Genomic DNA, 55960 nt, shown 5'->3' with positions numbered 1-55960 from the left:
GCCTGCAGAACGGCGGGATTGCAGGCCGGGACCGCCACCCCCGGTCCGCGTGGACCTGTCTTTCAGGCGCTCGCGCCGAAAGGCCCCCTGGCGCGCGGCAGCGTCCTACAGTTTGCAGGTGAACGATTTCGAGGCTTGATGTCCAATAGAGACACACATCCTTTTGATGAGGTTCACCATGAAAAAGACAGCCTTTCTTGCCAGTACAGCCGCAGCGGCGCTCATCGCCCTGACAGGTTGTGGCACCAATCCCAGCAGCCAGCAAATCGGTACCGGTGCAGGTGCCGTTCTGGGCGGCGTAGCCGGCAATGCCGTCTTCGGCGGTGCAGTCGGTACCGTCGGCGGCGCAGCAGCCGGTGCGCTGATCGGCAACGAAGTGGGTCGCCGTCAGGACAACCGCTGATCCTGGCGAGGATCTCGCTGCCCTCCTCCGGCGCGATCAGGGCAGACGCGGGGTGACCTTGGAAGCGGCCAGCTTGGCGTTGGCCAAGGCCACTTCGACGTCTTGATCGTGGGCGACGACGACGCCCATGCGTCGCTTGACGAAACTCTCGGGTTTGCCGAACAGGCGGATGTCGGTCCGTGGCACACGCAATGCCTCGTCCACGCCGTCGAACACCAGCCCGCTGCCCTCGAGACCGCCGTAGATCACGGCACTGGCACCGGGCGTGCGCAGGCCGGTGTCGACCGGCAGGCCGAGGATGGCACGGGCGTGCAGTTCGAACTCGCTCTGGTTCTGCGTGGCGAGCGTGACGAGGCCGGTGTCGTGCGGGCGCGGGCTGACCTCGCTGAACCACACCGAGTCGCCCTTGACGAACAATTCCACACCGAAGAGACCCTGTCCGCCGAGATCGCTCGTCACGGACTGGGCAATGTCACGGGCGCGCTGCAGCGCCAGCGGGCTCATGCGCTGGGGCTGCCAGCTTTCGACGTAATCGCCGGCGACCTGCTTGTGGCCGATCGGCTCGCAGAAGTGCGTTTCGGTCTGGCCGTCCGGTCCCTTGGCGCGCACCGTCAGCAGGGTGATCTCGTAGTCGAAATCGATGAAACCTTCGACGATGACCCGGCCCTTGCTGACGCGGCCGCCGGCCATGGCGTAGTCCCAGGCGGCCTGTACGTCGGCCGGTCCGTCGATCTTGCTCTGGCCCTTGCCTGAGCTGCTCATCACGGGCTTGACGACGCAGGGATAACCGATGCCGCCGTCGATGGCGGCCTGCAGTTCGTCCAGCGAATCGCAGAACCGGTAGGGGCTGGTGGCGAGGCCCAGCGTTTCTGCGGCCAGCCGGCGGATGCCTTCACGGTCCATGGTCAGGCGGGCGGCGCGTGCGGTCGGGATGACACGCACGGTACCGGCGGCCTCGAGCGACTCGAGCATGGGCGTGGCAATGGCCTCGATCTCGGGCACCACCAGATGAGGGCGCTCCTGCTCGATGAGGGCCCGGAGCTGCTCCGGATCGCTCATGGTGATGGTGCGCGCATGGTGCGCGACCTGCTGGCCCGGTGCGTTCTCGTAACGGTCGACGGCGATGGTCTCGACGCCCAGGCGCTGCAAGGCGATCAGCACTTCCTTGCCGAGTTCGCCGCTGCCCAGCAGCATGACTTTGGTGGCGTGGGCGGACAGGGGGGTTCCAAGTGTGGTCATGGGAAAGGAATGAGGGTCTGGAAGGCGGCGCCCCTGTGCAGGAAAGGCGCCGGATGCCGTATTTTCGCCGAAGACGGCCTCAACCGGCCCACCATGGGGTCCGGCCGGTTCAGCGGACGGACGGCAAGGGCCGGTCCAGCCAGCGCTCGGCCAGGCGGGACAGGAAACTCGCCCCCAGCGGCAGCAGGGCATCGTTGAAGTCGTAGCTGCCGTTGTGCACGTTGCAGGGACCGTCGCCGTGGCCGACGTCGCGGTGGCTGCCGTCGCCATTGCCGATGAAGCAGTAGCTGCCGGGCACGGCTTCGAGCATGAAGCTGAAATCCTCGGCGGCCATGATGGGGGCCTGGGCCACCACGCGCTCGGCGCCCAGCAACTCGACCAGCACCTCGCGCGCGAAGGCCGTCTCGTAGGCATGGTTGACGGTGGCCGGATAAAGGCGGTTGAACTGGAAGTCGCAGCGTGCGCCGTAGGCGGCGGCGGTGTACTCGGCCACCTCGCCCATGCGGCGTTCGATCATGTCGAGCGTCTCGCGGGTGTAGGCCCGCACGGTCCCGGTGAGCTCGCAGGTCTCGGGGATGATGTTGAAGGAGTCCCCGGCATGGATGGTGGTCACCGAGATGACGGCGGCTTCCAGCGGCTTGCGGTTGCGGCTGATGATGGTCTGGAAGGCCTGCATCATCTGGCTGGCCACGGCGATGGGATCGATGGCCAGATGGGGCATGGCGGCATGCCCGCCCTTGCCGCGGATGACGGCCTTGAATTCGGTGTTCGAGGCCAGGATGGGGCCGGGCGAGGCGGCCACCGTGCCTTCCGGAATCCCGGGCATGTTGTGCATGCCGAACACCGCTTCGACCGGAAACTTCTCGAACAGTCCGTCGCGGATCATGACCTGGCCGCCGCCGCCGAACTCTTCGGCCGGCTGGAAGATGACATGCACGAGGCCGTCGAAATTGCGGGTGGCGGCGAGGTACTGGGCAGCGCCCAGCAGCATGGTGGTGTGGCCGTCGTGGCCGCAGGCATGCATCTTTCCGGGGTGGCGGCTGGCATGCGCAAAGGTGTTGTGCTCGGCCATCGGCAAGGCGTCGATGTCGGCACGCAGGCCGATGGCGCGCGTCGACGATCCGAGCCGGCCGCGGATGGTCCCGACCACACCGGTCTTGCCCAGGCCGCGGTGGATGGGAATGCCCCACTGCGTGAGTTTGTCGGCGATGAGCCCGGAGGTCCGCACCTCTTCGAAACCCAGTTCGGGGTGGGCATGGAGGTCACGGCGGATGGCGGTCAGCACCGGGGCTTGATCGGCGATGGCAGGCAGGATGTTCATGGCAGGACAGGAATCGGTTCGTCAGGCGGCACGGGCCGGATGTGGCATCGGGCCACAGCCCGCATCATAGGCCGTGCACTCTTATCCCAGACAGGCAAGTCGCCCTGTCGGATGTGAGGCCGCGCAAGGGTAAGCACCGAGCACGCAAAGAGGGCGGGTCGGCATACGATTCGTGCAGGTACAACAGGTTACGAATCGACACGCCGTGGGCACTCGCAGCCCACTGGCCCAAGAGGAAACACGGAGGCGGCCAACCGGCCGCTCCGGTATCGGGCGGCCGGCCATCCGCAGGCAGCCTTCAACACGTGGCCGACAGGCCCATCACGGAGACACACTGTGCATCGTCGTTCCTTCCTCCAGAAAAGCTCGGTCGGCGCCGTCGCCGCCGGCGGCGCGGTACTCGCCGCTCCCGCCATCGCCCAAGAGTCCCCCACCATCAATTGGCGCCTGGCATCGAGTTTTCCGCGCAGCGCCGATGCGATCTACTCCGGCGGCGAGAACTTCGGCAAGTACCTGAACGAAGCCACGGGCGGCAAATTCAACATCCGTGTCTTCCCTGCCGGCGAAATCGTGCCGGCGCTGCAAGTGCTCGACGCCGTGCAGAACGGCACCGTGGAATGCGGCCACTCGGCGTCCTACTACTATTACGGCAAGGACCCCGCCCTGAGCTTCGATGCCGCCGTGCCCTTCGGCCTGAACACCCGGCAGATGAATGCCTGGATGCGCCATGGCGACGGTCTCAAGCTCACGCGCGAGCTCTTCAAGAAATACAACATCGTCAACTTCCCCTGCGGCTACACCGGCACGCAGATGGGCGGCTGGTTCCGCAACGAGATCAAGACCGTCGAAGACCTCAAGGGCCTGAAGTTCCGGGTCAGCGCCTTTGCGGGGGCCGTGCTCTCGCGCCTGGGCGTGGTGCCGCAACAGATCGCCGGCGGCGATATCTACCCCGCCCTTGAAAAAGGCACGATCGATGCGGCCGAATGGATCGGTCCGTACGACGACGAGAAACTGGGCTTCAACAAGGTGGCCCGCAATTACTACTTCCCCGGCTGGTGGGAAGGCACGCTGCAAGTCTCGGCCTACATCAACGCAGACGCCTACAACAAGCTGCCCAAGCATTACCAGGCTGCGCTTTCGCAGGCCTCGGCTGCGGCAACCAACGACATGATCGCCAAGTACGATGCCGAAAACCCGGCAGCGTTGCGCCGTCTGATTTCGCAAGGCGCGCAACTCAAGGCATTCCCAAAGCCGGTTCTCGACGCCTGCTACGCCGAAGCCAACAAGCTCTATGCCGAAATGAGCGCGGCCAGCCCCGAGTTCAAGAAGATCTACGACAGCATGGTCGCCTTCCGCGACAACGAACTGCCCTGGTTCCGCGTCGCCGAAGGCAGCTACGACAGCTACATGGGCACCACGATCAAACGCTGACTGCAGCAGCCTTCGCCCACACACCGCCGTCGCCCCACGCCATCCCCCGTCGATGCGTGGGGCGCCTGCACGTGGGCGGCCGTCGCACAGTCTCCTTCCATTCCTGAACGGCGCCCTCGCAAGCGCCCCTGCCTCAATTGATCATGAAAGCCCTCCTTGCCCTATCCCGGCTGATCGATGCCATCAACACGTGCATCGGCAGCCTCGTGACCTGGCTCACGCTGATCGTGGTGCTTATCAGTGCCGGCAACGCGGTGGTTCGCAAAGTGTTCCACAGCAGTTCCAATGCCTGGCTCGAACTGCAGTGGTACCTGTTCGGCGCGATCTTCCTGCTGGCGGCCGGCTATACGCTGCTGCGCAACGAGCACGTCCGCGTGGACATCCTCTCGTCCAGGCTCTCGCGCCGCACTCAGACGCTCATCGAGATCTTCGGTGTCCTGTTTTTCCTGATGCCCGCCTGCCTGCTCATCATGTGGCTGTCCTGGCCCGTCTTCATGGACGCCTGGGTCAACAACGAACAGTCGTCCAATACCGGCGGCCTGGTGCGCTGGCCGGTCAAGCTGCTGATCCCGGTGGGCTTTGCGCTGCTGGTGCTGGCGGGTGTCTCTCACCTCATCAAGTGCGTCGGTTTCCTGCTGGGCCAGTGCCCCGACCCGACCTCGAAGGATGACGGCCCGACCAGCGAGGAACTGCTGGCGCAGGAAATCGCGCGCGAAGCGCAGGCCCGCGAAGCCCAACTGCACACCCACAAGGCCGTGCGCGGTCAGGAGGGTTGAAGACCATGGAATTCCTTGCCTCCAATCTCGCCCCGATCATGTTCGCCACCCTGGTGGCGTTCCTGCTGCTGGGTTTCCCGGTCGCCTTTGCGCTGGCCGCCAACGGCATCCTGTATGCCCTGGTGGGCATCGAACTGGGACTGCTGTCGCCCGCACTCTTCCAGGCCCTGCCGCAGCGGGTCTTCGGCATCATCGCCAACGACACGCTGCTGGCCATTCCCTTCTTCACGCTGATGGGCCTGGTCCTCGAGCGATCGGGCATGGCCGAGGATCTGCTCGAGACCATCGGACAACTCTTCGGTTCGATCAAGGGCGGCCTGGCCATCGCCGTCGTGCTGGTGGGCGCCATGCTGGCGGCCACGACCGGCGTGGTCTCGGCTTCGGTCATCTCGATGGGGCTGATCTCGCTGCCCATCATGCTGCGCTACGGCTACGACCGCCGTCTTGCGTCGGGCATCATCGCGGCGTCCGGCACGCTGTCGCAGATCATCCCGCCCTCGCTGGTGCTCATCATCCTGGCCGATCAGCTCGGCCGATCGATCGGCGACATGTACCGCGGTGCCATCCTGCCGGGCTTCATCCTGGCCGGCGCCTACATCGTCTACGTGATCGTGATGACGCTGATCAAGCCCAACAGCGCACCCGCCCTGCCGCCGGAGGCCCGTGCCTTCCATGAACCCAACGGCACGCGCGGCGGCCGCTCGCTGCTGGTGCTGATGGTGTTGGCGGCCGTCAGCGCCTACCTCGTCGGCGACTGGATCGAGCCCGAGACGGCGCCCGTGGACGAGCGCATCGTTCTGACCATGCTGATCTGGGGCCTGACGGCGTTTGTCATCGCCATCGTCAACCGGATCTTCAAGCTGGGACTGCTCTCGCAACTGGCCGAGCGGGTCACGTTTGTGATGATTCCCCCGCTGGCGTTGATCTTCCTGGTGCTGGGCACGATCTTCATCGGCGTGGCCACGCCCACGGAGGGCGGGGCAATGGGTGCGGTCGGCGCGATCGTGATGGCGCTCATGCGACGTCGCCTGACGCTGTCGCTGCTCAAGCAGGCCATGGACACGACCACCAAGCTCTCGTGTTTTGTGGTGTTCATCCTGGTGGGCTCGACGGTGTTTGCGCTGACGTTCCGCGGCGTCAACGGCGACCTGTGGGTCGAGCATCTGCTGATCGACCTGCCAGGTGGCCAGTTGGGATTCCTGATCGTGGTCAGCATCCTGACCTTCGTGCTGGCCTTTTTCCTGGACTTCTTCGAACTGGCCTTCATCATCGTTCCGCTGCTCGGCCCCGTGGCCGACAAGATGGGCATCGATCTGATCTGGTTCGGCGTTCTGCTGGCGGTCAACATGCAGACCTCGTTCATGCACCCGCCCTTCGGCTTCGCCCTGTTCTACCTGCGTTCGGTGGCCCCCAAGAAGGACTACATCGACAAGGTCACCGGCAAACTCACTGCGGCAGTCAAGACCTCGCAGATCTACTGGGGCTCGGTGCCGTTCATCGTCATCCAACTGGCCATGGTGGCGGCCGTGATGGCCTTCCCCGGCCTGGTCATGCATTACAAGGGCGATACGGCCAATGCGCCAGCGGGTGTCATCGATATCAACGTCGCTCCGGACTACGGTGCGAGCGGCAGCGATGGCGCAGGCGGCTACGGCGCCGACATCTATGGCGGCGAACCGTCCTCCGACCCGACTCAGGGCGGCAGCGCCGCAGACGAAGAAGACCCGGGCAAGCTGTTCCGCTAGGCCGGCGCAAGCCGCAGGCGAGTCTCCCGGCATCGCCGACCGGGGAAAAAGCCGACCCTCGTGCAAGACCGCACCCGCATGGTGCCGGCACTGGACGGGGGTCGGCCGACTTCGCGACGCCAGGATCCGGCAGGCCGGACACACACGGCATCACGCCGCACATCCCATAATGCAGCAGAGCCAGCCGGCGGCCGCCGACTGCACCAGCCCATTCGAAAGGACTCGTTTCATGACCTCGACCGCATCCATCCAGACCGTCGGCATCATCGGCGCCGGCACCATGGGCAACGGCATCGCACAGGCCTGTGCCGCCGCCGGCCTGGATGTCGTGATGGTGGACATCTCCGAACAGGCCACGGCCAAGGGCCTGGCCTCGATCGCCGGCAGCTTCGACCGGCTGATCAAGAAGGACAAGCTCACCGAAGCCGACAAGACCGCGGCCCTGGCCCGCATTCGCACGGGCATCGACTACGCCCTGCTGGACACCGCGCAACTGGTGATCGAGGCCGCCACGGAAAACCTGGCGCTCAAGCTCAAGATCCTGCAGCAGGTCGACGAGCGGGTGGGGCCCGATGTCATCCTGGCTTCGAACACCTCGTCGATCTCGATCACCCGGCTGGCGGCGGCCACCGGCCGAGCCGATCGGTTCATCGGCATGCACTTCTTCAATCCGGTGCCGATGATGGCCCTGGTCGAGGTGATTCGCGGCCTGCAGACCAGCGACGCCACGCACGACGCCGTCCGATCGCTGGCCGAACGGGTGGGCAAGACGCCCATCAGCGTACGCAACGCACCGGGTTTCGTGGTCAACCGCATTCTGGTGCCGATGATCAACGAGGCCTTCTTTGTCCTGGCCGAAGGCGTGGCCACGGCCGAGGACATCGACGAAGGCATGAAGCTGGGCACCAACCAGCCGATCGGGCCGCTGGCCCTGGCCGATCTGATCGGTCTGGACGTCTGCCTGTCGGTGATGGAGGTGTACCTGGAGGAGTTCGGCGACAGCAAGTACCGTCCCTGCCCGCTGCTGCGGGAGTATGTGGCGGCGGGCCGCCTGGGCCGCAAGACCCGGCACGGCGTGTACAGCTACTGAGCACGGACCGGCACACCATGCAAACGACGCTGCAGGCATTGAGGGACGAGGTCGAGCAGGCGCTGGCCGGGCTGGGCGAACCCGAGGCCAGCACGCCGCAGGCGCTGGGCATGATGCAGGGTTTTCCGCCCCGGCCCGACGCGATGGTCCGCTTCGAACAGGACCGCATGCTGGCGGCGCCCTGGAACCGGTGGACGTTCTCGCACGTGCGGGAACTGATGCCCACGGCAGGCGTGTGGCGCGGCGGCGGCACGCCCAGCGCCCTGCCCGCGCAGCCGCAGACGGCGTCGTCCGGCCCTCGCGCAACCGGTGTGCTGCCCCGGTTGGATCTGGCCCAGGTGCGCTACACGGATCTGTTCGGCCGGCCGGCAGACTGTGCGCAGATGGTGCGGCAGGCCTATACCGACGGGCTGCTGGTGCTGCACCGCGGACACGTCGTGCACGAACAGTATGCGGGCGAGCTGCGGCCCGAACGGCAGCACCTGGCCATGTCGATCACCAAGTCCGTGTTCGGCATGGTGGTCGCGCAGCTGGCTCACGAAGGCGTGCTGTCGCTGACGGCCACGGCCGGCCATTACGTTCCCGAACTCGCGGGCAGCGCCTGGGAGGACGCCACGCTGCAGCACCTGCTGGACATGACGGTGGGCGTCGCCTATTCGGAGGACTACAACAATGCCGAAGCCGAGGTCTGGCGCCACGCGCTGGCCGGACGCATGCGCCCGCGTCCGCCCGGCTATGCAGGCCCGATGGGTTTCTATGCCTCGCTGCGCACCTTCCGCAAGCAGGGCGAGCATGGGGCCGCGTTCGAGTACAAGACGGTCAACAGCGAGGTGCTGGCCTGGGTGGCGGCCCGCGCGACCGGCATCCGCATGGCCGATCTCGTCAGCCAGAAACTGTGGCAGCCGCTGGGTGCCGAACACGATGCCTACGTGATGCTCGACGACCACGGCGCCGAAGCCGGCGGCGGCGGCCTGTGCACCAGCCTGCGTGATCTCGCCCGCTTCGGCGAGGCCATGCGCTGCGACGGGCATTTCGGCGGCAGGCAGGTCCTGGCACCGGAGGTGGTGGCCGAGGTCCGGCGCGGCGGCGATCGCCTGCTGTTCGCCAACAGTCCCGCCTACACGCTGATCGAAGGCGGTTCGTATCACAACCAGTGGTGGCTGACGCACAATGCGCACGGTGCCTTCATGGGACGCGGCATCTTCGGGCAGAACCTCTACATCGATCCCGCAGCCGAAATGGTGGTGGCCCGCTACGCCGCCCACCCGTTGGCAGCCAGCCGCTACACCGACCCCCTGACCCTGCCCGGCCTGCACGCCCTGGCGCTCGCACTGCGCGACGGCTGAGGCGGCCCGAGGGTCTGTCGATACAAAAACCCCTTGTTTTCCAGTGTCCGTGCATCGATCGACCGGTAGCCAGGGTTCATTTTTCAATGCTGGCAGGAACTTGCACGGCAATCCAACGAGGTGCGACTCAATTTACGGAGCACATCCTGAACGCGCCTTGCGCTTCACGCGGCGCTGCTCAGCGCCTAGAATGCAGCTTCGTGCAACCGTCGCCAGCCCCTGCATGCAGGCTCGGCTGGCCCGGCACGCTACACACAACGATACATTCAAAGTTTGGAACGATCCATGGCAACTGCTAAAAAGACCGTGACGGCGCCTGCCAAGGCTGCCGCTGCCAAGAAGGCCCCCGCAACCACGGCTGCACCGGCCAAGAAAACCGCCAAGGCTGCAGCACCCGCAGTTGCACCGGCAGCCGCTCCCAAGGCCGTGAAGGCTGCGGCTCCCGCCAAGGCAACCAAGGCTGCAGCGCCTGCCAAGGCAGCGGCACCCGCCAAGGTGGCCAAGCCTGCCAAGGCCGTCAAGGCCGCCGCAGCACCCGCTGCAGCACCCGCCGCCGTGAAGGCCGCCAAGCCGGTCAAGGCAGCCAAGGCTGCTGCACCCAAGGCCGCCGCTGCCAAGCCCGCAGCAGCCGCCAAGCCCGCCGCGCTCAAGCCCATCAAGAGCAGCTTCACCAAGGCCGCGCTCGTGAGCCACCTGGCCGCCCAGGCACAGGTCGAACCCAAGGCCGCCAAGGCCGTGTTCGCCGCCCTCGAAGAGACCATCGTGGCCTCGATCAACAAGAAGGGCGCCGGCTCGTTCACGCTGCCCGGCCTGCTCAAGATCGACGTGCAGAAGGTCGCGGCCAAGAAGAAGCGCTTCGGCAAGGATCCGTTCACGGGCCAGGAACGCTGGTTCGACGCCAAGCCTGCCGGCGTGCGCGTGAAGTCGCGTGTGCTCAAGAAACTCAAGGACGCAGCGGCCTGATCGCTGCGAGGCCTCGTGCCTCGCGCTCCTTGCGCAAGACGCCAGCCGGCTCACGCCGGCTGGCGTTTTTTGTTGGCCGGACGGTGCCCGGCCGGCGGTCCCGTCAGACCACGCGCGTCAGCAACTCGCGGCGCGAGAACCAGGCATCGAGGTTCTCCACGACCAGGTCGGCCATGGCCTTGCGGGTCTCGAACGTGCCGCTGGCGATGTGGGGCAGCATCACCACCTGGTCCAGCGACATCAGTTCGGCCGGAACCTGGGGTTCGAACTCGAACACGTCGAGGCCGGCACCGGCAATGGTCTTGGCCTGCAAGGCCTTCACCAATGCCGTTTCGTCGACCACGGTGCCGCGGGCGACGTTGATCAGAAAGCCCTGCGGGCCCAGCGCCTCGAGCACTGGCGCATCGATCATGTGGCGGGTCTGTGCACCGCCGGGCACGGCCAGCACGAGGTAGTCGCTGGCCTGCGCCAGGCTCAGCACATCGGCGTGATAGGCGTAGTTCGCCGGCACGTCGCTGCGCTGGCGGCGGTTGTAGTAGGCGATGTCCATGCCGAAGGCTTCGGCCCGGCGTGCGATCTGCAGGCCGATGTTGCCCAGGCCGACCACGCCGCAGCGTTTGCCGCCGATCTTGCGGCCCAGGCCGAAACCTTCGTTCGGCCAGCGGCCGGCCCGCACGAAGCGATCGGCCTCGACAATGCGGCGCGAGGCCGCCAGCATCAGCGCGAGCGCCGTGTCGGCGACGCAGTCATCGAGCACGCCCGGGGTGTTGCTGACGGCCACGTTGCGGGCCTGCGCGGTGGCGATGTCGATCGGGTCGTAGCCCACGCCGAAGCTGACGATGGTTTCCAGCGCAGGCAGGCTCTCGATGAGGGCCTTGTCGGCACCGAAGCGGCCACTGGTGACGATGCCGCGGATGGCCGGGCCCTGGGTTTCCAGAAAGGCCGCCTGATCCTTGATTTCCCACCAGCGGTGAACGCGGTAACGGCTTTCGATGTCGGCCATGAGACCGGGCAGCAGGGGGCCGGCCATGAGCAGGTCGATCGAGGCAGTGGATTCGGGGGACGGCTTGGCAGTCATGGTCAATGGATATCCTGATCAAAAAAACAAATCCCCGTGGACCCATGCCACGGGGAACATCGAAGAAAAAAAGCGCGGCGGCGGTGTCCGCAAGCCACCGCACGGCCGCACGCAAACCCATCACTCGGCGCGCAGCTTGCGCTCGCGGATGATGGTGCCATAACGTTCACGATCACGCTGCGCGATCTGCCGCAGCGCATCGGGCGTCGAGCCGTGGGCCACGGCGCCCTGCCCCACCAGCTTGTCGCGCACCGACGGTTTGTCGGCCACTTCGCGAATCGCGGCGGAGAGTTTGTCGACCACGGCCTGGGGCGTTCCGGCCGGCGCCATCACGGCGGTCCACGAGCCGGAGTCGGCATTCTTCACACCGGCTTCGGTGAGCGTGGGAACGTCGGGCAGCACCGGCGAGCGGGCCGGGCCGGTGACGGCCAGGGCCCTCAGTTTGCCCGACTTCACATACGACACGGTTTCGAGCACCGAGGCAAACAGCATGTCGACATGACCGGCCATCAGGTCGGCCATGGCGGGGCCGCCGCCCTTGTAGGGCACATGCACGAGCTCCAGGCCGGTCGCATGCTGGAAGATCTCGCCGGCCAGGTGGGGCGCACCGCCACTGCCTGAACTGGCAAAGGTGTACTTGCCGGGCTGGGCACGCGCCAGCTTGATGAACTCGTCGACGGTGTTGGCCGGAATCTTGGGCGAAATCACCCAGGCGAACGGCAGGTCGGCAAACATCGAGACGGGTGCAAAGGCCTGGTCCGGATCGCTCTGCAGCTTGTAGAGCCAGGGGTTGATGGCCAGCATGCCGGAGTTCGCGAACAGCAGCGTGTAGCCGTCGGGCCGGGCACGCGCCACCGCATCGGCAGCGATCTGGCCGGCTGCACCGGCCCGGTTGTCGACCACGACCGACTGGCCCAGGCGCTCGCCCAGCTCGGAAGCCATCAGGCGGGCGGCGATGTCGGTGCCGCCTCCGGGTGAAAACGGCACCAGCAGCGTGATGGGGCGGGAGGGAAAGCTGTCCTGGGCCCGGGCCAGGCCGGGCAGGCCGGCGGCGGCGGCCAGGGCCGTCAAGCCCAGCGCCGAGGTCTGCGTCAGCCATGTCCGGCGCGAACGCTGCATGGCGCTTTGTTTCGTTGTCTGCATTTTTTGTCTCCGTCGTTATCGATCTGTCGGCAGTCCGCTGGGGACCCCCGCATGTCCCGCCCGAGGCTCATCGGCTTCGCAGCTTGCGGATCAGTATAAAAACGGGCTTGCATCCATGCTCATTCAAGCTATAAATAGCATTGATCAATATCAGATTGGCATCAATGGATTTGCGTCAACTGGCGTGTTTTGTGACCGTGGCCGAGGAACTGCACTTCGGCCGTGCAGCCGCGCGCCTGCACATGACGCAGCCGCCGCTCAGCCGCCAGATCCAGCAACTGGAACAGCACATGGGAGTGGCCCTGTTCGAACGCAGCAGCCGGGTCGTGCACCTCACGGTGGCAGGCCGCAGCTTTCTGCGCGATGCACGTCATCTGCTGGCCAGTGCACAGCATGCGGTGCAGGCCGCTCAGCGCTCGTCGAGCGGTGCGGACGGCCATCTGCGCCTGGGCTTCACGGCGGTGGCGGCCTACCGGCTCATGCCGGCCTGGGTCAAACGCGCCGCCTCTCTGCTGCCGGGCGTATCGATCGATCTGCAGGAGATGGTCTCGACCGAACTGGCGCGTGCGCTGGTGGCAGCCGAACTGGATGTGGTGCTGACGCGGCAGGTGCCGCGCCACCAGGGGCTGGCGAGTCAGTTGGTCGAACGCGAACCCATGGTGCTGGCCCTGCCGCACGACAGCCCGCTGGCCGAAGACGCCAGCGTGTCGCTGCAGGCCCTGGACGGCCAACGGCTGGTCGCCTATTCCTCCACGGCCAGCCGGTATTTCCACGAACGGGTCTCGGGCGCGCTGAGCCTGGCGGGCGTGGCGCCCCGGGTGGTCCAGAACGCCAGCCAGACGCATACGCTGGTGGCCCTGGTGCGCGCGGGCATCGGCGTGGGCATCGTGCCGGATTCGGCACGCGAACTGCAGTTCGACGGCGTGGTCTTCCGGCCGCTGCGGCAGGCCAACGGCCGCCCGGCGATGCATGCCGAAATCCATGTCGCCTGGCGCCAGGCGCACGAGAATCCGGCGCTGGCCCTCTTCCTGGCGCGGGTGGCCGCACCGAGCTTCAAGGACGAAACGGCCGGCTGAGCCGGACCGGGCCCGTCCGGGCGTCTCCGGTGCAAACGCTTTTTTGTCGCGCGGGATTTTGTCGCGCGGGACCGTGGCCCTTGGCCGGTGCTTTGCCGTTCAGAACCGCGGCTTGACGGTCTTCCACTCGGGCTTGTACTTGCGCATCTGGCGGGCGTCGTCGCGGCTGCGGATGTCGATCGCCAGGAACTGGTCGTGCAGCTTCGCCAGTTGCGCCTGGTCGAGCTCGACGCCCAAGCCCGGCTTGCTGAAATCGATGCGCACATTGCCGTCGACGATGGGCAGCTTGCCGCCGACGATCACTTCCTCGTCCGCCTCCTGCCACGGGTAATGGGTGTCGCAGGCGTAACCCAGGTTGGGCACGGAAGCGGCGACATGGGTCATGGCCATGAGGCTGATGCCGAGGTGCGAGTTGGAGTGCATGGAGATGCCCAGCCCGAAGGTGTCGCACATGCGCGCCAGCGCCTGGGTGTCGCGCAGGCCACCCCAATAGTGGTGATCCGAGAGCACGATCTGCACGCTGTCCTGCGGCACCGAGCGGCGGAACTCGTCGAAATCGGTGACCACCATGTTGGTGGCCAGCGGCAGGCCGGTGCGGCGGTGCAGCTCGGCCATGCCCTCGAGTCCGGGGGTGGGGTCTTCGTAGTACTCGAGGCAGCCTTCGAGCAGGCCGGCCATGCGCACGGCGGTTTCGAGCGACCAGTTGCCGTTGGGATCGATGCGCAGCGGCGTGTTCGGAAACGCGGCCTTGAGAGCCTGGATGCAGGCGACTTCATGCTCGGGCTCGAGCGCACCGGCCTTGAGCTTGATGCTCTTGAAGCCGTTTTCATCGATCATGCGGCGCGCCTGAGCCACGATCTGCTCGGCGCTGATGGCCTCGCCCCAGCGGTCCGGCGGATAGGGGGTGTCGATGTGCTGCGCGTACTTGAAGAACAGGTAGGCACTGAAGGGCACTTCAGGACGCACCGCACCACCCAGCAAGGTCACCAGCGGCATGCCCAGCGACCGGGCCTGCAGGTCGAGGAAGGCCACTTCGAAGGCGGAATACGCGTTGGCCACCTGCTTGCTGGGGTGCGAGCCCGGGGCCAGTTCGGCGCCGGCGGCCACCTGCGGCAGGGCGGCAACGGCGGATTTCACGCGTTGGCGCAGACCGTTGAGATCAAAGGGATCGAGGCCGACCAGGCTGGGCTCGAGCGCCTGCAGCACCGACAGCACAGGCGCGTCGCCATAGCTCTCGCCGAGTCCGACAAAGCCGTCGTCGCTCTCGACTTCGATGATGGAACGCAGCGCATAGGGCTCGTGGATGCCGCTGGCATTGAGCAGCGGTGCATCCTTGAATGCGATCGGCGTGACTTTGATACGTTTGACTTTCACGGTCGTCCTTCTGGAGTTGTTGAGGCGCGGGAAGCGCTTGTCTCGCAACAGGTCTCATCTGTTGTCATACAGGATCGTATCAACGAATCAGGGCCATGGACAGGTCGATGCCCGCCGCGGAATTTGACATTTTCAAGGGGATACCCTAGCGCATGCGCTGCCGATCGGCTCCAACAATTAGATGTCAGACAACAAACAACTGGAGACGGTCATGAGTCACACACGCAGGCACGCGCTGATCACCCTGGGCGCCGCAGCGGCCGCGCTGGCGGGGACCCTGTCGTGGGCCCAGGACACCTGGCCCAGCAAGGCCATCAACTACGTGGTGCCCTTCACGCCGGGCGGCTCGACCGATGTGGTGGGCCGCGTGCTGGCCGAAAAGCTCGCCGGCCCCCTGGGCCAGCCCGTGGTGGTGGACAACAAGCCCGGCGCCGCCGGTGCAGTGGGTGCCAGCTATGTCGCCAAGGCCAAGCCGGACGGCTACACGCTGTTCGGCGGCACCATCAGCACGCACGCCATCAACGCCAGCCTGTACAAGAACCTCAGCTACGACCCGGTCAAGGATTTCGAACCGGTGTCGCTGGTGGCCTTCCTGCCCAACGTGCTCATCGTCGACCCGGCCCTGGGCGTGAACACCGTGCAGGAACTGGTCGAACTGCTCAAGCGCGATCCCAACAAACGCACTTTCGCGAGTTCGGGCGCAGGCACCTCCACCCATCTGGCGGGCGAGCTGTTTGCCGGCATCATCGGCGTGCCGCTCACGCACGTGCCGTACAAGGGCACGCCGCCCGCCATGCTCGACGTATCGGCCGGACTGGTGCCTTTCATGTTCGACCAGTTGACCGCCGCACGCCCGTTGGTCCAGGCCGGCAAGCTCAAGCTGCTGGCCGTCACGACCGGCAAGCGGGTGGCTGCGGCGCCCGACCTGCCCACCATGAAGGAAGCCGGCATCGCCGATTTCGAGATGTCGTCCTGGCAGGCGGTCTACGCGCCCAAGAACACGCCCCGCCCCATCGTCGAACGCCTGTCGCGCGAAATCGCGGCCATCGTCAAGCAAGCCGACGTGCGAAGCAAGCTCGGCGACATGGGCATGGAGCTGGTCGGCAGCACACCCGAGCAACTGGCCGAGCTGATGGCCAAGGAGATCCCGCGCTGGGCGGAGGTGGTGCGCAAGTCGGGCGCCTCGGCGGGCTGAGCAAGCCGGGCGGGACGCGTCGCCGGACGACCCCGGACTTCAGCCCTGGGGGGCCGACGCGGTGCCGGCGTGCGCGGCGTAGCGCGCGTGGCCCTGGGCCCGCAGGTCGCACGCCGGGCAGGCGCCGCAGCCATAACCCCAGGCGTGGCGGTGCGAGCGGTCGCCCAGGTAGCAGGTGTGGGTGTCTTCGACGATGAGATCGACCAGACCGGTGCCGCCCAGGCGCTCGGCCAGGGCCCAGGTCTGGGCCTTGTCGATCCACATCAGCGGCGTGTCGATCAGCAGGCGCCGGTCCATGCCCAGCGACAGCGCCACCTGCATGGCCTTCATGGTGTCGTCGCGGCAGTCGGGATAGCCCGAGAAATCCGTCTCGCACACCCCCGTCACGATCACGTCCAGGCCCCGGCGATAGCCGAGCGCGGCCGCCAGCGTGAGGAACAGCAGGTTGCGTCCCGGCACAAAGGTGTTGGGCAGCCCGCTCTCGGCCATCTCGATGGCGGTGTCGCGGGTCAGCGCGGTTTCGCTGACCTGGCCCAGCACCTGGGCATCGAGCAGGTGGTCCTCGCCCAGGCGCGCCGCCCATCGAGGAAACTGTTCGCGCAGGCGCTGCAGGAAAGCGACGCGCACCTGCAGTTCGACATGGTGGCGCTGGCCGTAGTTGAAGGCCAGGGTCTCGACGCGGGCGTAGCGGGACAGGGCCCAGGCCAGGCAGGTGGCCGAATCCTGGCCGCCGGAGAACAGCACCAGCGCACCCCGCGGGCTGAGGCCGGCGGCGGCCAGCGGGTCGGACAATGAAGGATCGGCAGTCATGGCGGGTATCGGGGAAGAGGAATCGCGAGTCATCAGGCCGCCATGATAGAACCTGGAACCGGACACCGCCCACCCGCCGGCGTCAATCGCCCGCCGGATTCGGCCGCACCTGCCGCATGAGCGCGATGTAGCGCTGTGCGCCCAGCCCCAGCGGGCGCTCGCGCGACCACACCATGTCGACCCACAACCGCAACTGGTTGCTGACGTTGTCGAAGGCGATCTCCACCAGGCTGCCGGCCGCCACCAGCGGATGCACCAGCGCCCGGGGCAGGTAGGTCCAGCCCAGTCCGGACTGCACCAGCCCCAGAGCCGCCAGTTGGCTGTCGGTACGCCAGATCTGCCGTGCAATGACGAACCGGGGGTCGATGTGGGTGCCGTCCCGGCTGGCGACCACGATCTGGCGCACATCGATCAGATCCTCCAGACGCAATTGGCCGCGGGCCTGCACGGCCAATTCGTGGCTGGGCGACAGCACGGCGACCAGCATCTCGCTGCCCAGACCCTGGAAGGCCTCGCGTTCGTCGAGGTGGGCCCGTTCGAACACCAGCGCCAGGTCGACGCCACCCTCGTGCAGCAGGCGCAGCGCGTCGGCCTGAGGGGCCGACAGGACCTCCACTTCGAGCGAGGGGAATTCGCGCGCCAGCACGGCCAGCGGCGGCGCCCAGCCGGCCGACATCAGCTCGGGCGCGATGGCCAGCGCCAGGCGACGTTCCAGTCCCTGATGCAGGGACAGCGCGTGGGCCCGCAGTTGACGCAACTGGCTGGCCAGCAGCCGGGCCTGCGGCTCCAGCGCGCGGGCCGCATCGGTGGCGCGCGGCTCGCGCCCGCTGCGGTCGAACAGCGAGAGATCGAGTTCGGCCTCGAGCTGGGCGATGGCCATGCTGACGGCGGAGGGCACACGGCCCAGCGACCGCGCGGCGGCGGAAAAGGAACCGTGATCCAGCACGGCCAGGAAAACCTGAACACTGTCGCTCGAGAAGGCCATGATCTATCAATAAAACTGAAATCTAATGACTTTATATATCAGACTTCAGCACATATAGTCCATCCCATACGAACCGACCGAGAAGTTGTCATGCAAGGATTGAAGAGAAAAATCGTCTACGTCACGTTTTACGAACTGATTGCCGTCGCCATCACCACCACGGGCCTGGCGCTGCTGTCGGGCCAGGGGGCGAGCCATGCCGGTGTCGCCGCCGTGGCCTCGTCGGCCATTGCGGTGTTCTGGAACCTGGCCTACAACAGCGCCTTCGAATGGTGGGAGGCCCGCCAGACCGTCAAGGGCCGGGGCATCCGGCGGCGCATCGCCCATGCGGCGGGTTTCGAGGCCGGGCTGGTGGTGATGCTGGTGCCGCTGTTCGCCTGGTGGCTGGATGTCTCGCTGTGGCACGCGTTTGTGCTCGACCTGGGACTGATCACCTTTTTCCTGGTCTACACGTTTGTTTTCAACCTGGTTTTCGACCGATTCTTTGGTCTGCCGGCTTCGGCCCAGGCGCAGCCTCAGATGGGTTGACGCTGCCGCAGCCTGACCCTGGGCCCGCGCCCGGGTCGGCCGAACAGGCTCAGTCGCGCAGCGCGGCGCGGCCGGTCAGGCGCTGGTACTCGTGCAGCGCGTAGCGGTCGGTCATGCCGGCGATGTAGTCTGCAACCACCCTCGGCTTGCCGCCCCCCGCTTCGCCCAGACCGCCGAGCGTGTCGTCGCGGCCGGCGTAGTCGGGCGACATCTGCTGCGGATCGGCGAGGTAGATCTCGAAGAGCTCGCGCATGGCCTGCTTGGCGCGCCCCATGGTCTCGACGACCTGCGGATGGCGGTAGAGGTTGCGCATCAGAAACCGCTTGAGCGCCACGCACTCCGCCCGCGTCTCGGCGCTGAAAGCCACCATCGGCGAGGCGGCCCGCACGTCGTCGAGGGTGCGCGGCTGCACCTCGTGCAAGCGGGCCTGGGTGGCATCGAGCACATCGTAGACCAGGGCGCTGAGCATGCGGCGGATGGTCTCGTACAGCAGGCGTTTGCCCTTCAGCGACGGAAACTCGGCCAGGGCGGAGCGGCGGTGGCGGTCGAACAGCTCGACCTCCTCCATCTGCTCCAGGCTCAGCAGGCCGGAGCGCACGCCGTCGTCGATGTCGTGCGCGTTGTAGGCGATCTCGTCGGCCAGGTTGGTCAACTGGGCTTCCAGGCTGGGCGAGGTCCGGTCAAGGAACCGGCGTGCGACGCCGTTCGGCTCCAGCCGTTCGAGGTGCTCGGCATTGGTGCGCGAGCAGTGTTTGAGGATGCCTTCGCGGGTCTCGAAACAGAGGTTGAGGCCGTCGTAGGCCGGGTAACGCTCCTCGAGCCGATCGACCACACGCAGACTCTGCAGATTGTGTTCGAACCCGCCGTAGGGCGTCATGCATTCGTCGAGGGCGTCCTGCCCGGCATGGCCGAAAGGCGTGTGGCCCAGGTCGTGCGCCAGTGCCACCGCTTCGACCAGGTCTTCGCTCAGGCCCAGCGAACGGGCGATGGAGCGCCCGAGCTGCGCGACTTCGAGCGAATGCGTCAGCCGTGTGCGGAAAAGATCACCCTCGTGGTTGAGGAACACCTGCGTCTTGTAGACCAGGCGGCGGAACGCACTGGAATGCACGATGCGGTCACGGTCGCGCTGGAACGGCGTGCGGGTCGGCGCATCGGGTTCGGCATGACGCCGGCCACGGCTGCGCGCGGGATCGCAGGCCCAGGGTGCGAGTCGACCGGGCCGATCCCACAGACCGGACAGGACAAACGACGGGCTGGCGGCAGGTGGAAGGTTCGAGGACATGGTCGGTTTCACCTGCTGTGGGTTCAGGCTGCGCCGCAGTGCCGCAGCACCTCGACCACCAGCGCATGGGGTGCCGTGCGCACGCCGGCGCGCCCCGGCTCTTCGATGACCACGAACTTGATTTCGCCGGCCTCGGATTTCTTGTCGAGTCGCATCAGCTCGACCATGCGTTCCACACCGAGCTTGGGCGCGGTCACGGGCAGGCCCGCACGTTCGACCAACCGGGTCAGCCGTGCCACGAAGGGTGCGTCGACCAGGCCCAGCCGCTGCGACAGATGGGCCCCCATGACCATGCCGCAGCCCACGGCCTCGCCGTGCAGCCAGGCGCCATAGCCCAGGCCGGCCTCGATCGCGTGGCCGAAGGTATGGCCGAAGTTGAGGATGGCCCGCAGGCCGGACTCGCGCTCGTCCTGGCCCACGACGTCGGCCTTGATCTCGCAGCTGCGGCGCACCGCATGGCCCAGCGCCGCCGGGTCGCGGGCCACCAGTGCGTCGATGTGCGCCTCGATCCAGTCGAAGAACGCCATGTCGGCGATGGGGCCGTATTTGATGATCTCGGCCAGTCCGGCACTGAGTTCGCGCGGCGGCAGGGTCTGCAGCACGTCGAGGTCGCACACCACGCGCTGCGGCTGGTAGAAGGCGCCCAGCATGTTCTTGCCCAGCGGATGGTTGATGCCCGTCTTGCCGCCGACCGACGAGTCGACCTGCGCCAGCAGCGTGGTGGGCACCTGGACAAAGGGCACGCCGCGCATGTAGCAGGCGGCGGCGAAACCGGTCATGTCGCCGACCACGCCGCCGCCCAGCGCGTACAGCACCGTCTTGCGATCGGCGCCGTGCACGAGCAGGGTGTCGAAGATGCTGTTGAGCGTCGTCCAGTTCTTGTGCACCTCGCCGTCGGGCAGCTCGACCAGCAGCACCTGCCGGTGGCGGCCGGCCAGTGCCAGGCGCAGGCGCTCGCCGTACAGAGGGGCCACGGTGGTGTTGCTCACGATGAGCGCCGTGCTCGACGTCGGCAGGCCCTCGTAGGTCGCGGCCTGCCCCAGCAGGTCGCTGCCGATCGCGATGGCATAGGCCCGGTCGCCCAGCTCGATGTGCACATCCTGACGGACGGAGGCGGAAACATCGGCCGGGACGGCGGATGCGGCAGCAAGGGCAACGGCAGGAGCGGAAGACAGTATCGACATAGCCTTCTAGTGTAGGAGTTTTAGCGGGCGGACCGCCGGCCGTGCAGCGAAGCTCAGCCGCCGATGGTGGACTGCTGGGGCGGGATCGCCCCGGCCAGCTCCAGTTGCATGATCATCATGTTGAGCAGCCGGTGCGAGGAATGCCGCCCGGTGTCGATCACGAAATGCGCGGTTTCGGCGTAGAACGCATCGCGCGCTTCGTAGAGTTCCTGCAGGCGCGCCAGCGGGTTGCTGGTCTGCAGCAGCGGGCGCACGGTGTCGTTGCGCAGGCGTCGGTAGAGTTCTTCCGGTGCGGTGCGCAGGTAGAGGGCATGGGTGTGGGTCGCCAGCGCCTGGCGGTTGGCCTCGCGCAGCACCGCGCCGCCGCCGGTGGCCAGCACACCGGGCCTGCCATGGCAGAGCTCGGCAATGACCTCCTGTTCGACATCGCGGAACCGCGACTCGCCTTCCCGCACAAAGAAGTCCCGGATCGAACACTCGATGCGGGCCTCGATGACATGGTCCGAATCCACGAACCCGACGCGCAGACGGCGTGCCAGTTGCCGTCCGAGCGTCGACTTGCCCGAGCCGGGCAGACCGATCAGGGCAATGGTGTGAGTGGTGTCTTGAGCGGGCGGGCGCACGGATGGAGTGGAGGTAGTACCCAAATGGGCCGCTCATTCTAATGTCCCCCGGTGCCGGGTTTCGTCCGGGGGAATCCTTGACGCTGCAGCCCGTGCGCGCGGCTGCGCGATGACCTGGGGCGTGACGAAGACCAGGACTTCCTGTTTGCTGGTCGAACGCACGCTGTTGCGGAACAGCCCGCCGACGACAGGCAGATCGGCGAGCAGCGGCACCCGGCTGGCATCCTGGCGCTCGAGCATTTCGTAGATGCCGCCGATCATCACGGTGCCGCCGTCCTCGACCAGCACCTGGGTGCGCACGTGCTTGGTGTTGATCGCCAGGCCGCTGTCGGTGCGCTGGCCGATGCTGTCCTTGTTGACGCTGAGCTCCATGATGATGTGGCCTTCCGGCGTGATCTGCGGCGTGACTTCGAGCTTGAGATGGGCCTTGCGAAACGAGACGGCCGTGGCGCCGTTCGACGTTGCATGCTGATAGGGGATCTCGGTGCCCTGCTCGATCAGGGCCTTGCTCTGGTCGGCCGTGACCACCCGCGGACTGGAGACCACCCGCCCCTGCCCTTCGGCCTCGAGCGCCGACAGTTCCAGCGTCAGCAGGCGTTGGGCCCCTGAACCAAAAATGGACAGTGCAAATGCGGCGACGCTGGCCCCCGTGGCGCTGGCGGCCGGCAGGTTGACGAATGCCGCGCCGTCGCCCGCGCCGCCCTGGCCGCCGGCCAGCTGACGCACCTGGCTGTAGTCGCCCCCCAGGGCCAGTCCTCGCCCACCCTGACCGCCGGCCAGCAGCGCCCCGCCCAGCCTCACCCCGAGCGAGCGGCCGAAGGTCTCGTTGGCCTCGACGATGCGGGCCTCGATCAGCACTTGGCGCACCGGCACATCGAGCCTGGCCAGCAGCGCCTCGACATCGCGCAGCTTGCGCGCCACATCGGTGACGAAGATCTGGTTGGTCCGCGGTTCGGCGACCACACTGCCCCGGCGCGAAAGCAGGCGCGGCGAATCGGCGCCCCCGCTGCCGCTGCCCAACTGCAGCGCGATGTCGGAGGCCTTGGCGTAATGCAGGGCAAAGGCCTCGGTCGCCAGTGCCCCCTGCTCGTGCTGGGCCGCGGCGGCGTCGAGCTCGGCCTTGTCGCGTGCCTGCATGTCGGCGCGCGGGGCGATCCACAGCACGCTGCCCTCGCGCCGCATGCCCAGATCGCGCGCCCGCAGGATGACATCGAGCGCCTGCTCCCAGGGCACTGCGTGGAGCCGCAGCGTGAGTTCACCCGAAACCGCATCGGAAACGACAAGATTGAGCCCGGTGAAATCGGCAATGACCTGCAGCGCGGCCCGTACGTCGATGGCCTGGAAATTCAGGCTCAAGGGCTCGCCCCGGGCCCCGCCGGAATGGCGTGCGGCATGAGACGAAGCCGGATCCGCCGGGTGAGATGGGGTGGCCAGGCCCGGCGACAGGGGTGGGGGCGGCGTCCGTGACTCGGCCTGCGCCAACGGCCCCATGCACAGCCCCAGACCCAGACCGAAACCGCCCCGCAGCCCCATGCCGAAATCGCACGCCAGCCGTGCCCACAGTCCACGCGCCAGGCCTGGAATAGCGAGGCCGGCGAACCGCCCCCGAAGGGCCGGCACAGCCCGGTTTCGCCCAGCGTCTAGACGCTCGTGCAGATTCGCCACGTGTATTCCTTGTGTCAAAAACCGTGTGTCAAAAAACAGGCGGCTGGATCGAGATCCACCCGCTAAGGCCCGGGCTGCCGGGCGGTCAGGTGCAGCATGGCCGGCTGCGCCAGCCAGCCGCCCCGGCCGTCTGCAATGGATTCGACGAACTCGACACGGTCGCCCAGCACCTGGGTCACGCGCCCCTGGTTCAAGCCCAGCCGCTGACCGGCACGCACGGCGTGGACGTATCGGTCGACCCGGATCAGCGCCACCCGCCTCGTCCCCTGCTGCAGCGTGCCGACCATCGTCATGGCACTCAGAGGAAAGGCCTCCAGCACGTCCTTGATGCGCGCGGATGGCCCGGGCTCGCCGGCTTCGGCCGGTCCACCCGCTGCATCGACACCCGGACGAGCCGGATCGAAAGGGTCGCGTGTCTCGAACGCGGCGTGGACGGGCGGCTCGGGCTCGGCTTCGCCCGGCGGCATCGCCGCTGCTTTCGGCCGGGCATCCGCCAGCGGCCGCCGGGCGACATCGGCCATCCAGGCCTGCAGCTCGGGCCCGGGCCGATCCGCAAGAGCGGACGGTGCAGCCGGGAGGGTGACGGCAGGCTCGGCAAAAAGCTGAGCGTGTCGATGCCGGGCCAGGTCGCCCGCCGGACCGGCTTCCGTCCCGTCGCGCTCGAAGGGACAATGCAGCGCGCGGAGCATGCCGTCCAGAAGCAGTTGCCCCCCGGCCTGGCGGGAAAGGCCGAGGTCGTTCAGCGTGACGATGCGCGCCACGCCCGCCACATCGGCCACGAATGCGCCGAGCGCGGGGTAGGAACCGGCCACGCGCAATGCCACGGGCTGCTCGGTGCAGGCGCCCTGCCGGCTGGCCAGCCCGGGTTTGAAGAGCAGGAACTCGAGTCCGCGCGCCTGTCCGGCACGGTTGATTTCGGCCAGCAGGGCTTCCATGTCCGAGCTCGCGGGCAAACGGCCTTCGAGCAGACCCAGGCTGCCCAGTGCGGCCCGCCCCTCGCGGCGCAGTTCGCCGAGCTCGCGGGCCTTCGCCACCTTTCCCCTGTAGTCGGCGCGCAGGCGGGCATGCCGGCTCTGCTCGTCGGCCTGCTGCGCCTCGATCTCGTGAATCCAGAACAGCCAGCCGCCCAGCAGCACCAGGAGGCCGGCCAGCAGACACACGGCCAGACCCAGCACCCGCCGCGGCAGCACGGGCCAGCTCCAGGGATCGGCACGGTCCAGTCCGGCCAGCGTCTGCCGCCAGCGCTGGAGACGGCCGGGGGCGGCGGGCGTCATGTTTCGGGCTCCGGGGTCATGCGGTCGTCCAGCGGCGCATCGCGCCATTGCACGCTCAACTGGAAAACGGCCACCGGCGTCGCTCGGCCGTCGACGGACGGCCCCCGCGTCCAGACGATCTCGCCCAGGCGCGGTTCGGCCAGCCACGGGCTGTCGCCCAGCGCGCGCAGCAGTTGCGAGATCTCGCCGTTCGACCGGGCCCGTCCGGCCAGGTGAATGGCCTTGCCGGACTGCTGCACACGGGTGAAGCCGGCCCCTTCGGGCAGCAGCCGCGACAGCTCCTGCAGCAGGAGGGCCGGGCGCCGGCGTTCGGCCTGCAACCGGACCAGCCCCCGATGGCGCAGTTGCAGCGCCGCCAGCTCGGTGCTCAGTTGCGTGCGCTGCGCGAGCTCGGCATCCAGGGCTGCGATGGCGCGTTCGAGATGGGCGTTGTCGCGCTGCCAGCCCGCCAGCCGGGACTCGCAGGTCCAGGCCCACGCGGCGACGAGCCCCAGACTCAGCAGCCCGGACAGGCCCGCCGCCCAGGCGCACGTGAATTGACGCCGCCGCCGCGCCCAGGTGCGATGCGGCAGCAGGTTGAAGCACGATGTCGTCATGCGCCGCGCGTGCCGTGCAGCGCCAGGCCGCAGGCCACGGCATAGGCGGCGGAGGCGCCCGGCACCCGGGACAGCCCGGCCTGCGCCGCCACGGTCATGCCGGCGAAGGGATCGAGCACCCGGCAGCGGCAGCCGGTGGCGGCCTCGACCGCGGAGGGCAGCAGCGGCAGCGCCGCCGCTGCGCCCGACAGCCACACGGCCCCGCCGGACGGCACGGCGGATGCCGCCAGCAACGCGGCAATGGCGGCGGCCAGATCATGGACCACCTGCTGGCCGGCCACGCTCTCTGCCGAGCGCCAGTCGCCGGCCTCGATGCGCTGGGCGACCTCGTCGGTGGTGCAGTGGCCGGCCTGCGCCAGGCGTTCGAGCCAGGCCGGTCCGGGCAGGGCCTGGCTGCCCGAGCGGCCCCACTCGGCCTCGGCCAGGGGGAGCAGCCGGATCTCGCGCCACCCCAGATCGACCAGGACCGAAGGCACAGGCACGGAGGCAGCGGCAGCGGCAGCGGTCCACAGTTGCGGATCGCGGCACACCCGCTCGGCAGCACGGCATGCCGCGAACACGTCGCCATCGACCGCGACGGCGTCGAGCCCCGCCGCGGCGGCCAGTGCGATGCGGTCCATCAGCAACGCGCGCCGCGCCGCCACCAGCCAGAGGTCGGCGGCCTCGGGCCGGGAGACCGCGCGCTCGTCGAAATCCGTGCAGGCCAGGTCCAGCGGATAGTCCAGGCGGGCCCTGGCTTGGGCCAGCAGGTGGGCGGCGAGTGCGCCACCGGACAGCCCCGCAGGCCGCTCGAGGCGCAACAACTGAATGCGGGCCCAGGGCAGGGCCAGCACGGCCTGGCGCGCCCCGCAACCGAGGGCCGCCAGCAAGCGCCGCAAGGCGCCGGCGGCATCGGCCGCATGCGCGTCGCTGTCCTCGTCCGGCAGCGCGGTCGACGGCCTGGCCGACAGGGCGGCGTGTGCGCAGTGCACCACGGTCCAGCCCTGTCGACGGTCGTGGGCCAGCGCCACCAGCCGGAGGCCGGAGGCGCCGACATCGATGCCCAGCCGCAGGCGCGAAGCGGCATACGCACGGACACGCGCGGAAATGAACGACGGCAATGAGACCTCCCTGTCGCGCGCCGGCAGGCGCTGCCATGATGGATCCGGACGGGAGGCGCGACACGCAAGGACCCGGGATGGCCGGACCTTCGTTCAGGCATGCGCCATCGCGCCTGCACCCCCTTGCGGCGGATACTACGAAGGGCCAAGGCTGTCGGTCAAAAACCAACGATGCGGAGGCGCTGCCGGGTCGAACCGGGCGCGCGGAGCGCTCCGGGCGACCTCGCGCATGGATGGCCAGGCGACAAGGGCACGCGTGCAGGACACGTGAAACAGGCTTGAAAAAGGCGTGCACGGCTCACCGGCCGCAAGAGGTGCCGGACCGGTCAAGGCCTCTCGAGGCCAGGCGGCCGGACGGCCCGGACGCTCACTCGCCGAGGTAGGCGGCGCGCACTTTGGGATCGTCGAGCATGGACTGGCCCGAGCCCGTCATGGTGATCAGTCCGGACTCCATCACGTAACCGCGGTCGGCGATCTGCAGGGCCAGCTTGGCGTTCTGCTCGACCAGCAGCACGGTCATGCCCTGGCTCGAGACCTGCTGGACGACCTCGAAGATCTTTTCGACCATGATGGGGCTCAGCCCCATCGAGGGCTCGTCGAGCAGCAGCACCTTGGGCTGGCTCATGAGCGCGCGGCCCATGGCCAGCATCTGCTGTTCGCCGCCCGACATGGTGCCGGCCAGTTGGTCCTTGCGTTCGCGCAGGCGCGGGAAAGTCACGAACATGCGCTCGATGTCCTCGGCGATGCCGGCCTTGTCCTTGCGCAGGTAGGCGCCCATCATCAGGTTCTCGGTGATGGTCATGCGCGTGAAGACGCCCCGCCCCTCGGGCACCATCACCAGGCCCTGCTTGACGAGATCCCACGAGCCCTTGCCGCGCGTGCTCTGGCCGAGGTACTCGATGTCGCCGCCCTGCGCCGCCAGCATGCCGGTCAGGGCCTTCATCGTCGTGGTCTTGCCCGCGCCGTTGGAGCCGATGAGGGTCACGAGTTCTCCCTCGCGCACCTCGAAGTCGATGCCTTTGACGGCCTGGATGCCGCCGTAGGCCACCTGGAGGCCTGTCACCTTGAGCAAACTGCTTGCCATGTCTGTGCCACTTTCCGCCGCAGCGTATCGTCTGTCGTCACGTCCGTCGTCTTGCCACCCGGCCGTTGCCGGTCAGTGCCCGCCGCCCAGGTAGGCCTCGATGACCTTGGGATTCCTCTGCACATCGGCCGGCGTGCCTTCGGCGATCACCTTGCCGTAGTCGAGCACCGTCACGCGGTCGCACAGGCCCATCACCAGCTTGACGTCGTGCTCGATGAGCAGGATGGTTCGGTTGTCCTTGCGGATGCGATCGATGAGCTCGCGCAGCATGACCTTTTCGGTCGCGTTCATGCCGGCTGCGGGCTCGTCGAGCGCGATCAGCTTGGGTTCGGTCGCCAGCGCGCGTGCGATCTCCAGCCGGCGCTGGTCGCCGTAGCTCAGCGTGCGGGCCTTGTAATCGGCGAACTTGCCGATGCCCACGTAGTCGAGCAGTTCCTGCGCGCGGTCGGCGATCGCGCGCTCCTCGGCGCGGAAGCCCGGCGTGCGCAGGATCGCACCCCAGACACCGCTGCGGGTGCGCACATGGCGGCCCACCATCACGTTCTCGAGGGCCGTCATGTCGGCGAACAGACGGATGTTCTGGAAGGTCCGCGCGATGCCGGCCTTGGCGACTTCGTGCACTGCACTGGGTTCGTAAGGCACGCCGGCGAGTTCGAAGCTGCCGCTGTCGGGGGTGTAGAGCCCGGTGATGACGTTGAAGAAGGTCGTCTTGCCGGCCCCGTTCGGTCCGATCAGGCCATAGACCTGGCCCGGCCGGATCAGCAGCCCGACCTCGCTCAGCGCCTGCAGGCCGCCGAAGCGCTTGGAGATGCCCTTGACGTTCAGGACGATGTCGCTCATGGATGGCCTCCTGGCTGCGTGGGACCGGGTGCGGCCAGCACGCTGGCCTGGGTGGGCGACACGGCAGGAGGCGCCTTGCCGGTCGGTGTGCCTTTCTTGATCAGCGTCTTGCCGTGCTCGGGCGACGGCCACAGTCCGCGCGGGCGCAGCAGCATGATGCTGATCATGGCCAGCGCGATGAGCAGCTGGCGCAGGATGGCGGCGTCGAGGCGGCCGTCCGTCATGGCCTGCAGGGGGCCCGCGACATACCGCAGGATCTCGGGCAGCGCGGCCAGCAGCACGGCGCCCAGGATCACGCCCGGGATATGCCCCAGCCCGCCCAGCACGACCATGGCCACGATCATCACCGACTCCATCAGCGAGAAGGATTCGGGCGAGACAAAACCCTGGAAGGCGCCGAACATGCTGCCCGCGACCCCCCCGAACATCGCCCCCAGCCCGAAGGCCAGCAGCTTCATGTTGCGGGTGTTGATGCCCATGGCCTTGGCCGCGATCTCGTCCTCGCGGATGGCCATCCAGGCGCGGCCGACACGCGAGGTCTGCAGGCGATAGCAGATGACGATGGTCAGCACCACAAAGAACAGGAACAGGTAGTAATACAGCGTGACCGAGGGAATCGTGTAGCCGAACAGATCGAACGGCCGTCCCAGATTCAGACCGAGGATGTGGATCGAATCGATCTGGTTGAGCCCCTTCGGGCCGTTGGTGATGTTGTAGGGATGGTCGAGGTTGTTGAGGAAGATGCGCACGATCTCGCCGAAGCCCAGCGTGACGATGGCGAGGTAGTCGCCGCGCAGCTTGAGCGTCGGCGCCCCCAGCAGCACCCCCAGAAAACCGGCCAGCGCCATGGCCAGCGGAATCACCACCCACAGCGAGGTATGCAGGCCATTGGGAAACAGGGCCGCGAACCCCGCGAAGGTCTGCGCCAGATGGGGCGAGGCCATCAGGGCGAAGAGATAGGCACCGGCCGCGTAGAACGCCACGAACCCCAGGTCGAGCAGGCCCGCATAACCCACCACGATGTTCAGGCCCAGAGCCAGGATCACATACAGCAGCGCGGTGTCGGCGATGCGCACCCAGGCGTTGCCGAAGCTCTGCAGGATCAGCGGCAGCACCAGCACCGCCACGATGCCGGCTGCGTAGAGACCGATTTTTTTCTTGTCCATGAAGTCGATTCCTTCGCGCTCAGGCGCGGTCGGCCACACGTTCGCCCATGAGGCCGGACGGACGCAGCGTCAGGATGATGATGAGCACCACGAACGCAAAGATGTCGGTGTAGTGGCTGCCCAGGATGCCGCCGGTCAGCGGGCCGATGTAGCCCGAGCCGATGGCCTCGATGAGGCCGAGCAGCATGCCGCCGACGACCGCACCGCCCAGGTTGCCGATGCCGCCGAAGACGGCGGCCGTGAAGGCCTTGAGACCGGGCAGGAAACCCATGGTGTGCTGCACCGTGCCGTAGTTGGCGGCCCACATGACGCCGGCGATGGCGGCCAGCACCGCGCCGATGATGAAGGTGGCGGAGATGACCGTGTCGGGCTTGACGCCCATGAGCGCGGCCACCCGGGGGTTCTCGGCGGTGGCGCGCATGGCACGGCCCAGGCTGGTGCGGTTGACCACCCACAGCAGCACGGTCAGCGTGACCGCCGTGGTGGCGAGGATCAGGATCTGCGTGGTCGTGATCACGGCCTCGCCGATGAAATACGGCTCGACCGGCAGCAGCGACGGGAACGGCTTGTAGTTGGGTTTCCAGATGATCATGGCCAGTGCCTGCAGCAGGATGGACATGCCGATGGCCGTGATCAGGGGCGCCAGCCGGGGCGAGTTGCGCAAGGGCCGGTAGGCCAGCTTCTCGATGGTGAAATTCAGCGTCGCGCAGACCACGCAGGCCACCACCACCGCGAGGATGAGGATGGTCCACCCCGGCAGGGCAGGAAAGGCCTGCTGCATGCCGATGATGACGCTCCAGGCCGTGAGCGCCCCGACCATCAAGACCTCGCCATGCGCGAAGTTGATGAGATTGATGATGCCGTACACCATGGTGTAGCCCAATGCCACCAAAGCGTACATGCTGCCCAGAACCAGGCCATTGATGACCTGCTGAAGCAGGATGTCCATATCGAAACACTCCTCGTCGCTTGATGTATCAGCGGGATGGATGGAACAGGGCTGAAGCCGGCCACCCTGCACTTCAACCGGCTTGATGCTTCAAAGCAAAAAACCAGCCAGCTTTGGCTTCGACCGGGAAAAATCGCATCCCGCCACCGGACGCCGTCGCGGCGGGCACCTGAAACCCCGCTTGCACGATACCCGAGCGCGGCGCCTCCCAAAGTGGTGCGTGACTCAGGTGTTTCCCGCGTTAGCCAGACCCCACAGCGCACGTGACGGCGAGTTCATCGGGCCATTTCACCTGTTCAAGTGATTAACGATTCAGGACAAACTGTGACTTATTGATTATTCAATGAAATCAATAATCCATCGTTTATCCCTATAAAAGCAGAATAAAACTTACAGATAATCATCAATCAAGGAGCCGACAAAAAGCACCAATTCTGTGCAAACCCCGTCAGATGGCCAGTACAAGCAACCGACCGTCCAACCCCGAAAAACCAGGAGACCCCGACATGCCTTTCGCCATTCCCGTCGTCCCTGCTCGCCGCAGGCTGCTGCGCCAGGGCGGCGCACTGTTGCTGGGCGCCGGCTGCGGCCTGCCGGCGCTGGCACAGACACCCGCTGCTGCCGCCTCCCCTGCGGACGGCCGGCCCATCACCGAGTTCCTGTATGAAGCACAGGTCGACATCGCCGACAACATGGCGCTCGGCCAGGGGCCGCTGGGCGAGCGGCGCATGGTGCCGATCACGGGCGGGCAGTTCGAAGGCCCGGGCCTGCGCGGCCGGGTGCTGGCCGGCGGTGCCGACCGCCAGCTGATCCGAACCGACGGCGTGCGGCAGCTCGATGCCCTCTATGACATGCAGACGCACGACGGCGCCATCCTCACGGTGCGCAACCGCGTGCTGATCGACCAGCCGGCGCAAGGCGCACGCTACGCCCGCTCGGTGATCGAGCTCAGTGCGCCCGACGGGCCCTATGCCTGGCTCAATCGGCTGGTGATCGTCGGCACGCTCGAAAGCCTGCGGCCGCAGCGGCAGGCCGTGCGCATCCGGGCCTACAAGCTGGTCTGAGGCGCGCCCCCGGGCAAGCCCGGTTCACGTTTCGCCGTCCGATTCGCGGGCCTGCGCGTCGAGCGCGCGCAGATGGGCCAGCTTGTCGGCAATCTTGAGTTCCAGACCGCGTGGCACCGGCCGGTACCAGCCCGGTTCGGGCATGTGCTCGGGCAGATAGGTCTCGCCGGCGGCATAGGCCTCGGGCTCGTCGTGCGCATAACGGTAGGCCTTGCCGTGGCCCAGCTCTTTCATGAGCTGGGTGGGGGCATTGCGCAAATGCACGGGCACTTCGCGCGACTTGTCTTTCTTGACGAAAGCACGGGCCTGGTTGTAGGCGTTGTAGCCCGCATTGCTCTTGGGTGCGATGGCCAGGTAGATGACGGCCTGGCCGAGGGCCAGGTCGCCTTCCGGAGAGCCGAGACGCTCGAAGGTCGCGGCGGCATCGTTGGCCAGTTGCATGGCGCGGGGATCGGCCAGGCCGATGTCCTCCCAGGCCATGCGCACGATGCGGCGCGACAGGTAACGGGCATCGGCACCGCCGTCGAGCATGCGGGTCAGCCAATAGAGTGCGGCATCCGGATGCGACCCGCGCACCGACTTGTGCAGCGCCGAGATCTGGTCGTAGAAGTTGTCGCCCCCCTTGTCGAAACGACGGGCATTGAGCGTCAGCGCCTGCTCGAGGAAGGCGGCGTCGACCCGCATCACGCCGGCCGCCCGCGCGGCGGTGTCGGCTTGCTCGACCAGGTTGAGCAGACGCCGGGCGTCGCCATCCGCGTAGCCCACCAGGGTGTCGGCAGCCGCATCGTCCAGTTGCAGGTGGGTCAGCACCTCGTGCTGGGCACGCACCACGAGCTGGCGCAATTCGGCATCGCTCAGGGCCTGCAGCACATAGACCTGGGCACGCGACAGCAGGGCCGAATTGACCTCGAACGAGGGGTTCTCGGTGGTTGCGCCGACAAAGGTCACCAGGCCGGATTCGACAAAGGGCAGCAGGCCGTCCTGCTGGCTCTTGTTGAAGCGGTGGATCTCGTCGACGAACAGGATGGTCTTCTTGCCCTGCGCGAGGTTGTGCTCGGCCTGCTCCATCGCCGCCCGGATGTCCTTGACGCCCGCGAAGACGGCCGACAGCGCAATGAACGCGTAGCCGAAGGCCTGGGCGGTGAGCCGCGCCAGCGTGGTCTTGCCCACCCCGGGCGGCCCCCACAGGATCATCGAATGAGGCTTGCCGGACTCGAACGCCAGCCGCAGCGGCCTGCCCGGCCCGATCAGATGCGATTGCCCGATGACCTCGTCCAGCGTCTTGGGACGCAGGGCCTCGGCCAGCGGTGCGGTCGGCGCGGTCTCGAAGAGGTCAGCCATGGCGGGCCTCCTGTGTCGGCATGTTCGGAAGGAAGGGCAGGACACGGCCGCCGTTGCCTGGCGAGGCCGGAGACGGCATCGAGCCTGAGGGGAAATGGATGCGCATGGGTGCTTTATATCGAATCGGAAAGCGCCAGCGCGCCTTGCCGGGCGTCGAATGCCGTTGGGCAAAACCGCGAGAGCCTAGGAAACCGGCTCGGCAGCCGTGCCGGTGGCCGCGGGATTGACGGGTGATGCCGCCGGTTCGGGGGCGATCAGCAGGGGATAAGGATTGATGGCGCCGCCCATGGCATAGATGCCATAGTGCAGATGGGGCGGCGTGCCGCGCGCATTGCCCGTGTTGCCGACATAACCCAGCACGTCGCCCACGGCCACGCGGTCGCCGGTCTCCAGCGTTTCGGCCACGCGGTCGAGGTGTGCATAGTAATGGCGCTGGCGGCCCGGCCCGTAGACCCACACCACCGTGCCGCCCAGGCGGTTCTCGCCGATGCGGGCCACCAGGCCTTCGGTGGCGGCGATCACGGGCGTGCCACGCCGGGCAAAGATGTCGATGCCCTGGTGGGTGCGCCCTTCGCTGCGGGCCGCACCCCAGGTGTCGACCAGCCCGCGGCGGCCCACGCCTTCGACCGGCACGGCCACCCGCACGGGGGCTTCGCTCATGCTCAGGCGCAGGGCGTAGACGGCATGGTCGATGCGGGGCCCCAGCCAGGGCCAGGCCAGATAGCCCAGCAGACCGGCGACGAGCAGGACAACGATGGTGCGCATGGCGGGGCTCTCCCTTCAGGGGTGGTGCATGCAGCAGGAGCAGACGGCGCGATCGGACGATCCGCGCACGCCGGGCTGCCCGGTCAGGGCCGGACCACGTCGGCGCCCTGAGGCGGCTTGAAGGCGAAATCGCCCGCTGCCGGCAACTGCTGCGTCTGCAGGTTGGTGAACGTGATCAGCGAACGCTGGCCGAAGCTGTCGAGGATGTCGAGTGCCGCCAGTTGTTCGCCGGCGAAGCCGACCTTGATGTTCTGGATCTGGCCATCGTTGCCCTTGGGCGTGGCCTCGACCCATTCGGTGCCGGCCGCAGCGCCGGCGGGCGCGGCAATGGCCCGCAGTTCGAAGTTCTGGCGCAGGCCGTCGAGGTTGCGTGCGCTGGCGATCACGGCGGCCGGCGTGCCGCTGAGCACCTGTTCGAGGGGGCGGGCCGTGACCTGGTTGAGGTCGATGTCGTGCAGCCACAGCGTCTGGCCGTCGGCGACGATCTTCTGCTCGAACGGCTTGGTGTAGTCGAAACGGAAACGGTTGGGCCGCAGGAACTCGAAGGTCCCGCTGGAGCTGCGCTGGCGCGCGGCCTGTCCGTCCTTGGGCGGCGACGTGACGACCTGGGTGAACGAGGCCTTTCCACCCTGGGTGGACTCGACGAAACGCGACAGGCTCTGGAGGCCGTCGGCCTGGGCGGACGTCGCGATACCGGCAAAGCTTGCCCCGGCCAAAAGGCAGGACACGAGGCTGCGGGTCCAGAAATGCATGCTTGACTCCTAGCGTACAGGCCGCCGGGCGCCCACGGCACCCCGGATGCGGATTCCTGTCTTCATACAACAACTTGTGGTGGCCCCGGTTCGCTGGCGCCAGCCGTCCCGGCGCACAACACGCCAGGCGGCCGGCGGCGCGCGGGGCCATGGGCTTTCGAGCCGTGCCGCCCGTATCCGGTTCCCGTCCGGCGCAAAGCGGGCCGTAGGACAAGCACGCAACAACCCGCTCGGGAGACCGCCACCGGACCCCACGGCCCGGCCCGCGCCTCACTCGTTGCGGTTGGGCGCCAGGATCTCGCGCTGGCCGCTCGTGCTCATCGAACTGACCAGCCCGGCGCGCTCCATGTCCTCGACCAGGCGTGCGGCACGGTTGTAACCGATCTTGAGATGGCGCTGCACCAGCGAAATGCTGGCCTTGCGGTGCTTGAGCACCACCTCCACGGCCTGATCGTACATGGGGTCGGCTTCTCCGCCGCCCTCGCCCGCTGCACCCTCGCCGTCCTCGCCATCGACCGTGCCGCCTTCCAGCACGCCCTCGATGTAGTTGGGCTCGCCGCCCTGCTCCTTGAGGTAGGTCACCACGCGGTGCACCTCTTCGTCGCTCACGAAGGCGCCGTGCACACGGATGGGAAAACCCGTACCGCTGGGCATGTAGAGCATGTCGCCCATGCCCAGCAGGGCTTCGGCGCCCATCTGGTCGAGGATGGTGCGGCTGTCGATCTTGCTGCTGACCTGGAAGGCGATGCGGGTCGGGATGTTGGCCTTGATCAGACCGGTGATCACATCCACGCTGGGCCGCTGCGTGGCCAGGATGAGGTGGATGCCGGCCGCACGGGCCTTCTGGGCCAGGCGGGCGATCAGTTCCTCGATCTTCTTGCCCACCACCATCATCAGGTCGGCCAGTTCGTCGATGACGACCACGATGTGGGGCAGACGCTCGAGCGGCTCGGGGTCTTCGGGCGTGAGGCTGAAGGGGTTGTAGATGAACTCGCCGCGGGCCTTGGTCTCGTCGATCTTGGCATTGAAGCCGGCCAGGTTCCTAACCCCCACCTTGCTCATGAACTTGTAGCGGCGTTCCATCTCGGCCACACACCAGTTGAGTCCGTTGGCCGCCTGTTTCATGTCGGTGACCACAGGCGCGAGCAGATGCGGGATGCCTTCGTAGACCGACATTTCCAGCATCTTGGGGTCGATCATGAGCAGGCGCACGTCCTTGGCGTCGGCCTTGTAGAGCAGCGACAGGATCATGGCGTTGATCCCCACCGACTTGCCCGAGCCGGTGGTACCGGCCACCAGCACGTGCGGCATCTTGGCGAGATCGGCCACCACGGGGTTGCCGACGATGTCCTTGCCCAGGCCCATGGTGAGCATGGACTTGGCCTCGTTGTAGACCTGCGAACCCAGAATCTCGCTGAGCTTGATGGTCTGGCGCTTGGCGTTGGGCAGTTCCAGCGCCATGAAGTTCTTGCCCGGAATGGTCTCGATGACGCGGATGGAAACCAGCGACAGCGAACGGGCCAGATCCTTGGCCAGGTTGACGACCTGCGAGCCCTTGACGCCGGTGGCCGGCTCGATCTCGTAGCGGGTGATGACCGGACCGGGAGCCGCAGCGACGACCCGGACGTCGACGCCGAAGTCCTTGAGCTTTTTCTCGATGAGGCGGCTGGTCATCTCCAGCGTCTCGGGGGCGACCGAGTCCTGGCGCTGCTGTGCCTCGTCGAGCAGGTGGACCTGCGGCAGGTTGCTGTCGCTCATCTCGCGGAACAAGGGTTTCTGGCGCTCCTTGACCACACGGTCGCTGCGCGGCACATCCAGCGGCGCGGGTTCGATGAACACGGGGGCCACATGGTGCTGCTCGATCTCGATGCGCTCTTCCTGGACCGTGACTTCACGCTGGCGTGCTGCGCGCTTGCCTTCGGCCAGGTCGGCCTTGACTTCGCGTTTCTGCTTGACGCGGGTGAAGACGCCTTCGAGCGTGCCGCCGACTTTCTCGGCCACACGGCCCCAGGAGAAACGGAACACCAGCGCCAGCCCCAGCACCATGAGCGCGATGCACAGCAGCCCGGCGCCGTTGAAGCCCAGCCATTTCTGCGCAAACGGCCCCACGACGTAACCGAGCGCGCCACCGGCGTTTCCGGGCAGCAGGCCTTCCAGTCGATACAGGCGGGACCACTCCAGCGCCGTACCGGCCACGACCAGCAGCACCAGCCCGCTCCAGAAACTCAGGCGGCGCAGGCGCGGGCTCGGTTCACCGGCCTCGGGCACGCCGCCGCGCATCCAGCGCGCCAGCGCGGCCATCCAGCTGCGCATGCCTGCCGCCCAGCACAGCCAGACCGACAGGCCCAGCAGCGCATAGCTGCCATCGGCCAGAAAGGCACCGATGCCGCCGCCCCAGTTGCGTGTGGGCGATCCGTTGCCCGACGTCGTCCAGGCGGGGTCGGTCAGGTTGTAGCTGGCCAGCGCCAGCCCCCAGAACACCAGCCCGATCAGGCCGAACAGCAAGCCCAGCTCCTGCGCATAACGGGCCAGTCCACGGGTGGCGTGGTGTGCCGCATCGGAATTGAGAGTATTGAGCGAATAAGTCATAGCAATCTTCTGAGCTTACCCGATTCATTTGGCGCCCGAATGCCCGCGCCCGCCCGGGGCTGGCGGACAAAAGCAACATCTCGTATCCGGAAACGGTAACGAGCAGGAAACGGCCGCATAGCCGGACGCCCCGCCCTGGCATTGGCGGGGCATGGGGACGCCCCGTTCCTGGGTTTCCTAAAATGGACACCATCGGCCCTGCCGTGCCGCCGTGCGACCCGTCGCACGCCACCGGCTGGCCAGCGCCCGGCGTGCAGGGGCTATCGCTGCCATTGGCATCTTTGCACTGGAAGCCCGGCCGATCGCACCGATCTGGTTGTGTAATGCCCGCCTGACCGATTTTTACCCTTATACAGAAAAGACATCACCATGAGCACTCCCGTCCAGCACGCCAAAGTCCTGATCCTCGGCTCCGGCCCTGCGGGCTATACCGCGGCGATCTATGCGGCACGCGCCAACCTGCAGCCCGTGCTGATCACCGGCATGGCGCAGGGCGGCCAGCTCATGACCACCACCGAAGTGGACAACTGGCCCGCCGATGTCATGGGCGTGCAGGGCCCCGAACTGATGCAGCGTTTCCTGGAGCATGCCGAGCGCTTCAAGACCCAGATCATCTTCGACCAGATCGGCAGCGTCGACTTCAGCAAGCGCCCCTTCACCCTGACGGGCGACAGCGGTACCTACACCTGCGACTCGCTCATCCTGGCCACCGGCGCCTCGGCCAAGTACCTGGGACTGGACTCCGAACAGGCCTTCATGGGCCGCGGCGTGTCGGGCTGCGCCACCTGCGACGGCTTTTTCTACCGTGACGAAACGGTCTGCGTGGTCGGCGGCGGCAACACCGCGGTCGAGGAGGCGCTCTACCTCTCGAACATCGCCAAGAAGGTCTACCTGATCCACCGCCGCGACAAGTTCAAGGCCGAGCCGATCCTGGTCGACAAGGTGGCCGAGAAGGTGAAAGAGGGCAAGATCGAGCTCAAGGTGCACTACACGCTCGAGGAAGTGCTCGGCGACAAGTCGGGCGTGACCGGCGTGCGCCTCAAGAGCACCCAGGACGACAGCACCGAGGATCTGGCGCTCAAGGGCTGTTTCATCGCCATCGGCCACCACCCCAACACCGACATCTTCCAGGGCCAGTTGGAGATGAAGGACGGCTATATCGTCACCCGCAGCGGCCTGCAGGGTTTTGCCACCCAGACCAGCGTGCCCGGCGTGTTCGCGGCCGGCGACGTGCAGGATCACGTCTACCGCCAGGCCATCACCAGCGCCGGCACCGGCTGCATGGCCGCCCTCGATGCCCAGCGTTTCCTGGAACAGCAGGACAACTGATCCGACGTCGTTCGGACACCGATCGAACACCGTTTGCGCGCCCGGCTTGGCATGGGCGCAACGCCTGTGCCATGGGCACTGGTCACAAATCGGCCCTCCCGCTATAATGGCGGGCTTTGCTGCATCTGAATGCCTGATTTTTAGGCACAAGGGTGGCGAATGATCGAACCGCTGGGGATCGACACACGCAGCGCTCATGAAAGAGGACTGGCCGACAAGGCCGGTGATCGGATGAGCCCCCTGCATGCGCACCGCGTCTGGAGTTTCAGGCACGGCGCGGATCCCGCAGCGAGGTGCGCTGGCAACAACCCATCCCTCGAGGATGCGCCAGCGTTGTACGCCGCCTTCGTGCGGTGTGAGTCATGAACTTTCGGAGAGTGCTCCATGGCACGCGTATGTGACGTCACGGGCAAGAAGCCCATGGTCGGGAACAATGTTTCCCATGCCAACAACAAAACCAAGCGCCGGTTCCTGCCGAACCTGCAATACCGTCGTTTCTGGGTCGAGAACGAAAACCGCTGGGTTCGCCTGCGCGTGTCGAGCGCTGCTCTGCGCCTGATCGACAAGAACGGTATTGAAGCTGTGCTCGCAGACCTGCGCGCACGCGGTGAAGCTTAAGGAGAAGCAACATGGCTGCTAAAGGCGGACGCGAAAAAATCAAGCTGGAATCCACTGCCGGCACCGGTCACTTCTACACGACCACCAAAAACAAGAAGACCACGCCCGAGAAAATGCTGATCAGCAAGTTTGATCCGAAGGCTCGCAAGCATGTGGACTACAAGGAAGTGAAGCTGAAGTAATTCGGCGCCTTCCCATCGAAAACCGCCCGGTGTCATGCCAGGCGGTTTTTTTCGTCCGCTCAGGCGGCCAGCCGACCCTGACCGAGCTCCTGGGCCATCAGCTCGCCCAGGGTGCGGTAAGCGGCCTCGACCTCGGGGGTGAAGGGCACACCGCAGCTCAGGCGCAGGAAGTGTTCGTAGCGGCCCGTGTTCGAGAACATGGCGCCGGGGGCCACACGGATGCCCTGCGCCAGCGCCAGATCGAACAGGCGGGTGCCCGACAGACCGCCCGGCAGCTCCATCCACAGGCTGAGTCCGCCCGGCGGCAGGCTCATGCGGATGCCCGGCGGGAAATACCGCACGATGGCGGCCGCGGCCTGATCCCGCTGGATACGCAACTGCGCCCGCATGCGCCGCAGGTGCCGGTCGTAGGCCGGTGTGTCGACGCTGCGCGCGGCCAGCAGTTGCGACCAGCTCGGCATGTTGCGCGAGCGGGCGAACTTGAGCATCTGCACCCGTGCCTGCCAGCGCCCGGCCGTCATCCAGCCCTGCCGGAGGCCGGGGGCAAAACTCTTGCTCAGCGATGCGCAATAGATCACGCAGCCCTGGGCGCCGGGCAGATCCCACGACTTGGCCGGCCTGGGCACCTGCGGCACGTCGAGGAATTCGCGGTAGATGTCGTCCTCGATCAGCGCCAGGCCGTATTCGCGGCACAGCCGCACCAGCCGCTGCTTGTGGTCGTCGGGCATGATGCTGCCCAAGGGCATCTGGAGGTGGGGAACCACCACCACGGCCTTGAGGCGGGGCTCGTTGCGGGCGGCCAGTTCGAGCGCCTCGAGCGACATGCCGGTCTGGGGGCTGCTGGGAATCTCGAGCGCCCTCAGACCCTGGATCTCGATGGCCTGCAGGATGCCGTAGAAGGTCGGCGATTCGACCGCGACGACATCGCCCGGCTGGGCCACCGCATCGAGGGCCAGGTTGACGGCCTCGGAGTTGCCGCTGGTCGCGGTGATGTCGGCCGGCACCAGGCCAAGGCCGAACGTGAGGGCGTGGTGGGCCATGGCCTGCTGGAACTCCGCATGGGTCGCCGGTGCCGAGGGGCCGAGCACCAGCACATCGGGCTGTTCACGCAGCAGGCGCATGGCTTGCCGGTTCAGCGCCTCGGCGTCGAACAGGCTGGGCGCCGGCATCGCGCTGCCCAGGTCGACCCGCAACGGCAAGGCACGCATGGCCTTGTCGAGAATGACCGAAATGCGCTCGTTGATGCCGGCAAAGACACCGGGGTCCGGGGCCAGGGGCTCGAGCAGCTCCGGCTCGCGGGCCGCCGCCAGCGCCGACACCGCAGGAGCCCGGACAAAGTAGCCGACCCGCGCCCGGGCCTCGACACGGCCGCTGTCCTCGAGGTGGCGCAAGACCTGCAGCGCCGTCGACAGGCTCACGCCGTGGCGCTGCCGCAGTTCGCGCACCGAGGGCATCTGCATGCCCGGCTGCAGGCTGCCGCTGGCCATGGCCTGCTCGTACAGGCCGGCGAGCTGGCGATAGAGCGGGGGTCGACGGGACTCGGAATCACGGGACATGGTGTGCTTACGGGCAGACAGGACGTCAAGGTCGCCATCATGCCCTGTACCGGAACAGATGGACAGATACAGCGTTCGATCAAAACAGCCATAACAGCAGCCGAAAAACCGGAACTGTCATGGTCGGCCGGCCACCCGGCTGTATCTGCCCGAACAGGTTGCGATTTTTTATGCTGGAGGCTCCCGAAGAAGACGGGCCATCGCCCCGAGAACCATCATGCAAACGTCCCTGCAAGCGCCTCTGCAAACGCCGGATTCATCCCCCGGTTCATCCGTCCTCGCCACCCCGGCCTCGCCGCCGCGGCCCAATCTGGCGCCCGACGCCGTCGCCACGCCGATCCGGCTGGCAGCCGGCCTGCGCACCACGCTGTGCCTCGCGCCGGGCACGGTCCTGCTGTGCCTGGAAGGCCGTGTGCATGTGGCCGGAGGCCCCAACGTCTGGGGACAGGTTCTGCACGGCCTGGGCCAGTGGCTGGAGGCGGGACAGATGCTGCCGGGCGGACAGGACGGCCTGCCGACCTGGGTCGCCCTGGAATCCGGCACGCCGGCCCTGCTGATGCTGGCGTCACCGGCGCCACGGCCGGGCTGGCTGGCCCGCTGCGGCACCTGGGTCGCACGTCGCCTGCGCCGTGAGGCCTCGACGGCGGCAAGGTCGACGGCGCGTCCGGCCTGCGGCGCCTGATCGCGCTCGCGGCTACCGGCTACCGGCCCAGCCGCCGTGGCCTGCCGGCCGGAGGCTCTGTCGCCAGGGCCCGAAAGGACTAGACCTGGGCCGCGCGCAACCGCAACGAGAACTCGTGCAGCGCCGCAATGCCGCTTTGCTCGGCGCGGTGGCACCAGGCCTGCAGATCGGCTGCCAGCTGTTCGCGGCTGCGGGTCGTGCTCTGCCACATGGTGCGCAGTTCCTCGCGCATGGCGTGCATCTGATCGAGGATGGGGTGTTCGGCCCGTGCCTGGAGCAGATGCTCCCGCACCTCGGCCGGCACCTTTTCGTCGTCGCGGTGCAGCCAGCGGTTGGCGATCTTCAGGACGCCGATGTCGGCACCGCGGGCCTTGAGCACGGCGATCTCGGCCTGGCAGGCGCGGCGCATTTCCTGCGCATAGCGGGCCATGACTTCGTAGCGGTTGGCGATCACCGCCTCGAGCGTCTTCTCGTCGGCCACCGGCTGCACGGCACCCAGGCGCAGCTTGGGCGCCGTCTTGCGCACCTTGGCCAGACCCAGCTTCTGCAGTGCCACGATATAGCCCCAGCAGATGTCGAACTCGTACGGCTTGACCGAGAACTTGGCCGAGGTCGGATAGGTGTGGTGGTTGTTGTGCAGTTCCTCGCCGCCGATGACGATGCCCCAGGGCACGAGGTTGGTGCTGGCGTCGGCGGCCTCGAAGTTGCGGTAGCCGATGTAATGGCCCAGGCCGTTGACCACGCCGGCGGCCCAGAACGGGATCCAGGCCATCTGGATGGCCCACACGGTGAGGCCGATGGCGCCGAACAGCGCCACGTTCAGGATCAGCATGAGGCTGATGCCCAGCGCGCTGTAGCGGCTGTAGAGCTTGTCCTCGAGCCAGTCGCTGGGCGTGCCGTGGCCGAACTTCCGCATGGTCTCGGCGTTGCCCGTTTCCTTGCGGTACAGCTCGGCGCCGCGCCAGAACACCTCGTCGATGCCCCGGGTCTGCGGACTGTGCGGGTCTTCTTCGGTCTCGCACTTGGCGTGGTGCTTGCGGTGGATGGCCACCCACTCCTTGGTCACCATGCCGGTTCCGATCCAGAGCCAGAAACGGAAGAAATGCATGACCGCCGGGTGCAGATCCAGCGAACGGTGGGCTTGCGAGCGGTGCAGGAAGATGGTGACCGCGGCAATGGTGATGTGGGTGGTGATCAGCACATAGAGTGCGATTTCCCACCCGTTGAAATCGAGCAAGCCGGCATCGAGCCACTGCAGCAAACCGTAGACAAAGGGGGTATCGATCACGGACATAAGGCCTGTTTCCTTGGGGCCGCAGCGGAAACGGCGGCGGCACCCGGCATCGCAAAAAAAGCCAGGCCCTGACTGCGGCCTGCAGGACGGCATCGCGTCGCCCGGACGGGCACGCCGCGCGCCGCGACATCGTCGATTCTAGGCAACGTCGCCGTCGCTGTGAATCGGTAGAGGGACGGCAGCGCCGCGAACTCAGGCCTTGCGTTGCCAGACCGCGGCAAAGAAGCCGTCGGTGCCATGGCGCTGGGGCCACAGGCGCAGGTACTCGCCCGCTTCGCCGGCGCACAGATCCTGTGCCCCTTCGACCTTGAGTTCCGTCAGAAGTTCAGCCGCCGGCAGCAGTTCGAAGTCGGGGTGGGCCAGCGAGAAAGCGGCGGCGATGTCTTCGTTTTCGGCCGGCAGCACGCTGCAGGTGGCGTACACCAGGCGACCGCCGCCCTTGACGAGGCGGGCCGCCGAATCGAGGATGGCCGTCTGCTTGGCCACCAGTTCGAGCACCGCCTGGGGCGACTGGCGCCACTTCAGGTCGGGGTTGCGGCGCAGCGTCCCCAGGCCCGAGCAGGGCGCATCGACCAGCACCCGGTCCATCTTGCCGGCCAGGCGCTTGATGCGCTCGTCGCGCTCGTGGGCGATGGCTGCCGGGTGCACGTTCGACAGCCCGCTGCGCGCCAGGCGCGGCTTGAGCGCATCGAGACGGTGGGCCGACGTATCGAAGGCATAGAGGCGGCCGGTGCTGCGCATGGAGGCGCCGATGGCCAGGGTCTTGCCGCCCGCACCCGCGCAGAAATCCGCCACCATCTCGCCGCGCTTGGCGTCGAGCAGCAGAGCCAGCAGTTGGGAGCCTTCGTCCTGGACCTCGATGGCGCCGCTGGTGAAGGCTTCGAGCTTGGTCAGCGCGGGCTTGCCGTCGATGCGCAGCCCCCACGGCGAATACGGCGTGATCTGGCTCTGGATGCCGGCCTTGGCCAGGGCCTTCTGCACCTCGCTGCGTTTGGCCTTGAAGGTGTTGACGCGCAGGTCCAGCGGAGCGGCCGTGTTCACCACGTTGACATAGGACCAGAACCCGTCGGTGCCCAGTTGCGACTTGATCGGCTGCACCAGCCAGTCCGGCAGGTTGTGGCGGTGCAGGTCGAGCAGCGTGGAATCGGTGCGCACATCGACCTTGTCGCAGGCGTCGATCCAGGCTCTTTCGGCGTCGTTCAGGCCGCCCTTGAGGAAATCGCGCGGTCCGTGGAAGCCCAGGATGGCCAGGCGGCGCCATTTGCTGCCCGAGCCCTTGGGAGCACCCATCACCAGGGCTTCGTAGAGCGTCTTGCGCCGCAGCACGTTGTAGGCCGTCTCGGCCAGCGTGGCGCGCTCGCGCGGGCCGAGGGCCCGGTGCTCGCGAAAGAAGCGGGAGACGACCGAATCGGCAGGGTGGTCGAACTTGAGGACGAGTTCGACCAGTTCGCCGCAGATGTCGATGAGAGCTTGAGGATGCATGGTGTAGAGGTGTTTCTCAGAGTGTGCGGATCTTTTCGCGCACGGCGCGCGGATAGATCAGGTGTTCTTGGGTCAGCACGCGGGCGGCCAGCGTCTGCGCGGTGTCGCCCGGCAGGATCGGCACCGCCGCCTGGGCCAGGATCGGACCGTGGTCGAGTTCGGGCGTGACTTCGTGGACGGTGGCTCCGGCCAGCTTGCAACCGGCGTCGAGCGCACGCTGGTGCGTGCGCAGGCCGGCAAAAGCCGGCAGCAGCGACGGGTGGATGTTGAGCATGCGTTCCCGGTAGTGTGCAACAAAGCCCGGCGTGAGGATACGCATGAAGCCCGCCAGCACCACCAGCGTGGGCTGGTGACGGTCGATGGCGTGCTGCAGGGCGGCATCGAAGGCTTCGCGGCTGGCGTGCGCCGTGTGGTCGACCACGGCCGTCGCCAGGCCCCGGGCCGAGGCCCAGTCCAGCCCGGCCGCATCGGCGCGGTTGCTGAGCACGGCGTTGACTCGGGCGCCGTAGCGGCCCGCCCAGTCCTCGCGTTCGGCGGCCTCGACGATCGCAGCCATGTTGGAGCCGGTGCCGGATATCAGGATGACGATGTTTTTCATGGCATGCTTGGTTGACGCCGCCATGGACCGTCCATGAGCGGACGGCCCCGAGCCGGGTGCGCAAAGCGGACCCCGGCGGATGGCGGAGGCAGGATTATCCCAGCCTCCGCCCTCCGCCGGCCGCTAACCCTCGCCCGTCGCCTGCGGCCACGCCCCGGCGGCCCCTTCCGCCGGCCTTGCCTGCCCTGGGCCAACGCCCTGTCATCCGATACCTGCCCATGCCCGCTCTCCGTTCCCTGACCCCGCCCGAAGCCCGGGTGCTCGCCACCCTCATGGAGAAGGCGCGCACCGTGCCGGACAGCTATCCGTTGACCCTCAACAGCCTGCTGTCGGGCTGCAACCAGAAGACCAGCCGCCTGCCGATCATGAATCTCGACGAGACCGCTGCGCAGGAGGCGCTGTCCGGTCTGCGCCAGCTCAGCCTGGTGGTCGAGTCCAGCGGTGGCCGGGCCACCCGCTACGAACACAATTTCCAGCGCGGCGTCGGTGTGCCCGAGCAATCCGCCATCCTGCTGGCGCTGCTGATGTTGCGCGGCCCCCAGACGGCCGGCGAACTGCGCCTGAATGCCGAACGCTGGTACCGCTTCGCCGACATCTCGTCGGTCGAGGCCTTCCTGGACGAACTCGCCGAACGCAGCGAGGAAAAAGGCGGCCCGCTGGTGCTGCAACTGCCGCGCGCTCCCGGTGCCCGCGAACAACGCTGGGCCCATCTGCTGTGCGGGCCGGTCGACACCACGGCCCTCGCGGACGCGGCCGGCGCGGCGGGCGATGCCGATGGCAGCCAGGCCGAGCTGCGCCGCCGCGTCGCGGCGCTCGAAGCAGAGCTGCAGTCGCTGCAAGGCGTGGTGCAGGCGTTGTGCGATCAGCTGGGGGTGAAGGCCACCGACCTTCCGGGCTCCACGTAAGCCCCGATGGCTGGCGGGATCGCCGGTCGCAACAATCGCCGCATGCCGTCACGTCCCCGAGTTCCACCTTTCCGTGCACAGCACCTGACACCGCCTTTTGTGCCCCCCGTGCCACCTGCGGCAAAAAACGCCGAGACCGATGGCTGGCCCGGCAACGTTCACTTCGACCTCGTCACGGTTCGGCTGTTCATCGAGACAGCCGAAACCGGAAACATCACACGCGCAGCCGAACGCCTGCCGCTGGCCGTGGCTGCCGCCTCGCGCCGGCTCAAGGAGCTGGAACAGCAGTTCGGCGTACCCCTGTTTCAGCGCATGCCGCACGGCATGGCGTTGACGGCAGCGGGGAGCGCCTTGCTCGCCCACGCCCGCACCGTGGCCCATGCGGTATCGCGCATGCGGGACGATGCACAGGCCTTTCGGCACGGAACCCAGGGCGTTGTCCGCATCGCCGCCTGCACATCGGCTGTGCTGCAGTTCCTGCCGCAAGACCTTCAGCAGTGCCATTCCCGGTACCCCGGCATCAAGATCGATCTGCAGGAACTCAACAGCCAAGGCGTGCTGCAGTCGCTGGCACGCGGCTTGGCCGATATCGGCATCTTCGAGAGCACTGCCGGCACCCTGCCCCTGCCGACACGGCCCTACCACCACGACCGCCTGGCCCTGGTGGTGCATCGCCACGACGCGTTGGCCTCGTTGCGCGACGTGGCCCTGGACGACTTCATCCAGCGCGATCTGATCGGATTGACCGAGGGCTCGGCCATCTCCACTACCCTGTACCGCCTGGCTGCGCAAGCCCGCCGGACCTTGCGCATGCGCATACGCGTCGGCAGCTTCGACAGCATGGTCGCCATGATCGCCCAGGGCGTGGGGATCGGGGTGATGCCCCACGCCGTGGCGCAGTCGTTCATGCCAGGCCATGCCGTGCACGCATTGGCCATTACCGGTGAGTGGCCCCAGCGACATTTCCTGCTCGGCCATCAGATCGGCACCGCGTTAGCCACGGCTGCGACGGCCGTGATTTCACTGCTGACGCCTGGGTGTACCCAAACCACGAATCCTGATTGAAGAAAACGGCGATGGATGCGCTGAACGTGTGGTTCTAAAGTGCCCTCAGGCACCCAACCAACACACGATTCAGAGGAGACTGACCATGATCGCTGCGCATGCGCGACGGCTCGCACTCGCCGTTGCACTGACCCATACCGTCCCCGTCGCACTGGCCCAGGAAGCCTGGCCGAGCAGGCCCGTGCATATCAACGTCGGGGCGTCGCCGGGAGGTGGCACCGACAGGGTTGCACGGCTGTTGGCCGAACGCCTCGGCTCACTGCTCGGTCAGTCCGTGATCGTCGACAACCGGCCCGGTGCGGCCAACACCATTGCGGCCGATCTGACAGCCAGGGCGCCGGCCGATGGCTACACCCTGCTGGTCGCGACCAACTCCCCCCAGGTCATCGCACCCCACCTGATGAAACTGGGATTCGACCCGCTGCGCCAGCTCACGCCCATCGGCATGGTGATGGTGGTGCCCCACGTGCTGATCGTGCCCGACTCGTCGGGCTTCCAAGACGTCGGCGGGCTGCTGGCCGAACTGAAGGCACGACCCGAGGGCTTGCGGTACGCATCGTCTGGCATCGGCAGCGTGCAGCACATCGCCGGGGAACTGTTCATGGCGGCCACCGGCACCCGCCTGATCCATGTGCCCTACAAGGGCAGCGCGCAGGCGCATCAGGACATCCTGTCCGGTCAGGTCGAGCTCATGCTCGACACCAGCTCTTCGGCCATGGCACTGATCAAATCCGGCAAATTCCGCGCCCTGGCCGTCACCACCGCACAACGCAGCGACGAACTGCCGCATGTGCCGACGCTGGACGAACTGGGCATCAACGGCGCCGAGATGAGCACATGGTATGCACTTTATGCACCCACGGCGACGCCGTCACATGTGCTGGAACGCCTGGAGCGGATGCTCGACACCATCCTGCGTTCACCCACCGTGCAAGTGAATCTCAAGGCCATGGGCGGCAGCCCATCCACACTGAGTCGCGAGCAGTTCATCGTCCGGCAGTCCGCCGATTTCGACCGCTTCGGCGCCCTCATCCGCCAACAGCACCTCACCCTCGACTGACCGGGAGCGCCTTACCATGATTCCACGCATTGCACTGACACTGGGCGACCCTGCCGGCATCGGCCCCGAAATCGTCACCCGACTGCTGGCCGACCCGGCGAACCGCCGGCGTGCAGACATCCTGTTGATTGCCAGCGACAGCGCACTGCAGGCAGGTGCAAAAGCTGCAGGCCTGGCGCCGATACAACCCGGTGATGGCCTGCAGATGATGAACTGGGACGGACGCAGCGCCAGCCTGCCGCCCGCCGAAACCAGTGCGGCCAACGGCCGCCACATGCTCGACAGTCTGACCCTCGGGGCCTGGCTGGTGGAACGTGGGTTGGCCGATGCCCTGTGTTTTGCGCCTCTCAACAAAAGCGCGCTGCGCCTGGGCGGCATGGCCGAGGAAGACGAGCTGCGCTGGTTTGCCCAGTTGCTGCGCCATTCAGGGCCTTGCGGCGAATTCAACGTGCTGGGGCCGCTTTGGACCGCACGCGTGACGTCGCACGTACCGCTGAGTGCAGTATCCGGCTTGCTGACGGCACACGGTGTGGCCGAGGCAATCCGCATGCTCACCGAGGCCTTGCGCGCTGCCGGCACGCCTCGCCCGCGCATCGGCGTGTGCGGACTCAATCCCCACAACGGCGACAACGGCAACTATGGCGACGAAGAAAGCCGTGTCATCACGCCGGGCATGGCCCTGGCGCATGAGCTCGGATATGCCGCACAGGGCCCCTATCCTGCCGATACGATCTTCGTCCGGGCACGGAAAGGTCAATTCGACGGCATCGTGACGATGTACCACGACCAGGGCCAGATCGCCACCAAGTTGCTGGGCTTCGACATCGGTGTGACGGTGGAGGGCGGATTGCCCATCCCCATCACCACACCCGCACACGGCACGGCCTACGACATCGTCGGCCAGGGCACGGCTCAGGCCACCGCCATGGGGCACGCGTTCGAACTGGCCTGCCGCATGGGCCTCAGCCGCCGCATGGGCTCTGCCGCGATATGGGACGACCTGGCAGCCACGGCAACCCACTGAACGGCCAAGGTGAACCCCGGCTAGATCTGCGCCGACCAGCGATGCCCCCAGGCATCGTCGGGCCTGTCGTTGTCGCGCACCCGGTCGAGCTGCCGGCGGTCTCGTTTGGTGGGGCGCCCATCGGACAGGCTGTGGCCGGGCTCGGGTGCCAGGCGCCGCTGCTGGGCGGCGGCCTCGCGGGCGGCGATGCTGTCGGCGGTTTCCGAGTAGAGCTTCTGAGCCTCGGGCGCGGGGCCGCGCATCAGGCTCAGGCCCTGCACGTGCAGGACACGGGTGACGCCGCCCTGCTGGAGGCTGACTTCGTCGCCCGGCTTGACTTCGCGCGAGGGTTTGGCCGCCTGGCCATTGACCTTGACACGCCCATGATCGATCTCGTCGACCGCCAGTCGACGGGTCTTGTAGAAACGCGCGGCCCAGAGCCACTTGTCGATACGTTGTTTGTCCATCAAATCAGCAGGGATCGATAGGGAAGAATGAAAAAACTCAGGACACGAGAGCCGCCAGCACCAGCAGCAGGCCGCCGACCGACACCACCCAGGCCAGCGAGCGCAGGTAGGGCACGCCGCAGGCATACAGCGGCACGTAGACGATGCGCGACCCGAGATAGAGCGACACACCCCAGGCGGTCAGCGCGCCTTCGCGGCCGGCCACATGCGCGATGAGCACGGCAGCGGCAAAGAGCGGCAGGGTTTCGAAGAGATTGTTTTGGGCACGGCGCAGCCGGGCGGTGACACGCCCGACCGGCGGTCCGTCTTCGTCGCGCGGACCCGCGTTGTAGGCCAGCCCGGTTTCCCGGTTGCGCCAGGCAGCAGGCAGAAGAACCTGCACGAGCGCGAGGACCAGAGTCCAGCCCAGTACCGTCAACTCAAACGTCATCGGTCAGAACCACGGCAGTTGATGTGCAACCATTGTGCATCAGTGCCGAACCAAGTCCAAGCCCCCCGTGCCCCGGGCGGCGCCGGCCCCCGCCGCGCCGGGGTCTTCGGCCATTGCATCGTCGAGCACTTCGACCCAGTGGCGCACCGGCAACGCCGTGCCGCCCTGCAGGTGGCCGATGCAGCCGATGTTGGCGGAGATGATGATCTCGGGCTCGAGCGCGGCCAGATGGCCCAGTTTGCGATCGCGCAACTGACCGGCCAGGGCGGGCTGCAGGATGGAATAGGTGCCCGCCGAGCCACAGCACAGGTGAGACTCGCCGGCGGCCAGGCGAACCTCGAAACCCAGCGCCGCAAGATGGCGCTCGACGCCGCCACGCAGTTGCTGTCCATGCTGCAGGGTGCACGGCGGGTGGAAAGCCAGCCGTCGGCCCCGCCCCCGGACGCGTCCGTCCAGCGCACCGGCCAGGTCGGGCAGCAGTTCGCTGAGGTCGCACGTGAGGGCACTGATGCGCGCCGCCTTGTCGGCATAGGCGGGATCGTGGCGCAGCAGATGGCCGTAGTCGCGAACCAGGGCGCCGCAGCCCGAGGCATTCATGACGATGGCCTCGACATCGGCCACGTGGGGCCACCAGGCATCGATGTTGGCGCGCATCTGGGCCAGGCCGCCGGGCTGGTCGTCGAGGTGGAACTTGATGGCGCCGCAGCAGCCTGCGGCGGGAGCGACCCGCACCTCGATGCCGGCGGCATCGAGCACACGGGCGGTGGCGACGTTGATGTTGGGCATCATCGCGGGCTGCACGCAGCCGGCCAGCAGCAGCACCTTGCGGGTGTACCGTGCCGTGGGCCACGGCCGAGACGGCCGGCGCGGCGGCACCTTGGCACGCCAGGCGGCCGGCAGCCAACCACGCACGCCCTGTCCGAGCCGCATGGCCAGGCCGAACCAGGGCGAAGTCAGGCCCTCGCGCAGGGCCCAGCGCTGCATGCGTTCGGGCCAGGGACGCGGCACGCGCTCATCGACCGCCTGGCGGCCGATGTCGACCAGGTGGCCGTATTGCACGCCGCTGGGGCAGGTGGTCTCGCAGTTGCGGCAGGTCAGGCAGCGGTCGAGATGCAGTTGCGTCTCGCGTGTCGGCGCATGGCCTTCGAGCACCTGCTTGATCAGGTAGATGCGCCCGCGCGGCCCGTCGAGCTCGTCGCCCAGCAACTGGTACGTGGGACAGGTGGCGGTGCAGAAGCCGCAGTGCACGCATTTGCGCAGGATGGCCTCGGCCTCCTGCCCGGCGGCGCTGCCCAGAAACGCGGGCGAAAGGTGGGTCTGCATGGCGGGCCTCCTGGGGTCAGTCCAGCCCGGTGCGGCGGCGCTGGAGGCGCAGCCACAGCCACAGCCGGGGCATCAGCCGATGTTTGCGGGCATCGTCGAGCAGCGTGGGCAGCGACAGCAGCAGCAAGATGAGCGCCAGCGGCACGATGGTGATGAAGCCGAGCAGCTTGAAACCGGTCGCGCCGTACAGCCCGCCCAGCACGAACATGCCGAGCAGCGACCCCAGCAACTGCAGCTTGCTGCGGTTGGCCTGGACACGCCGGCCGGGCACGGTGGCACGGTTCCAGTACAGCATCTTGCCGAGTTCCATGCCCAGATCGGTGATCACGCCCGTCATGTGCGTGGTGCGGATGAGCGAGGACGAGGCCTTGCTCATCAACGCGTTCTGCAAACCCATGATGTAGGCCAGCAAGGGCACGATGAGGGGAATGGCAAACGGCGTGGGACGCTGCGCGATCAGCCCGCCGATCAGGCCGAAGACCAGCATCAGCAGGGCTTCGAGGGCCAGGGGCAGCGCGTATTCGCTGCGCAGTTGCTGGCGCCGCGCGCCGTGCACCAGCAGGCCGGTGGTGGCCGCGCCGCAGATGAAGAACAGCAGCGCTCCGACGGCGGCGAGCAACAGCGTCATCTGACCCATGACCAGGCTGTCGACGAACATGGCGACGAAGCCCGTCATGTGCGAGGTGTACATGTGCACGATCAGGAAACCGCCCGCGTTGATGGCCCCGGCATTGAAGGCCAGCAAGGCGCCCAGCAGCCAGTTCATGCGGGGCGTGCGGTGCTGACCCGTGAGCAGCAGCAGATGACGAAGGACATGCGGCATGGCGGGCGGCTTTCAGGGGGTGAGGCCCAGCCGGCCGCGGTCGAACACGCCATGCGGGTCGAACGACTGCTGCAGACGCTGCTGGATACGGACCAGCACGGCGGACTGGGGCTGAAAAAAAGACAGGCCGGGCACCGGGCCACCGGCAAACCGGGTGGCATGTCCGCCCAGGGCCTGGACCTGGCTGCGCAGGTGGGGCGCGGCCTCGTCGCCCGCCCATAACCAGCGCTGGGCACCATGCCACTCGACCAACACAGGGGCGCCAGAGGCACCGCACCAGCCCGTGGCAGGCGCAGTCTGGGGCAAGGACAGGCGCCACAGCGCCCAGTCCGGCGAGGGCGCTGCGAAGGCCGGCATGCGGTGCTCGCGCAGGCCCTGCCACAGGGCCGCAGCCGCGGCGTCGTCGAGCCGCGACCCGCCCTGGCGCGCGAGCTGGGCGACGGCTGCCGCGACAGCCGCCTGGGCGCCCGCCAGACGCAGCAGCAGCGTGCCGCCGCCCTGCCCGGCCACCGGGCCACCCTCGGGAGCGACCGTGTCGTCGAACCAGGCACTGGCATTCAGCGGCAAGGGCTGGCCGCCCCAGCGGTTGAGGGTGTCGAGGGCCTGTTGCTGCCCGAGTGCAAAGGACAGCGTGGCCGTGGCCGGCGGACGCGGCATCACCTTGAGGGACACCTCGGCAATCAGGCCGAGCGTGCCCAAGGAACCGGCCAGCAGGCGGGACACGTCGTAGCCGGCCACGTTTTTCATCACCTGTCCGCCGAAATGCAGGACCTGCCCTCGGCCATCGACCAGCACCGCACCCAGCACAAAATCCCGGACCGCCCCGGCGCTGGCCCGTGCCGGTCCGCTCAGACCGGCCGCGACCATGCCGCCCACCGTGGCAACCGCCCCACCCGGTCCTTGAAAATGCGGGGGTTCGAAAGGCAGGTACTGTCCGCTTTCGGCCAGAGCGGCTTCGAGTTCGGCCAGGGGCGTGCCTGCGCGTGCCGTGATCACCAGTTCGGAAGGGTCGTAGCTGACGATGCCGGCGATCGCGCGGCTGTCGAGGATTTCGCCGCGCGGCGCTTCGCCGTAGGAATCCTTGGAGCCACCGCCGCGGATACGCAGAACCCGGCCCTCGCGGGCGGCATCGCGGATGGATTCCACACACGACCGCAGACCGGCGTCTGCGCCTGGCGGAACAGCGGCATCGCTCATGGCGGACATGTTCTCCTGTCTCGGATCGATGGGTGCGGGTCGCCCGATGCCAAGCATCCGGCTGGTGTCTCAGGGCCTCATGGTCTCACGCGGCACGGCTCGCCGGCCGGATTCACGATGTTTTGTATCGGACATCGGCAGCGGCTCCGGGAATACACCCCCCGGGCCCGGCGTCCCTTCACCGGCCTGCAGCCGGCGTTGGTGCGGCAGAGCCGCAGATCTCAGGCCCGCGCCGGTCCGAAGTCGCAGGTCGCGACCGGCAGGCCCGGCTCGTCGACCCGCAGCGCGATCACATGGCCGGTGTGCGGCATGCGCCGGCGCTCGTCGTCGCTGCGGCCCTTGCTGGCACTGGTCACGAACAGCGTCCGCCCGTCGGCCCCGCCCAGGCAGGGCATGGTGGGGCACTGTACCGGCAGGTGATAGACCGCGGCGAGTTCGCCACGCGGCGTGAATTTCAGCACCCGGGCACCCTCGAACATCGCCACGTAGTAGTGCCCGGTCCGGTCGACCGTGGCACCGTCGGGCCGGCCCAGGTAGCCGGGCTGCCCCGGCTGCCAGCCGTCGGGTTTTTCGGGGAAACGCAGGAACTCGCGATGGTTGCGCAGGGTGTTGGTACGCCCGTCCCAGTCCCAGCGGTAGACCGCGTGCGCGGCGGTATCGGCCCAGTAGACCGCATCGCCTTCGGGCGACCAGGCCAGGCCGTTGGCGGTGATGGCGTTGCCGGCCTTCAGTTCGACCCAGGGTTTGCCGTCGCGAAGATCGACGCTGTAGAGCTCGGCCCGGCGCGAGGTCTTCGGTTCGAACAGCGTGCCGGCCCAGAACCGGCCCGACGGATCGCACTTGCCGTCGTTGAACCGCATGGTCGAGGGGTCGTAGTTCAACTGGACGATCCGCTCGAGCGCGCCGCCCCAGGCCGCGGCCCGGTAGATGCCGTCGCGCATGCCGAGGATCCAGCCGCCCTGCCGCACCGGGGCGAAGCAGCCGGCTTCCTGCGGCAGGGGCCAGCGTTCGGGTTCGGCGAGCACCAGCCCGTCCGCGCCCGCTTGCAGGCTGGCGCGCAGGGCCTGGCGCCCGGGGATGTCGAGCCAGTAGAGCCGCTGCTCGTCGGCGCTCCAGTAGGGGGATTCACCCAGGGCGTCGGCCTGCGGCGCAGCCGGCGTCCAGGCCTCGGCCGGATACTGGCGCACGCCGGGGCCGATCCGTGCGGACACCTCGGCGGGTGCCCAGCCGCCCTGCGGCGCCGTGGAGGGATGGGAAGAGGTCAATGCAGTCGGTAGAGCCATGCGGTCTATTTGAACGCAAATCGGAGCCGCTATCGCGTCAGGCCCGGGGCCGAGTGCTGTCAGACCCGGTCGATATCCCAGGTGACCGTGATGCTGCAAGCCTGTCCGGGTTCGAGCACCCGCATGCCCAGCGCCTGCACGGGCCGGGCCGGGGTCTGCAGGGCCAGCGCGTTGTTGACGTGGCTCACGGGTTCGATCGCCACGAAGGGCTTGTCCTCGCTCGTGAAGATCACCAGCCGCGAGACCGAGGCCCGGGTGCGCACGCGCATCAGCTCGTCGCGCAGATCGACCACGCCGGGCCAGCCCTCGAAGCAATGATCGACTTCGAGGAACGCACAGTTGGCATCGATGCCGTGTGCGGCATGGCTGTGCGTGGGCAGCATGTCCTCGCCCATCTCCCAGCGCGCCGTGGCCTCGAAGGCGATCCGGCTGCGGGTCCGTTTGGTGAAGTAGGGGTGCAGGCCCAGACCGGCCGGGCAAGGCCGCACGTCGCGGTTGACCATGCCGAGGGTGAGCGTGACCCGTCCGTCGTGCTGGGAGCCGGCAGGATCGCGTCCGGCCAGCGGCGACTCCAGCGTCACGGTCTGGGTGGCGTCGAAGGCAAAGGGCCAGGCACGATCGGGGGTGTGGCTGTAGGCCATGGCCACGCGGTGCGGCTCCTGCTCGGTCACCGTCCAGGGCCGTTGCCAGCCGACGCCGTGGATCGCATGGGGGCCGGGCGGCGTGGATTCGAGTTCGTAGGTCTGGCCCTCCCATTCGAGGCGGGCCTGGCCGATGCGGTTCGAAAACGGCACCAGCGGAAAGCAGCCGCCCTGCCTGGGGTTGTCCATGGCGAGCGCATCGGTCGAGCGCAGCACGGCGACGGGCCCCAGCCACAACCCCGCAATGGCAGCGCCCAGGTCGGGCCGCAGGTCGCATCGCAACTCACCGCAGGCCAGATTCACAACCGAGGGGGAAGATGTCATGGCTGTCTCCTTGTCATGTTTGTTTGTCCATTCGTCGCCGGCCGACGTCCAGCCGATTCTTGCACAGCATGGCGGGCTTGGCGCCTGTGGCCGGCCCGCAGGCGGCACGACTTGCACCGTCCTGGGCAAACTCACCCGCATGCAGTGCGGTTCGCCCAAAGTTGGGGACAAAAAAAGGCCCGCCGAAGCGGGCCGAACATCCAAAGGAGACTATCAGGAACAGATAAGCAGGATTCGGGCCAACCCTTGCCTGCCTGTTCTCGGGTTTAGCGTGTGTAGGCGGTTTCGCCGTGCGAGGTGATATCCAGACCTTCGCGTTCGGCTTCCTGCGAGACACGCAGACCAACCGTCAGATCGGCGATCTTGTAGGCGATGAATGCCACCACGGCAGACCACACGATGGTGATCAGCACGCTCTTGACCTGGATCAGCACTTGAGCGCCCATGGCGAAGGTTTCGGGGGTCAGGCCACCGGTTCCGCCCAGGCCGGGTGCAGCGAACACACCGGTCAGGATGGCGCCGACGATACCGCCGACACCGTGCACGCCGAACACGTCGAACGCGTCGTCGGCACCCAGCATGCGCTTGAGGCCACCGACGCCCCACAGGCAGACGACACCGGCGATCAGGCCCAGAACGATGGAGCCCATGGGACCCACGAAGCCGGCGGCAGGCGTCACGGCGACCAGACCGGCCACGGCACCCGAGGCAGCACCCAGCATGGAGGCCTTGCCCTTGTGCAGCGCTTCGCCGGCGATCCAGCTCAGCGTGGCAGCCGAGGTGGCCAGCACGGTGTTGATGAAGGCCAGGCCGGCACCGCCGTTGGCAGCACCTGCGGAGCCGGCGTTGAAGCCGAACCAGCCCACCCACAGCAGCGAGGCGCCCACCATGGTCAGCGTCAGGCTGTGCGGGGTGAAGGCT

General features: G+C 67.4%; 53 protein-coding genes (1 of these 53 running past the window's edge). 19 read left to right on the top strand and 34 right to left on the bottom strand.

Going from position 1 to position 55960, the window contains the following annotated elements; all coding sequences use genetic code 11:
• The first annotated feature begins 178 nt into the window (after positions 1 to 178).
• Positions 179 to 403 (top strand): glycine zipper domain-containing protein, encoded by a 225-nt coding sequence (locus tag EC845_RS21960; RefSeq protein WP_123300598.1) that lies wholly within the window; start codon positions 179 to 181, stop codon positions 401 to 403.
• Positions 404 to 439: 36 nt separating this feature from the next.
• Here EC845_RS21960 and purT read toward each other — a convergent pair whose 3' ends face one another.
• The gene (gene purT, locus EC845_RS21955; protein WP_123300596.1) at positions 440 to 1642 is read right to left on the bottom strand and encodes a formate-dependent phosphoribosylglycinamide formyltransferase; all 1203 of its coding nucleotides are present in this window, start codon (positions 1640 to 1642) and stop codon (positions 440 to 442) included.
• A 109-nt stretch (positions 1643 to 1751) separates the two neighbouring features.
• Positions 1752 to 2963: a M20 aminoacylase family protein gene (locus EC845_RS21950; protein WP_123300594.1), complete on the bottom strand. Its 1212-nt coding sequence runs from the start codon at positions 2961 to 2963 to the stop codon at positions 1752 to 1754.
• Positions 2964 to 3299: 336 nt separating this feature from the next.
• On the opposite strand from EC845_RS21950, the gene EC845_RS21945 reads away from it, so the two are divergent.
• The 6 genes from EC845_RS21945 to EC845_RS22710 all read left to right on the top strand — a co-directional run bounded on the left by EC845_RS21945 (position 3300) and on the right by EC845_RS22710 (position 10314).
• Positions 3300 to 4394, top strand: a complete 1095-nt coding sequence (locus tag EC845_RS21945; protein ID WP_123300592.1) for a TRAP transporter substrate-binding protein — start codon at positions 3300 to 3302, stop codon at positions 4392 to 4394.
• A 143-nt stretch (positions 4395 to 4537) separates the two neighbouring features.
• The gene (locus EC845_RS21940) at positions 4538 to 5170 is read left to right on the top strand and encodes a TRAP transporter small permease subunit (protein ID WP_123300590.1); all 633 of its coding nucleotides are present in this window, start codon (positions 4538 to 4540) and stop codon (positions 5168 to 5170) included.
• A gap of 5 nt (positions 5171 to 5175) precedes the next feature.
• Entirely contained in the window at positions 5176 to 6915 is a 1740-nt protein-coding gene (locus tag EC845_RS21935) for a TRAP transporter large permease subunit (RefSeq protein WP_123300588.1), read from the top strand.
• Positions 6806 to 8005: a 3-hydroxybutyryl-CoA dehydrogenase gene (locus EC845_RS21930; RefSeq protein ID WP_370451371.1), complete on the top strand. Its 1200-nt coding sequence runs from the start codon at positions 6806 to 6808 to the stop codon at positions 8003 to 8005. Before EC845_RS21935 ends, EC845_RS21930 begins: the two co-directional genes overlap by 110 nt.
• A 17-nt stretch (positions 8006 to 8022) precedes the next feature.
• On the top strand, positions 8023 to 9351 hold the full coding sequence (locus EC845_RS21925; protein WP_123300586.1) for a serine hydrolase: 1329 nt from the start codon (positions 8023 to 8025) through the stop codon (positions 9349 to 9351).
• Positions 9352 to 9846: 495 nt separating this feature from the next.
• Positions 9847 to 10314, top strand: a complete 468-nt coding sequence (locus EC845_RS22710; protein WP_123300645.1) for an HU family DNA-binding protein — start codon at positions 9847 to 9849, stop codon at positions 10312 to 10314.
• A gap of 103 nt (positions 10315 to 10417) precedes the next feature.
• Here EC845_RS22710 and EC845_RS21915 read toward each other — a convergent pair whose 3' ends face one another.
• Together EC845_RS21915 and EC845_RS21910 are read right to left on the bottom strand one after the other, a co-directional pair.
• Positions 10418 to 11392 carry a 2-hydroxyacid dehydrogenase gene (locus EC845_RS21915; protein ID WP_123300642.1) on the bottom strand — a complete coding sequence of 325 codons (975 nt, stop codon included), beginning with the start codon at positions 11390 to 11392 and terminating at the stop codon, positions 10418 to 10420.
• A gap of 120 nt (positions 11393 to 11512) precedes the next feature.
• Positions 11513 to 12511 (bottom strand): tripartite tricarboxylate transporter substrate binding protein, encoded by a 999-nt coding sequence (locus tag EC845_RS21910; protein ID WP_123300584.1) that lies wholly within the window; start codon positions 12509 to 12511, stop codon positions 11513 to 11515.
• A gap of 188 nt (positions 12512 to 12699) precedes the next feature.
• Between EC845_RS21910 and EC845_RS21905 the strand changes: the two genes are divergently transcribed.
• Positions 12700 to 13611 carry a LysR family transcriptional regulator gene (locus EC845_RS21905; RefSeq protein WP_123300582.1) on the top strand — a complete coding sequence of 304 codons (912 nt, stop codon included), beginning with the start codon at positions 12700 to 12702 and terminating at the stop codon, positions 13609 to 13611.
• A 99-nt stretch (positions 13612 to 13710) separates the two neighbouring features.
• Here the strand turns inward: EC845_RS21905 and EC845_RS21900 are convergent, their stop codons facing one another.
• Entirely contained in the window at positions 13711 to 14985 is a 1275-nt protein-coding gene (locus EC845_RS21900; protein ID WP_123300640.1) for a glucarate dehydratase family protein, read from the bottom strand.
• Between the two features lie 211 nt (positions 14986 to 15196).
• Here EC845_RS21900 and EC845_RS21895 point away from each other — a divergent pair, with 211 nt between their 5' ends.
• Positions 15197 to 16180: a tripartite tricarboxylate transporter substrate binding protein gene (locus EC845_RS21895; RefSeq protein ID WP_123300580.1), complete on the top strand. Its 984-nt coding sequence runs from the start codon at positions 15197 to 15199 to the stop codon at positions 16178 to 16180.
• A gap of 39 nt (positions 16181 to 16219) precedes the next feature.
• Here EC845_RS21895 and queC read toward each other — a convergent pair whose 3' ends face one another.
• The gene (queC, locus tag EC845_RS21890) at positions 16220 to 16990 is read right to left on the bottom strand and encodes a 7-cyano-7-deazaguanine synthase QueC (RefSeq protein ID WP_123300578.1); all 771 of its coding nucleotides are present in this window, start codon (positions 16988 to 16990) and stop codon (positions 16220 to 16222) included.
• Between the two features lie 82 nt (positions 16991 to 17072).
• Entirely contained in the window at positions 17073 to 17975 is a 903-nt protein-coding gene (locus EC845_RS21885) for a LysR family transcriptional regulator (protein WP_123300576.1), read from the bottom strand.
• 90 nt (positions 17976 to 18065) lie between these two features.
• Here EC845_RS21885 and EC845_RS21880 point away from each other — a divergent pair, with 90 nt between their 5' ends.
• Positions 18066 to 18503: a PACE efflux transporter gene (locus EC845_RS21880; protein ID WP_123300574.1), complete on the top strand. Its 438-nt coding sequence runs from the start codon at positions 18066 to 18068 to the stop codon at positions 18501 to 18503.
• A 49-nt stretch (positions 18504 to 18552) separates the two neighbouring features.
• Here EC845_RS21880 and EC845_RS21875 read toward each other — a convergent pair whose 3' ends face one another.
• The 11 genes from EC845_RS21875 to EC845_RS21825 all read right to left on the bottom strand — a co-directional run bounded on the left by EC845_RS21875 (position 18553) and on the right by EC845_RS21825 (position 30266).
• Positions 18553 to 19797 carry a deoxyguanosinetriphosphate triphosphohydrolase gene (locus EC845_RS21875; protein ID WP_370451370.1) on the bottom strand — a complete coding sequence of 415 codons (1245 nt, stop codon included), beginning with the start codon at positions 19795 to 19797 and terminating at the stop codon, positions 18553 to 18555.
• An 11-nt stretch (positions 19798 to 19808) separates the two neighbouring features.
• Complete coding sequence (gene aroB / locus EC845_RS21870; RefSeq protein WP_123300570.1) at positions 19809 to 20969, bottom strand: 3-dehydroquinate synthase; 1161 nt, start codon at positions 20967 to 20969, stop codon at positions 19809 to 19811.
• Positions 20970 to 21022: 53 nt separating this feature from the next.
• Positions 21023 to 21592, bottom strand: coding sequence for a shikimate kinase (locus EC845_RS21865; protein ID WP_233598219.1), 570 nt, complete (start codon positions 21590 to 21592; stop codon positions 21023 to 21025).
• Between the two features lie 33 nt (positions 21593 to 21625).
• On the bottom strand, positions 21626 to 23257 hold the full coding sequence (locus EC845_RS21860) for a type IV pilus secretin PilQ (RefSeq protein ID WP_233598218.1): 1632 nt from the start codon (positions 23255 to 23257) through the stop codon (positions 21626 to 21628).
• Between the two features lie 62 nt (positions 23258 to 23319).
• Positions 23320 to 24531, bottom strand: a complete 1212-nt coding sequence (locus tag EC845_RS21855; protein ID WP_158615753.1) for a pilus assembly protein PilP — start codon at positions 24529 to 24531, stop codon at positions 23320 to 23322.
• Positions 24528 to 25127 carry a PilN domain-containing protein gene (locus EC845_RS21850; RefSeq protein WP_123300564.1) on the bottom strand — a complete coding sequence of 200 codons (600 nt, stop codon included), beginning with the start codon at positions 25125 to 25127 and terminating at the stop codon, positions 24528 to 24530. Before EC845_RS21850 ends, EC845_RS21855 begins: the two co-directional genes overlap by 4 nt.
• On the bottom strand, positions 25124 to 26227 hold the full coding sequence (pilM, locus tag EC845_RS21845; RefSeq protein ID WP_158615752.1) for a pilus assembly protein PilM: 1104 nt from the start codon (positions 26225 to 26227) through the stop codon (positions 25124 to 25126). The genes EC845_RS21850 and pilM overlap by 4 nt, the downstream gene beginning before the upstream one ends.
• Before the next feature lie 367 nt (positions 26228 to 26594).
• Positions 26595 to 27311 carry an ABC transporter ATP-binding protein gene (locus tag EC845_RS21840; RefSeq protein ID WP_123300559.1) on the bottom strand — a complete coding sequence of 239 codons (717 nt, stop codon included), beginning with the start codon at positions 27309 to 27311 and terminating at the stop codon, positions 26595 to 26597.
• A gap of 72 nt (positions 27312 to 27383) precedes the next feature.
• On the bottom strand, positions 27384 to 28151 hold the full coding sequence (locus EC845_RS21835) for an ABC transporter ATP-binding protein (protein WP_123300557.1): 768 nt from the start codon (positions 28149 to 28151) through the stop codon (positions 27384 to 27386).
• Positions 28148 to 29317, bottom strand: coding sequence for a branched-chain amino acid ABC transporter permease (locus tag EC845_RS21830; RefSeq protein WP_123300555.1), 1170 nt, complete (start codon positions 29315 to 29317; stop codon positions 28148 to 28150). The genes EC845_RS21835 and EC845_RS21830 overlap by 4 nt, the downstream gene beginning before the upstream one ends.
• 19 nt (positions 29318 to 29336) lie before the next feature.
• Complete coding sequence (locus EC845_RS21825) at positions 29337 to 30266, bottom strand: branched-chain amino acid ABC transporter permease (protein ID WP_123300553.1); 930 nt, start codon at positions 30264 to 30266, stop codon at positions 29337 to 29339.
• A gap of 506 nt (positions 30267 to 30772) precedes the next feature.
• Here EC845_RS21825 and EC845_RS21820 point away from each other — a divergent pair.
• Positions 30773 to 31330 carry a DUF3237 domain-containing protein gene (locus tag EC845_RS21820; RefSeq protein WP_123300551.1) on the top strand — a complete coding sequence of 186 codons (558 nt, stop codon included), beginning with the start codon at positions 30773 to 30775 and terminating at the stop codon, positions 31328 to 31330.
• Between the two features lie 24 nt (positions 31331 to 31354).
• Here the strand turns inward: EC845_RS21820 and EC845_RS21815 are convergent, their stop codons facing one another.
• From EC845_RS21815 to EC845_RS21800, 4 genes are all read right to left on the bottom strand, one after another.
• A complete protein-coding gene (locus EC845_RS21815; RefSeq protein ID WP_123300549.1) occupies positions 31355 to 32671 on the bottom strand; it encodes a replication-associated recombination protein A in 1317 nt (438 codons plus the stop codon).
• 183 nt (positions 32672 to 32854) lie between these two features.
• The gene (locus EC845_RS21810; RefSeq protein WP_123300547.1) at positions 32855 to 33436 is read right to left on the bottom strand and encodes a M23 family metallopeptidase; all 582 of its coding nucleotides are present in this window, start codon (positions 33434 to 33436) and stop codon (positions 32855 to 32857) included.
• An 83-nt stretch (positions 33437 to 33519) separates the two neighbouring features.
• Complete coding sequence (gene lolA, locus EC845_RS21805; RefSeq protein WP_123300545.1) at positions 33520 to 34188, bottom strand: outer membrane lipoprotein chaperone LolA; 669 nt, start codon at positions 34186 to 34188, stop codon at positions 33520 to 33522.
• A 270-nt stretch (positions 34189 to 34458) separates the two neighbouring features.
• Positions 34459 to 36777, bottom strand: coding sequence for a DNA translocase FtsK (locus EC845_RS21800; RefSeq protein ID WP_123300543.1), 2319 nt, complete (start codon positions 36775 to 36777; stop codon positions 34459 to 34461).
• Between the two features lie 369 nt (positions 36778 to 37146).
• Here EC845_RS21800 and trxB point away from each other — a divergent pair, with 369 nt between their 5' ends.
• The 3 genes from trxB (at position 37147) to rpmG (ending at position 38906) form a co-directional block, all read left to right on the top strand.
• The gene (gene trxB, locus EC845_RS21795; protein ID WP_123300541.1) at positions 37147 to 38106 is read left to right on the top strand and encodes a thioredoxin-disulfide reductase; all 960 of its coding nucleotides are present in this window, start codon (positions 37147 to 37149) and stop codon (positions 38104 to 38106) included.
• 384 nt (positions 38107 to 38490) lie between these two features.
• The gene (gene rpmB / locus EC845_RS21790; RefSeq protein WP_123300538.1) at positions 38491 to 38724 is read left to right on the top strand and encodes a 50S ribosomal protein L28; all 234 of its coding nucleotides are present in this window, start codon (positions 38491 to 38493) and stop codon (positions 38722 to 38724) included.
• Between the two features lie 11 nt (positions 38725 to 38735).
• Positions 38736 to 38906 carry a 50S ribosomal protein L33 gene (gene rpmG, locus EC845_RS21785; protein WP_123300536.1) on the top strand — a complete coding sequence of 57 codons (171 nt, stop codon included), beginning with the start codon at positions 38736 to 38738 and terminating at the stop codon, positions 38904 to 38906.
• A 59-nt stretch (positions 38907 to 38965) separates the two neighbouring features.
• On the opposite strand, the gene EC845_RS21780 is transcribed toward rpmG, so the two are convergent.
• Positions 38966 to 40462: a PLP-dependent aminotransferase family protein gene (locus EC845_RS21780; protein ID WP_123300534.1), complete on the bottom strand. Its 1497-nt coding sequence runs from the start codon at positions 40460 to 40462 to the stop codon at positions 38966 to 38968.
• A 217-nt stretch (positions 40463 to 40679) separates the two neighbouring features.
• On the opposite strand from EC845_RS21780, the gene EC845_RS21775 reads away from it, so the two are divergent.
• The gene (locus tag EC845_RS21775; protein WP_123300532.1) at positions 40680 to 41144 is read left to right on the top strand and encodes a hypothetical protein; all 465 of its coding nucleotides are present in this window, start codon (positions 40680 to 40682) and stop codon (positions 41142 to 41144) included.
• 79 nt (positions 41145 to 41223) lie between these two features.
• Here EC845_RS21775 and EC845_RS21770 read toward each other — a convergent pair whose 3' ends face one another.
• The 3 genes from EC845_RS21770 to purN all read right to left on the bottom strand — a co-directional run bounded on the left by EC845_RS21770 (position 41224) and on the right by purN (position 44518).
• Positions 41224 to 42438, bottom strand: a complete 1215-nt coding sequence (locus tag EC845_RS21770) for a fatty acid desaturase (RefSeq protein ID WP_123300530.1) — start codon at positions 42436 to 42438, stop codon at positions 41224 to 41226.
• A 192-nt stretch (positions 42439 to 42630) separates the two neighbouring features.
• Positions 42631 to 43920 (bottom strand): RsmB/NOP family class I SAM-dependent RNA methyltransferase, encoded by a 1290-nt coding sequence (locus EC845_RS21765; protein WP_123300528.1) that lies wholly within the window; start codon positions 43918 to 43920, stop codon positions 42631 to 42633.
• 16 nt (positions 43921 to 43936) lie between these two features.
• The gene (purN, locus tag EC845_RS21760) at positions 43937 to 44518 is read right to left on the bottom strand and encodes a phosphoribosylglycinamide formyltransferase (protein WP_123300526.1); all 582 of its coding nucleotides are present in this window, start codon (positions 44516 to 44518) and stop codon (positions 43937 to 43939) included.
• A 218-nt stretch (positions 44519 to 44736) separates the two neighbouring features.
• Here purN and EC845_RS21755 point away from each other — a divergent pair, with 218 nt between their 5' ends.
• From EC845_RS21755 to EC845_RS21740, 4 genes are all read left to right on the top strand, one after another.
• Positions 44737 to 45423 carry a YceH family protein gene (locus EC845_RS21755; RefSeq protein WP_123300524.1) on the top strand — a complete coding sequence of 229 codons (687 nt, stop codon included), beginning with the start codon at positions 44737 to 44739 and terminating at the stop codon, positions 45421 to 45423.
• A 108-nt stretch (positions 45424 to 45531) separates the two neighbouring features.
• Positions 45532 to 46488 (top strand): LysR family transcriptional regulator, encoded by a 957-nt coding sequence (locus EC845_RS21750; protein ID WP_233598217.1) that lies wholly within the window; start codon positions 45532 to 45534, stop codon positions 46486 to 46488.
• 85 nt (positions 46489 to 46573) lie between these two features.
• Positions 46574 to 47548, top strand: coding sequence for a tripartite tricarboxylate transporter substrate binding protein (locus tag EC845_RS21745; protein ID WP_123300522.1), 975 nt, complete (start codon positions 46574 to 46576; stop codon positions 47546 to 47548).
• Positions 47549 to 47564: 16 nt separating this feature from the next.
• Positions 47565 to 48572: a 4-hydroxythreonine-4-phosphate dehydrogenase PdxA gene (locus EC845_RS21740; RefSeq protein ID WP_123300520.1), complete on the top strand. Its 1008-nt coding sequence runs from the start codon at positions 47565 to 47567 to the stop codon at positions 48570 to 48572.
• A 20-nt stretch (positions 48573 to 48592) separates the two neighbouring features.
• On the opposite strand, the gene EC845_RS21735 is transcribed toward EC845_RS21740, so the two are convergent.
• The 8 genes from EC845_RS21735 to amt all read right to left on the bottom strand — a co-directional run.
• A complete protein-coding gene (locus EC845_RS21735) occupies positions 48593 to 49018 on the bottom strand; it encodes an RNA-binding S4 domain-containing protein (protein WP_123300519.1) in 426 nt (141 codons plus the stop codon).
• A 37-nt stretch (positions 49019 to 49055) separates the two neighbouring features.
• Complete coding sequence (locus EC845_RS21730; RefSeq protein WP_123300517.1) at positions 49056 to 49448, bottom strand: MAPEG family protein; 393 nt, start codon at positions 49446 to 49448, stop codon at positions 49056 to 49058.
• Between the two features lie 39 nt (positions 49449 to 49487).
• Entirely contained in the window at positions 49488 to 50771 is a 1284-nt protein-coding gene (glcF, locus tag EC845_RS21725) for a glycolate oxidase subunit GlcF (RefSeq protein WP_123300515.1), read from the bottom strand.
• Positions 50772 to 50787: 16 nt separating this feature from the next.
• Positions 50788 to 51594: a YoaK family protein gene (locus tag EC845_RS21720; protein WP_123300513.1), complete on the bottom strand. Its 807-nt coding sequence runs from the start codon at positions 51592 to 51594 to the stop codon at positions 50788 to 50790.
• 12 nt (positions 51595 to 51606) lie between these two features.
• Positions 51607 to 52791 carry a glycolate oxidase subunit GlcE gene (gene glcE / locus EC845_RS21715; protein WP_123300511.1) on the bottom strand — a complete coding sequence of 395 codons (1185 nt, stop codon included), beginning with the start codon at positions 52789 to 52791 and terminating at the stop codon, positions 51607 to 51609.
• 221 nt (positions 52792 to 53012) lie between these two features.
• Positions 53013 to 54074 carry an SMP-30/gluconolactonase/LRE family protein gene (locus EC845_RS21710; RefSeq protein ID WP_123300509.1) on the bottom strand — a complete coding sequence of 354 codons (1062 nt, stop codon included), beginning with the start codon at positions 54072 to 54074 and terminating at the stop codon, positions 53013 to 53015.
• Between the two features lie 59 nt (positions 54075 to 54133).
• Complete coding sequence (locus EC845_RS21705) at positions 54134 to 55039, bottom strand: aldose 1-epimerase (protein ID WP_158615751.1); 906 nt, start codon at positions 55037 to 55039, stop codon at positions 54134 to 54136.
• A gap of 266 nt (positions 55040 to 55305) precedes the next feature.
• Positions 55306 to 55960: the 3' portion of an ammonium transporter gene (gene amt, locus EC845_RS21700; RefSeq protein ID WP_123300505.1), read on the bottom strand. Its footprint extends 656 nt past the window's final position; the window shows 655 of its 1311 coding nt (coding positions 657–1311); its start codon lies off the right edge, out of view — the gene reads right to left on this strand; the stop codon is at positions 55306 to 55308.

Origin of the sequence: Comamonas sp. BIGb0124, assembly GCF_003752175.1 — a bacterium.
GTDB lineage: Bacteria > Pseudomonadota > Gammaproteobacteria > Burkholderiales > Burkholderiaceae_C > Comamonas_F.
Note: the sequence above shows the minus strand (reverse complement) of the source record. Positions and strands in the feature narration are given on the sequence as shown.

What these genes read in the sequence shown, in the direction of transcription:
- EC845_RS21960 (WP_123300598.1), top strand. Translation starts at nt 179, where the DNA reads ATGAAAAAGACAGCCTTTCTTGCCAGTACAGCCGCAGCGGCGCTCATC.
- purT (WP_123300596.1), bottom strand. Translation starts at nt 1,642, where the DNA reads ATGACCACACTTGGAACCCCCCTGTCCGCCCACGCCACCAAAGTCATG.
- EC845_RS21950 (WP_123300594.1), bottom strand. Translation starts at nt 2,963, where the DNA reads ATGAACATCCTGCCTGCCATCGCCGATCAAGCCCCGGTGCTGACCGCC.
- EC845_RS21940 (WP_123300590.1), top strand. Translation starts at nt 4,538, where the DNA reads ATGAAAGCCCTCCTTGCCCTATCCCGGCTGATCGATGCCATCAACACG.
- EC845_RS21935 (WP_123300588.1), top strand. Translation starts at nt 5,176, where the DNA reads ATGGAATTCCTTGCCTCCAATCTCGCCCCGATCATGTTCGCCACCCTG.
- EC845_RS21930 (WP_370451371.1), top strand. Translation starts at nt 6,806, where the DNA reads ATGGCGCAGGCGGCTACGGCGCCGACATCTATGGCGGCGAACCGTCCT.
- EC845_RS21925 (WP_123300586.1), top strand. Translation starts at nt 8,023, where the DNA reads ATGCAAACGACGCTGCAGGCATTGAGGGACGAGGTCGAGCAGGCGCTG.
- EC845_RS21915 (WP_123300642.1), bottom strand. Translation starts at nt 11,392, where the DNA reads ATGACTGCCAAGCCGTCCCCCGAATCCACTGCCTCGATCGACCTGCTC.
- EC845_RS21910 (WP_123300584.1), bottom strand. Translation starts at nt 12,511, where the DNA reads ATGCAGCGTTCGCGCCGGACATGGCTGACGCAGACCTCGGCGCTGGGC.
- EC845_RS21905 (WP_123300582.1), top strand. Translation starts at nt 12,700, where the DNA reads ATGGATTTGCGTCAACTGGCGTGTTTTGTGACCGTGGCCGAGGAACTG.
- EC845_RS21895 (WP_123300580.1), top strand. Translation starts at nt 15,197, where the DNA reads ATGAGTCACACACGCAGGCACGCGCTGATCACCCTGGGCGCCGCAGCG.
- queC (WP_123300578.1), bottom strand. Translation starts at nt 16,990, where the DNA reads ATGACTGCCGATCCTTCATTGTCCGACCCGCTGGCCGCCGCCGGCCTC.
- EC845_RS21885 (WP_123300576.1), bottom strand. Translation starts at nt 17,975, where the DNA reads ATGGCCTTCTCGAGCGACAGTGTTCAGGTTTTCCTGGCCGTGCTGGAT.
- EC845_RS21880 (WP_123300574.1), top strand. Translation starts at nt 18,066, where the DNA reads ATGCAAGGATTGAAGAGAAAAATCGTCTACGTCACGTTTTACGAACTG.
- aroB (WP_123300570.1), bottom strand. Translation starts at nt 20,969, where the DNA reads ATGTCGATACTGTCTTCCGCTCCTGCCGTTGCCCTTGCTGCCGCATCC.
- EC845_RS21855 (WP_158615753.1), bottom strand. Translation starts at nt 24,531, where the DNA reads ATGACGCCCGCCGCCCCCGGCCGTCTCCAGCGCTGGCGGCAGACGCTG.
- EC845_RS21850 (WP_123300564.1), bottom strand. Translation starts at nt 25,127, where the DNA reads ATGACGACATCGTGCTTCAACCTGCTGCCGCATCGCACCTGGGCGCGG.
- EC845_RS21840 (WP_123300559.1), bottom strand. Translation starts at nt 27,311, where the DNA reads ATGGCAAGCAGTTTGCTCAAGGTGACAGGCCTCCAGGTGGCCTACGGC.
- EC845_RS21835 (WP_123300557.1), bottom strand. Translation starts at nt 28,151, where the DNA reads ATGAGCGACATCGTCCTGAACGTCAAGGGCATCTCCAAGCGCTTCGGC.
- EC845_RS21830 (WP_123300555.1), bottom strand. Translation starts at nt 29,317, where the DNA reads ATGGACAAGAAAAAAATCGGTCTCTACGCAGCCGGCATCGTGGCGGTG.
- EC845_RS21825 (WP_123300553.1), bottom strand. Translation starts at nt 30,266, where the DNA reads ATGGACATCCTGCTTCAGCAGGTCATCAATGGCCTGGTTCTGGGCAGC.
- EC845_RS21820 (WP_123300551.1), top strand. Translation starts at nt 30,773, where the DNA reads ATGCCTTTCGCCATTCCCGTCGTCCCTGCTCGCCGCAGGCTGCTGCGC.
- EC845_RS21815 (WP_123300549.1), bottom strand. Translation starts at nt 32,671, where the DNA reads ATGGCTGACCTCTTCGAGACCGCGCCGACCGCACCGCTGGCCGAGGCC.
- EC845_RS21810 (WP_123300547.1), bottom strand. Translation starts at nt 33,436, where the DNA reads ATGCGCACCATCGTTGTCCTGCTCGTCGCCGGTCTGCTGGGCTATCTG.
- lolA (WP_123300545.1), bottom strand. Translation starts at nt 34,188, where the DNA reads ATGCATTTCTGGACCCGCAGCCTCGTGTCCTGCCTTTTGGCCGGGGCA.
- EC845_RS21800 (WP_123300543.1), bottom strand. Translation starts at nt 36,777, where the DNA reads ATGACTTATTCGCTCAATACTCTCAATTCCGATGCGGCACACCACGCC.
- trxB (WP_123300541.1), top strand. Translation starts at nt 37,147, where the DNA reads ATGAGCACTCCCGTCCAGCACGCCAAAGTCCTGATCCTCGGCTCCGGC.
- rpmB (WP_123300538.1), top strand. Translation starts at nt 38,491, where the DNA reads ATGGCACGCGTATGTGACGTCACGGGCAAGAAGCCCATGGTCGGGAAC.
- rpmG (WP_123300536.1), top strand. Translation starts at nt 38,736, where the DNA reads ATGGCTGCTAAAGGCGGACGCGAAAAAATCAAGCTGGAATCCACTGCC.
- EC845_RS21780 (WP_123300534.1), bottom strand. Translation starts at nt 40,462, where the DNA reads ATGTCCCGTGATTCCGAGTCCCGTCGACCCCCGCTCTATCGCCAGCTC.
- EC845_RS21775 (WP_123300532.1), top strand. Translation starts at nt 40,680, where the DNA reads ATGCAAACGTCCCTGCAAGCGCCTCTGCAAACGCCGGATTCATCCCCC.
- EC845_RS21770 (WP_123300530.1), bottom strand. Translation starts at nt 42,438, where the DNA reads ATGTCCGTGATCGATACCCCCTTTGTCTACGGTTTGCTGCAGTGGCTC.
- EC845_RS21765 (WP_123300528.1), bottom strand. Translation starts at nt 43,920, where the DNA reads ATGCATCCTCAAGCTCTCATCGACATCTGCGGCGAACTGGTCGAACTC.
- purN (WP_123300526.1), bottom strand. Translation starts at nt 44,518, where the DNA reads ATGAAAAACATCGTCATCCTGATATCCGGCACCGGCTCCAACATGGCT.
- EC845_RS21755 (WP_123300524.1), top strand. Translation starts at nt 44,737, where the DNA reads ATGCCCGCTCTCCGTTCCCTGACCCCGCCCGAAGCCCGGGTGCTCGCC.
- EC845_RS21745 (WP_123300522.1), top strand. Translation starts at nt 46,574, where the DNA reads ATGATCGCTGCGCATGCGCGACGGCTCGCACTCGCCGTTGCACTGACC.
- EC845_RS21740 (WP_123300520.1), top strand. Translation starts at nt 47,565, where the DNA reads ATGATTCCACGCATTGCACTGACACTGGGCGACCCTGCCGGCATCGGC.
- EC845_RS21735 (WP_123300519.1), bottom strand. Translation starts at nt 49,018, where the DNA reads ATGGACAAACAACGTATCGACAAGTGGCTCTGGGCCGCGCGTTTCTAC.
- EC845_RS21730 (WP_123300517.1), bottom strand. Translation starts at nt 49,448, where the DNA reads ATGACGTTTGAGTTGACGGTACTGGGCTGGACTCTGGTCCTCGCGCTC.
- glcF (WP_123300515.1), bottom strand. Translation starts at nt 50,771, where the DNA reads ATGCAGACCCACCTTTCGCCCGCGTTTCTGGGCAGCGCCGCCGGGCAG.
- EC845_RS21720 (WP_123300513.1), bottom strand. Translation starts at nt 51,594, where the DNA reads ATGCCGCATGTCCTTCGTCATCTGCTGCTGCTCACGGGTCAGCACCGC.
- glcE (WP_123300511.1), bottom strand. Translation starts at nt 52,791, where the DNA reads ATGAGCGATGCCGCTGTTCCGCCAGGCGCAGACGCCGGTCTGCGGTCG.
- EC845_RS21710 (WP_123300509.1), bottom strand. Translation starts at nt 54,074, where the DNA reads ATGGCTCTACCGACTGCATTGACCTCTTCCCATCCCTCCACGGCGCCG.
- EC845_RS21705 (WP_158615751.1), bottom strand. Translation starts at nt 55,039, where the DNA reads ATGACATCTTCCCCCTCGGTTGTGAATCTGGCCTGCGGTGAGTTGCGA.